The 51,109-nt window shown below is 59.4% G+C and carries 48 protein-coding genes and 1 riboswitch; of the genes, 35 read left to right on the top strand and 13 right to left on the bottom strand.

The window, feature by feature from the left end:
- Positions 1-64: 64 nt before the first annotated feature.
- The 3 genes from BN1117_RS12295 to BN1117_RS12305 all read right to left on the bottom strand — a co-directional run bounded on the left by BN1117_RS12295 (position 65) and on the right by BN1117_RS12305 (position 3,791).
- Complete coding sequence (locus tag BN1117_RS12295) at positions 65-1,726, bottom strand: response regulator (RefSeq protein WP_040097756.1); 1,662 nt, start codon at positions 1,724-1,726, stop codon at positions 65-67.
- Between the two features lie 166 nt (positions 1,727-1,892).
- A complete protein-coding gene (locus BN1117_RS12300) occupies positions 1,893-2,360 on the bottom strand; it encodes a hypothetical protein (RefSeq protein ID WP_040097758.1) in 468 nt (155 codons plus the stop codon).
- A 54-nt stretch (positions 2,361-2,414) separates the two neighbouring features.
- Complete coding sequence (locus BN1117_RS12305; RefSeq protein WP_040097760.1) at positions 2,415-3,791, bottom strand: aminotransferase-like domain-containing protein; 1,377 nt, start codon at positions 3,789-3,791, stop codon at positions 2,415-2,417.
- A 116-nt stretch (positions 3,792-3,907) separates the two neighbouring features.
- Between BN1117_RS12305 and BN1117_RS12310 the strand changes: the two genes are divergently transcribed.
- The 8 genes from BN1117_RS12310 (at position 3,908) to BN1117_RS12345 (ending at position 11,980) form a co-directional block, all read left to right on the top strand.
- The gene (locus BN1117_RS12310; protein WP_040097762.1) at positions 3,908-4,504 is read left to right on the top strand and encodes a LysE family translocator; all 597 of its coding nucleotides are present in this window, start codon (positions 3,908-3,910) and stop codon (positions 4,502-4,504) included.
- A 124-nt stretch (positions 4,505-4,628) separates the two neighbouring features.
- Positions 4,629-5,219, top strand: coding sequence for a LysE family translocator (locus BN1117_RS12315; RefSeq protein WP_040097763.1), 591 nt, complete (start codon positions 4,629-4,631; stop codon positions 5,217-5,219).
- Between the two features lie 126 nt (positions 5,220-5,345).
- Entirely contained in the window at positions 5,346-6,044 is a 699-nt protein-coding gene (locus tag BN1117_RS12320; RefSeq protein WP_040097765.1) for an aspartate/glutamate racemase family protein, read from the top strand.
- 130 nt (positions 6,045-6,174) lie between these two features.
- Positions 6,175-7,281 (top strand): 1-acyl-sn-glycerol-3-phosphate acyltransferase, encoded by a 1,107-nt coding sequence (locus tag BN1117_RS12325; protein WP_040097767.1) that lies wholly within the window; start codon positions 6,175-6,177, stop codon positions 7,279-7,281.
- 314 nt (positions 7,282-7,595) lie between these two features.
- The gene (locus BN1117_RS12330) at positions 7,596-8,066 is read left to right on the top strand and encodes a NanQ anomerase/TabA/YiaL family protein (protein WP_040097769.1); all 471 of its coding nucleotides are present in this window, start codon (positions 7,596-7,598) and stop codon (positions 8,064-8,066) included.
- 217 nt (positions 8,067-8,283) lie between these two features.
- Positions 8,284-9,483, top strand: a complete 1,200-nt coding sequence (locus BN1117_RS12335; RefSeq protein WP_040097771.1) for an acetate kinase — start codon at positions 8,284-8,286, stop codon at positions 9,481-9,483.
- 143 nt (positions 9,484-9,626) lie between these two features.
- Positions 9,627-10,868 carry a mechanosensitive ion channel family protein gene (locus tag BN1117_RS12340; protein ID WP_040097773.1) on the top strand — a complete coding sequence of 414 codons (1,242 nt, stop codon included), beginning with the start codon at positions 9,627-9,629 and terminating at the stop codon, positions 10,866-10,868.
- A gap of 185 nt (positions 10,869-11,053) precedes the next feature.
- Complete coding sequence (locus BN1117_RS12345; RefSeq protein WP_040097775.1) at positions 11,054-11,980, top strand: L,D-transpeptidase family protein; 927 nt, start codon at positions 11,054-11,056, stop codon at positions 11,978-11,980.
- 315 nt (positions 11,981-12,295) lie between these two features.
- On the opposite strand, the gene BN1117_RS12350 is transcribed toward BN1117_RS12345, so the two are convergent.
- The 4 genes from BN1117_RS12350 to thiB form a co-directional block, all read right to left on the bottom strand.
- A complete protein-coding gene (locus tag BN1117_RS12350; protein WP_040097777.1) occupies positions 12,296-12,796 on the bottom strand; it encodes a YfbU family protein in 501 nt (166 codons plus the stop codon).
- 141 nt (positions 12,797-12,937) lie between these two features.
- Positions 12,938-13,645, bottom strand: a complete 708-nt coding sequence (gene thiQ, locus BN1117_RS12355) for a thiamine ABC transporter ATP-binding protein (RefSeq protein ID WP_040097779.1) — start codon at positions 13,643-13,645, stop codon at positions 12,938-12,940.
- 72 nt (positions 13,646-13,717) lie between these two features.
- On the bottom strand, positions 13,718-15,340 hold the full coding sequence (gene thiP, locus BN1117_RS12360; RefSeq protein ID WP_040097780.1) for a thiamine/thiamine pyrophosphate ABC transporter permease: 1,623 nt from the start codon (positions 15,338-15,340) through the stop codon (positions 13,718-13,720).
- On the bottom strand, positions 15,337-16,317 hold the full coding sequence (gene thiB, locus BN1117_RS12365; RefSeq protein ID WP_040097782.1) for a thiamine ABC transporter substrate binding subunit: 981 nt from the start codon (positions 16,315-16,317) through the stop codon (positions 15,337-15,339). Before thiB ends, thiP begins: the two co-directional genes overlap by 4 nt.
- 60 nt (positions 16,318-16,377) lie before the next feature.
- Positions 16,378-16,468: riboswitch (TPP riboswitch) on the bottom strand.
- An 89-nt stretch (positions 16,469-16,557) separates the two neighbouring features.
- Between thiB and BN1117_RS12370 the strand changes: the two genes are divergently transcribed.
- Complete coding sequence (locus BN1117_RS12370; RefSeq protein ID WP_040097784.1) at positions 16,558-16,848, top strand: PilZ domain-containing protein; 291 nt, start codon at positions 16,558-16,560, stop codon at positions 16,846-16,848.
- Positions 16,849-16,880: 32 nt separating this feature from the next.
- On the opposite strand, the gene BN1117_RS12375 is transcribed toward BN1117_RS12370, so the two are convergent.
- From BN1117_RS12375 to leuA, 5 genes are all read right to left on the bottom strand, one after another.
- Positions 16,881-17,810 (bottom strand): hypothetical protein, encoded by a 930-nt coding sequence (locus BN1117_RS12375; RefSeq protein ID WP_040097786.1) that lies wholly within the window; start codon positions 17,808-17,810, stop codon positions 16,881-16,883.
- 117 nt (positions 17,811-17,927) lie between these two features.
- A complete protein-coding gene (gene leuD / locus BN1117_RS12380) occupies positions 17,928-18,527 on the bottom strand; it encodes a 3-isopropylmalate dehydratase small subunit (RefSeq protein ID WP_005341195.1) in 600 nt (199 codons plus the stop codon).
- Between the two features lie 12 nt (positions 18,528-18,539).
- Positions 18,540-19,937, bottom strand: a complete 1,398-nt coding sequence (leuC, locus tag BN1117_RS12385; protein WP_040097788.1) for a 3-isopropylmalate dehydratase large subunit — start codon at positions 19,935-19,937, stop codon at positions 18,540-18,542.
- Positions 19,938-19,970: 33 nt separating this feature from the next.
- Positions 19,971-21,056, bottom strand: coding sequence for a 3-isopropylmalate dehydrogenase (gene leuB, locus BN1117_RS12390; RefSeq protein WP_040097790.1), 1,086 nt, complete (start codon positions 21,054-21,056; stop codon positions 19,971-19,973).
- Positions 21,053-22,615, bottom strand: a complete 1,563-nt coding sequence (gene leuA / locus BN1117_RS12395; RefSeq protein WP_040097792.1) for a 2-isopropylmalate synthase — start codon at positions 22,613-22,615, stop codon at positions 21,053-21,055. Before leuA ends, leuB begins: the two co-directional genes overlap by 4 nt.
- A 408-nt stretch (positions 22,616-23,023) precedes the next feature.
- On the opposite strand from leuA, the gene BN1117_RS12400 reads away from it, so the two are divergent.
- From BN1117_RS12400 to BN1117_RS12470, 16 genes are all read left to right on the top strand, one after another.
- A complete protein-coding gene (locus BN1117_RS12400) occupies positions 23,024-23,644 on the top strand; it encodes a TetR/AcrR family transcriptional regulator (protein ID WP_040097793.1) in 621 nt (206 codons plus the stop codon).
- A gap of 126 nt (positions 23,645-23,770) precedes the next feature.
- Entirely contained in the window at positions 23,771-24,274 is a 504-nt protein-coding gene (locus tag BN1117_RS12405) for a phosphatase PAP2 family protein (protein ID WP_040097795.1), read from the top strand.
- Complete coding sequence (locus tag BN1117_RS12410; RefSeq protein WP_040097797.1) at positions 24,271-25,380, top strand: MJ1255/VC2487 family glycosyltransferase; 1,110 nt, start codon at positions 24,271-24,273, stop codon at positions 25,378-25,380. The genes BN1117_RS12405 and BN1117_RS12410 overlap by 4 nt, the downstream gene beginning before the upstream one ends.
- A 37-nt stretch (positions 25,381-25,417) precedes the next feature.
- Positions 25,418-25,570: a hypothetical protein gene (locus BN1117_RS19490; RefSeq protein WP_005339147.1), complete on the top strand. Its 153-nt coding sequence runs from the start codon at positions 25,418-25,420 to the stop codon at positions 25,568-25,570.
- A gap of 389 nt (positions 25,571-25,959) precedes the next feature.
- Complete coding sequence (locus BN1117_RS12415) at positions 25,960-27,678, top strand: acetolactate synthase 3 large subunit (protein ID WP_005339146.1); 1,719 nt, start codon at positions 25,960-25,962, stop codon at positions 27,676-27,678.
- Between the two features lie 73 nt (positions 27,679-27,751).
- On the top strand, positions 27,752-28,246 hold the full coding sequence (gene ilvN, locus BN1117_RS12420) for an acetolactate synthase small subunit (RefSeq protein WP_040097800.1): 495 nt from the start codon (positions 27,752-27,754) through the stop codon (positions 28,244-28,246).
- A gap of 104 nt (positions 28,247-28,350) precedes the next feature.
- Positions 28,351-28,983 (top strand): LysE family translocator, encoded by a 633-nt coding sequence (locus BN1117_RS12425; protein WP_040097802.1) that lies wholly within the window; start codon positions 28,351-28,353, stop codon positions 28,981-28,983.
- A 118-nt stretch (positions 28,984-29,101) separates the two neighbouring features.
- Positions 29,102-30,040 (top strand): restriction endonuclease, encoded by a 939-nt coding sequence (locus BN1117_RS12430; protein ID WP_040097804.1) that lies wholly within the window; start codon positions 29,102-29,104, stop codon positions 30,038-30,040.
- Between the two features lie 2 nt (positions 30,041-30,042).
- Complete coding sequence (gene hsdR, locus BN1117_RS12435) at positions 30,043-33,558, top strand: type I restriction-modification system endonuclease (RefSeq protein ID WP_040097805.1); 3,516 nt, start codon at positions 30,043-30,045, stop codon at positions 33,556-33,558.
- A 132-nt stretch (positions 33,559-33,690) separates the two neighbouring features.
- A complete protein-coding gene (locus BN1117_RS12440; protein ID WP_040097807.1) occupies positions 33,691-34,761 on the top strand; it encodes a Fic family protein in 1,071 nt (356 codons plus the stop codon).
- Between the two features lie 14 nt (positions 34,762-34,775).
- Complete coding sequence (locus BN1117_RS12445; RefSeq protein ID WP_052441511.1) at positions 34,776-36,404, top strand: class I SAM-dependent DNA methyltransferase; 1,629 nt, start codon at positions 34,776-34,778, stop codon at positions 36,402-36,404.
- Positions 36,397-37,695, top strand: coding sequence for a restriction endonuclease subunit S (locus BN1117_RS19495; protein ID WP_040097809.1), 1,299 nt, complete (start codon positions 36,397-36,399; stop codon positions 37,693-37,695). The genes BN1117_RS12445 and BN1117_RS19495 overlap by 8 nt, the downstream gene beginning before the upstream one ends.
- A 157-nt stretch (positions 37,696-37,852) precedes the next feature.
- Positions 37,853-39,199, top strand: a complete 1,347-nt coding sequence (locus tag BN1117_RS12455; RefSeq protein WP_040097811.1) for an AAA family ATPase — start codon at positions 37,853-37,855, stop codon at positions 39,197-39,199.
- Positions 39,186-39,836, top strand: a complete 651-nt coding sequence (locus BN1117_RS12460) for an HNH endonuclease family protein (protein ID WP_040097814.1) — start codon at positions 39,186-39,188, stop codon at positions 39,834-39,836. Before BN1117_RS12455 ends, BN1117_RS12460 begins: the two co-directional genes overlap by 14 nt.
- 155 nt (positions 39,837-39,991) lie before the next feature.
- Positions 39,992-40,690 (top strand): hypothetical protein, encoded by a 699-nt coding sequence (locus tag BN1117_RS12465; protein WP_052441512.1) that lies wholly within the window; start codon positions 39,992-39,994, stop codon positions 40,688-40,690.
- A gap of 151 nt (positions 40,691-40,841) precedes the next feature.
- Complete coding sequence (locus tag BN1117_RS12470; RefSeq protein WP_156129980.1) at positions 40,842-41,114, top strand: SWIM zinc finger family protein; 273 nt, start codon at positions 40,842-40,844, stop codon at positions 41,112-41,114.
- 201 nt (positions 41,115-41,315) lie between these two features.
- Here the strand turns inward: BN1117_RS12470 and BN1117_RS12475 are convergent, their stop codons facing one another.
- Positions 41,316-42,209, bottom strand: a complete 894-nt coding sequence (locus BN1117_RS12475) for a VirK/YbjX family protein (protein WP_040097817.1) — start codon at positions 42,207-42,209, stop codon at positions 41,316-41,318.
- Between the two features lie 327 nt (positions 42,210-42,536).
- Between BN1117_RS12475 and putP the strand changes: the two genes are divergently transcribed.
- The 10 genes from putP (at position 42,537) to rpoS (ending at position 51,019) form a co-directional block, all read left to right on the top strand.
- Positions 42,537-44,054, top strand: a complete 1,518-nt coding sequence (gene putP, locus BN1117_RS12480) for a sodium/proline symporter PutP (RefSeq protein WP_040097819.1) — start codon at positions 42,537-42,539, stop codon at positions 44,052-44,054.
- Positions 44,055-44,263: 209 nt separating this feature from the next.
- Positions 44,264-44,581, top strand: a complete 318-nt coding sequence (ftsB, locus tag BN1117_RS12485) for a cell division protein FtsB (RefSeq protein ID WP_040097821.1) — start codon at positions 44,264-44,266, stop codon at positions 44,579-44,581.
- Positions 44,574-45,266, top strand: coding sequence for a 2-C-methyl-D-erythritol 4-phosphate cytidylyltransferase (gene ispD / locus BN1117_RS12490; protein ID WP_040097823.1), 693 nt, complete (start codon positions 44,574-44,576; stop codon positions 45,264-45,266). Before ftsB ends, ispD begins: the two co-directional genes overlap by 8 nt.
- A gap of 176 nt (positions 45,267-45,442) precedes the next feature.
- Positions 45,443-45,919, top strand: coding sequence for a 2-C-methyl-D-erythritol 2,4-cyclodiphosphate synthase (gene ispF / locus BN1117_RS12495; protein WP_040097825.1), 477 nt, complete (start codon positions 45,443-45,445; stop codon positions 45,917-45,919).
- Positions 45,919-46,977: a tRNA pseudouridine(13) synthase TruD gene (gene truD / locus BN1117_RS12500; RefSeq protein ID WP_040097827.1), complete on the top strand. Its 1,059-nt coding sequence runs from the start codon at positions 45,919-45,921 to the stop codon at positions 46,975-46,977. Before ispF ends, truD begins: the two co-directional genes overlap by 1 nt.
- Positions 46,958-47,704 (top strand): 5'/3'-nucleotidase SurE, encoded by a 747-nt coding sequence (surE, locus tag BN1117_RS12505; RefSeq protein ID WP_040097829.1) that lies wholly within the window; start codon positions 46,958-46,960, stop codon positions 47,702-47,704. Before truD ends, surE begins: the two co-directional genes overlap by 20 nt.
- Before the next feature lie 7 nt (positions 47,705-47,711).
- On the top strand, positions 47,712-48,329 hold the full coding sequence (locus tag BN1117_RS12510; RefSeq protein ID WP_040097832.1) for a protein-L-isoaspartate(D-aspartate) O-methyltransferase: 618 nt from the start codon (positions 47,712-47,714) through the stop codon (positions 48,327-48,329).
- On the top strand, positions 48,326-48,907 hold the full coding sequence (locus tag BN1117_RS12515) for a YqaA family protein (RefSeq protein ID WP_040097834.1): 582 nt from the start codon (positions 48,326-48,328) through the stop codon (positions 48,905-48,907). Before BN1117_RS12510 ends, BN1117_RS12515 begins: the two co-directional genes overlap by 4 nt.
- Before the next feature lie 9 nt (positions 48,908-48,916).
- On the top strand, positions 48,917-49,990 hold the full coding sequence (locus BN1117_RS12520; RefSeq protein ID WP_040097837.1) for a peptidoglycan DD-metalloendopeptidase family protein: 1,074 nt from the start codon (positions 48,917-48,919) through the stop codon (positions 49,988-49,990).
- A 45-nt stretch (positions 49,991-50,035) separates the two neighbouring features.
- A complete protein-coding gene (rpoS, locus tag BN1117_RS12525; RefSeq protein ID WP_040097839.1) occupies positions 50,036-51,019 on the top strand; it encodes an RNA polymerase sigma factor RpoS in 984 nt (327 codons plus the stop codon).
- The last annotated feature ends 90 nt before the right edge of the window (positions 51,020-51,109 follow it).

The raw sequence follows: 51,109 nt of genomic DNA on the forward strand, positions 1-51,109 counted from the left end.
CTCCCCTCTCTCTATTTCGTTCCATCTCGGCGCGGCCGCCGATGCCGCTTTTCCCCCTGTGTGATCATGACTCCGGGCGCCTTTCGACCGGGCTGGAGGGGCCGCTGCCCGGGAGGTGCGGCTGCAAATGGGTGCGGATCTCCTGCAGGGTTCGTTGGTACTGCTGGGCATGTTGAGCCTGAAAGGCGGGGCTGTGCTTGAGGCGTCGCTCCAGGGTGTCAACCAGCAGCGCCACCTTGGGTGCCGCCATACCTGCCGGCCAGCAGTGTTGCAGCAACGTCAGCAGTTGCCAGGCATCGCCGGGCAGGGCGGGAAACTCCTCCAGCAACTGCAAGCCAGCTTGCAGGGCGGTCTGATACTGGTTGCTCTGCATCGCCTTGTGACGCAGCTGGCGTAGCTCGTTCAGGCGCAGCTCTCTGCTGGTCAGGCGGCGGTCCAGCTCGGCCACCAGATGGTGGAACAACTGGCGGGTGAGCGGGTGAGGGACTGTTTTGGCTCGATACTGGGCCAACTGGGCCAGGTAGCGTCGGGCGTGATGGGGCAGACCGCAGAACTGGCTAACCGCAAAGCCGAGCAGCAGGGCGAGATGGTGGTTGCTCGCGTCGCCCGGCTGGTGATGGGCAATCATGATCAGCGCCTCGTCAAAGCGGTACTCCAATCCCTTCATCAATGCCTCCAGCAACCCATATTCGTGAGGTTCCAGTATGGTGGTGTGCTTGAGGTGATCCCACTCTTGCTGCAAGGCGCGGATCCGTTTGCTGGCGGGGGCGTGCCATAGCACTGCCAGACTGGCATTGAGCATGAAGCCATCAATTGTTTGCCTGTTCCGCTGCTCGCCGAAGTGACGCAGGGTCAGGCTGCAGGCCTGTTCCAGTACTTTCTTGTCATCCTGCTGCACCAACCCGAGCAACATGGCCAGTTGATGCCAGCGGGGCTGGTAGGGAGACAGTTGCTGTAGCTCCGTCATGGTCTCCCAAGCGGCATGCCAGTGTTGCTGGTATAGCTGGCTAGCGAGTCGCAGCTCCAGGCGCAGGGGGGCGGGCAGATTGGCCTGATGGCGTTGCAAGTCGGTGAGTGCGCTCTGTAGTTTGCCCAGCCTGAGCATGGCGTAGAACAATCCGGCGCGTGGCCAGCTTGCCAGATACTCGTTGGCACAGAGGGCATAGTGTTGGGCGGTGGCGACCTCATCGGTTGACTGCAGTAGCAGGTAACCCTTGAGCCGATCCAGCCAGGGGGTCAGCGAGCGATTCTCCCGTTGGAACAGCAGATCCTCGCACAAGGCGGTGGCCAGTGACCATTCACGCAACCAGATGGGGGTGGCCAGAGAGCCGGTCAGGCTGCTTAACTTCAGCAGCTGGCCGAGCACGACGGCGAGCTGCTGGGTCATAAAGGGGAGCGGCAGATAGAGGGAGAAATAGAGATCCGCGGGGAGAAACTCCTGCTCGTTCTGGTCAGCATCCAGCAATAACAGTACGCAAGCAGGTTGCAACAGTTCGAGATAGTGAGCTTCGTGTAACAGTCGAATCCCTTCGCGTCCTTGTTGCCGGTTCTGTTGGCAGATAATGGCATCGAATGGCTGTTGTTGCAGCCGCGCGAGCAGGCCGCCAGGTTCGTGACACGGATGGCTGTGGTAGTGGATCCGGTCGGCGGGGACCCCTAGTGCCGTCAGTTGTCGGGTGATGGTGCTACGGAGTAGGGGGTCCTCTTCGATAAGCAGTATCGTCATGCAGGTACTTCCTGTGAGCAAACCATTAGGTTGATTATGTTAGATCCAATGGGAACATAGGTGTAGCACTTGCTGAATGAAAAGTTCACAGTAGCCAGCAGGGAGGGGTTGGGGCAATATAAGTAGTTATTTCAATCCTTTATGCCATATCTCAGGCTGCTGCCTGTTATTGCCGAGGGCGGGCCTGCGCCCCGAAAAGGCAGTCGCTCTGGCGGATCAGCCGCGACCCCGTGCCCTGTTCCCCCTGCCAGCTCAATTCCAACTTGCCGAGGCGACCCAGGTGGCGCAGCTCGAACTCGTAGCGCTGGCAGAGGTTGTCCTGGGGCAGACTCGCCATCCCCGCTGGCAGGCGGTATTGATAGCGCAGAAGTGGCCCATCCTCCAGTTTGCTGGCCACCGGCACCAGCCCCTCTGGGGTGGGGGACGGAGCCTTCAGATAACGGCGCAGACTGAGCGGCGTATCGATCGCCTTTTGATAGTGCAGGGCGTTCATCGCCGCCAACTCCTCTTCCAGCCGATGTAGCTCCCCTTCCAGTCCATTGAGCGCGGCCCCCAGCTGCTGGTGGGTCGTTGACGAGGCGCAGCCACCCAACAACAGGGTGGCAAGCAGCAGGGCGGCTCTGATGGGGGGCACGGCATCTCCTTGGCGATAACGATGAAGCGTGAAGGTCAGGTCGGCTGGCCCTGACTATAGCAGGGGGTTGCTCGGGGGCGTCCCCTGCAGCAGTTGTGCCAGGCGGGCCAGTCCTTCGCCGACCCGGGCGTCGGTGGCGGGCTGGCTCAGGCTCAGGCGCACCCCTTGTGGCGCGGCAAACTGACCGGCGGCGAAGTGTTCCCCGCTCGCCACGCCAACGTCAAGGGCATCGGCGGCGGCAGCAAACTGCTGGCTGCGCCAGGGCTCCGGCAGCGGCAACCAGGCGTGCATACTGCCCGGCTGCCAGCGGGCGGCGGGCAGCAGGTGGCGCAGCAGTTCACCACGGCGTTTGAGGATCTCCCGCTGCTGCTCGACCAGCGGCATGATCTGGCGCTGACTGACCATTTTGCAGGCGAGCTCGATCAGCAGCGGGCTTACCATCCAGCTCGACAGTCGCATGGTCTGGGCGAAGGCGCTGCGCAAGGCGGGGGGCGTCAGTACGAAGCCCACCCGCAGGCCGCCGCAGGCGATCTTGGCCAGACTGCCCAGATAGATGACCCGCTCCGGCGCCAGATTGACCAGAGGGATCACAGGTTGCTGGGGCAGCAGGCCGTTGACGTCATCCTCGATGATCAGCAGATCGTGGCGACGGGCGATGGCGACGATGGCCTCCCGCCGCGCCGGGCTCATGGTGGCGGTGGTGGGGTTCTGCAGGGTCGGCGTGAGGTAGAGCAGCTTGGCCCGGCGGGTGCGGCAGGCGGCGTCCAGCGCCTCGGGCAGCAGCCCCTCCTCGTCCATCGCCAGCCCCACCACCTGATTCTTCAGTTGGCGTGCGTTACCCAGCATACCGGGGTAGCTCAGCCCTTCGCACAGGATGGTCTCCCCCACGCAATTGGTCGCCAGCAGCGCCAGCATGATGCCGTGCTGGGCGCCGTGGCTGAACAGCAGGCGATCCTCACTGCAGGCCACCCCTTGCTCCGTTAACCAGTCGACAAACTGCTGGCGCTGATCCGGCCGGCCCGCCTCCTTGTCATAGCCGAGCAGGGCGTTGAGATCCCCGTCCGCCACTTCCCCCAACATGGGGCGAATGATGGCCGCCCGATCCAGCTGCACCGGCAGGTTCTGCCACAGCTCGATGCGGTGCCCCTCCTCCTGGCGGATCACCCACTCATTGGCGGGGTCTGTGTTCGCTCCCTTGACCCAGGTGCCGTGCCCCACCCGGGCGGCCAGCAGCCCGCGCCGCTCCGCCTCGCTGTAGGCGCGGGTGACTGTGCCGACGGTGACCCCCAGACGATCCGCCAGGGATCTGTGGGTAGGCAATCGGGTCTGCGGTGGCAGCTCGCCATTCGCGATCCCCTGTTCGATCGCTTTGACCAGCTTGAGGTAGAGGGGTCCATCGAAGGCCGCAAGGTCGGGCGTCCAGATTGTCATGGTGACAATAAATCCATTGATCCAAAATTGTTGTCAATATAGCGTGATTTTCAGCCTGTTCACAACCAATCAATGTACATTGTATCGATACAATGTGACAAGTAAGGAGTCAAAATATGACGATGGAGTGGTATGTCACCCTGTTCGGTTTTGCTGTACTCACCTGCGGTACGCCGGGGCCCAACAACCTGATGTTGACGGCTTCCGGTGCCAACTTCGGGGTGCGTCGCACTCTGCCACATCTGCTCGGAGTGGGGCTGGGGCAGCCGGTGTTGCAACTGGTACTGGCGCTGGGGCTCTATCCACTGTTTGAGCGCTGGCCCCTGCTGCGGCTCGGTTTGCAGATCTTCGGCAGCCTCTATCTGCTCTGGCTGGCGTGGCGTATCGCGGTGGCCGGTGCGCCCAGTGATCCGGCCCGCCGGGCCCGTCCGCTGACCCTGCTGGAGGGGTTGGGCTTTCAGTTTCTCAATCCCAAGGCGTGGATGATGGGGATCTCCGCCATCAGTCTGTTCAGCCTGCCCGGCGCCAGTTACTGGTCTAGTCAGCTGGCAGTGATGGTCATGTTTGCGCTGGTGGCCCTGCCGGTCTGCTTTGTCTGGGTACTGTTCGGCCATCAGCTGAGCAACTGGATCAGCTCGGATCGGGGCTGGCGGCGACTCAACGGTTCTCTCGGCCTGCTGACGGCGCTCTGTGTGGTGATGCTCTGGTATTGAGCCGTGTTGCGCTGATGGGCGAGGGGCCGATAAAGAGGCATTTCTGACTTGTCGCCACGGGGTTGGCTCTGCATATTAGAAGGCTTTCCCCATAACGGGGGCGTTGCATCGACAAGAGGTTGAGATGGATCTGAACTGGTTACTGCCCCTGGCGGGGTTTGCCCTGGTTACCTGCGGTACGCCGGGCCCCAACAACATGCTGCTCACCAGTGCCGGTGCCGCCCAGGGCTTTCGCCGCACGATTCCCCTGTTGGTGGGGGTGGTGGGGGGGATCAATCTGATGATCCTCGCCACCGCGCTGGGGCTTGGCGTGGTGTTCGAGCAGGTGCCGCTGCTGCACGATGGCCTCAAGATCATCGGTTCGGCGTATCTGCTCTGGCTAGCGTGGAAGGTGGCGACCGCCAGCGGCCCGGCCGAGGGCACACGACCGCTCATTCCCGCCCATCAGGGGGCCATGCTGCAACTGCTCAACCCCAAGGCATGGATGATGGCGCTCTCCGCCATCAGCGGCTTCACCCTGGCCGGGGAGGGCTACTGGCCCTCCGCGCTCTGGGTGCTGGTGATCTTCTTTATTACCGGCCTCTATACCGGGGCGTTCTGGGTGCTTTTTGGTGCCCAGGTGCGGCAAATCATCCGCACCGCCCGAGGCTGGCGGCGTTTCAATCTTGGCATGGGGCTGGCGACAGCCGCCTGTGTCGGGATGATCTGGATTTAGCCCGGGGTTGACCCGGGCCTTTACCGGCTGTCTTGTTGGCCCTGCGGGGCCTTTTTTGTCTCGCTCCCGTGACCTTGCCTGCAAGGTGGCGTGGTTCTGCCCTCCCTTGGGATGAAAGGAGTTCCTATGAAATGTATCGGTCTGCTGGGTGGCATGAGCTGGGAGTCCACCGTCAGTTACTATCAGGCGCTCAACCGCGGGGTGCGGGCGCAGCTCGGTGGTTTGCACTCGGCGCGGGTGCTGCTCAATAGCGTCGACTTTGCCGCTATCGAGCGGCTGCAGCATGCCGGTGACTGGCCCGCTACCGCCCGTCTGCTGGCAGCGGAGGCGCGCAAGTTGCAAGATGGCGGCGCCGATTTCTTGCTGATCGGCACCAACACCATGCACAAGGTCGCCCCCGAGATTGAGGCGGCCATCGATATCCCGCTGCTCCATATCGCCGATGCCACCGCCGCCAAACTGCAGGCGGACGGGATAACCCGGGTCGGCCTGCTCGGCACCCGCTTCACCATGGAGCAGGCGTTCTACAAGGGGCGTTTGCAGGATCGCTTCGGGTTGGCGGTGCTGGTACCCGATGAGGCCGGGCGGGAGCGGGTGCACAGAATCATCTATGACGAGCTCTGTCTGGGGGAGATCCGCGCATCGTCGCGGGCCGAGTATCTGGCCATTATCGCGGGGCTGGCGGCCGCGGGGGCCGAGGCGGTGATCCTTGGCTGTACCGAGATTGCCCTGCTGGTGGGGGATGCCCGGGCGGCCGTGCCGCTCTACGACACCACAGCTATCCATGCCGAGGCGGCGGTCGCGCTGGCGCTGGCTTCTGATTAATTAACTGGTCAGATCTCACTATTCATGGTTGTCGCATACCCCTTGCCATAAAAGCGTGTAAAATTGCGCCCTGAATTTTCCCCAGCCAACGCGGGTTGGCTGCGGTTTCCTAGCATGCAAGGCTGACATTGTGACTGAAGTAGATAGATTCGCGGATATTCGCCCCTACCGCGATGAAGAAGTGCCGGCAGCTATCGAACGGCTGATCCAGGATGATGAATTTATCGGCGCCATCGCCAAGTATCGTTTCGGTTCCCTGATGAGCTGGCTGGGTTGGGCCATTCGCCCGATGATCCGCCTGTTCCTGCGCCGTAAATGGTCAAAAGTGACCACTGTGCATCAGGTCCAGATGGGGGTCACCCGCTACATGTCGCGGATGATCGCCACCTCCACCCAGGGGGTGACCTTCTCCGGGATCGAGCATCTGAAGAAAGAGCAGGGCTATCTGTTTGTCTCCAACCACAGAGATATCGCCATGGATCCGGCGTTCGTCAACTGGGGGCTGCACACTCACGGTTTCGATACCGTGCGCATCGCCATCGGTGACAACCTGCTGCGCAAACCCTGCGCCACCGAGCTGATGAAGCTCAACAAGAGCTTTATCGTCAAACGCTCCGCCAAGGGGCCGCGGGAGATGATGAAGGCGCTCGGCGAGCTGTCTGCCTATATCGGCAATTCGGTTCACGAAGGTCACTCCATCTGGATCGCCCAGAAGGAGGGGCGCGCCAAGAATGGCGATGACAAGACAGATCCCGCTATCCTCAAGATGTTCTACGTCGACGGCAAGAAGCAGAAGATCGACTTCGTCGACTACATGCGCAGCCTCAATATCGTACCGGTCAGCATCAGCTACGAGTTGGACCCCACCGACAAGGCCAAGGCGCGGGAGCTCTACGAGAAGTCGGTTAACGGCAGCTACGAGAAGGGCGAGTTCGAGGATATCGAGAGTATCGTCGCCGGTATTGTTGGTCAGAAAGGGCGAGTACACGTCTCCTTCGGCGCCCCCATCACCGAGGGTTTCAGCGATCCGGACGAACTGGCCGCGCTGATCGACAAGGCGATCTGGAGCAGCTACCACCTCTTCCCCAGCAACTATCTGGCGGCAGATCTCTCTGGCAAGGCCAATACCATCGAGCAGGCTGCCTTCCTGACCCGTCAGTCGGAAGTGCCGGAAGAGCACAAGGCGATCTGGCGAGCCATGTACGCCAAACCGGTGGAAAACGCCAAAAAGTCTTAAATGAAACCGGTTGTTAAACGGTTTTGCGAAAAAAACGGGCGCTGATGCGCCCGTTTTTGCGTCTGGTCAAAGTCGATGGTGAAAGGGTGGTGAATAATATGGTTTCAGCTGGTACGATCACTGTGAAAATGGGGTTATGCCCCTTGGCAAGGTGCTGGCGAGTATGTAACAGTGCCCCCATAGCTAGACATGAGCAAAAGCTCTAAGCCAGTTTGCACGGATTGCAGACGGCATTATCAAAGGACCTGTAACAGGTCCTTTTTCATTGGCGGGCAAAGATGCCGCCCAGATATACCTAACAGGAAACAGACGCCATGATCATCGGTAGCCTGAACACCCTGCAGCGGACGCCGCTGCCCGCGCCGCTGGCCCGCATCATGGCCGAGGTGGTGAAGAGCGTGGCTCACTGGGGTGACGCTCCGCTCGGCAAGACCGAGATCGATGGCCTCAACCTGTTCTGTCTGGTGAGCGAGGATCTGACCGAGCCAGCGGTGGATCGCCGTGGCGAGTTCCATCAGCAGTATCTCGATATCCAGCTGCTGCTGCGCGGTGAAGAGTGGATAGGTGTGGGCCCCCACGACTACGTGAGCGATGGCGCCGACCATCCCCATCCCGACCTCTGGTTTGTCGATGACGAGCAGACCAGCTATCTGGCGCTGCAACCGGGGGATTTTGCCATCTTCTGGCCGGGCGAGCTGCATCGCCCGCTCTGTACCTTCAACCAGCCCGCCAGGGTGAAGAAGCTGGTGGTCAAGGTGCACAAAGATCTGCTGGTCATCGCCTGAGCATTCCCCTTGAGGCGAGCCATACTTGGCTGATGCGTTAAGACGCTAAAGAATTGAAACGCGTGTGATGTGCACCTGGAGTACGGTGCGACTCGCAAGAATTAAAAAATTGGGCGCGCCCTCCTGCGACCATAAGCCCCCGGCAGGGGAATCCCATCCTCTTTTTGGATGACACGACACTGTCGGCATAAAGCCGAAGCACAGGAAGATGTAGAAAATGAGCAAGTTGGTACTGATCCTTAACTGCGGTAGCTCTTCCCTGAAATTTGCCGTAATGGACGCCGAAACAGGCGAGGACATGCTGTCCGGCCTGGCCGAATGCTTCAATCTGGATGATGCACGTATTAAATGGAAACTCCACGGGGTCAAAGGCGAAGCCATGCTGGGTGCGGGTGCCGCGCACCAGGAGGCCCTCGACCATATCGTGGGCCACATCTTGGCGCAGGATCCGACCCTGGCCGAGCAACTGGTGGCTATCGGTCACCGCATCGTACACGGTGGCGAGCAGTTCTCCCGCTCTGTGCGCATCGATGACGGCGTGATCGCCGGTATCGAGGCTGCTATCCCGTTCGCCCCGCTGCACAACCCGGCTCACCTCATCGGTATTCGTGCGGCGTTGAAAGTGTTTCCGCAACTGGCTGACAAGAACGTGGCCGTGTTCGACACTGCATTCCACCAGACTCTGCCAGAAGAGGCTTACCTCTACGCGTTGCCCTACAAGCTTTACAGTGAGCACGGTATCCGTCGTTACGGCGCCCACGGCACTTCTCACCGCTATATCGCAGAAGAAGCCGCCAAAGAGCTGGGCAAGCCGCTCAATGAACTGAACATCATCAACTGCCACCTGGGTAACGGTGCTTCCGTTTGTGCCATCAAGAACGGCGAATCTGTTGATACCTCCATGGGTCTGACTCCGCTGGAAGGTCTGGCGATGGGTACCCGCTCCGGTGATATCGATCCGGCGGTGGTCTTCTTCATGCACGACCAGCTCGGTTACAGCGTGGAGCAGATCAACCACACCCTGACCCGTGAGTCCGGTCTGCTGGGGATGACTGAGGCGAGCAGCGACTGCCGCTACGTCACCACCAACTACGCCACCGATGCCGGTGCCAAGCGTGCGCTGGATGTCTTCACCTACCGTGTCGCCAAGTATGTTGGCGCCTATGCCGCTGCGATGGATGGTCGTCTGGACGCCATTGTCTTCACCGGTGGTATCGGTGAGAACGCCGCCATGGTGCGCGAGATGGTGCTGGCACGTCTGGCCCTGTTCGGCTTCAAGGTGGACAAAGAGGCCAACAACGCCGCGGTACTGGGTGGCGAAGGTCGCATCACCACTGCCGACAGCCGTTGTGCCATGGTGATCCCGACCAACGAAGAGCTGGTCATCGCTCGCGATGCCCTGAGCCTGGTCTGCTAAGTCAGCCTTGCTTTGAAACAACGCCCGGCCTGTGCCGGGCGTTGTCGTTTCTGGCGCCTACCGATTTGACATGGGGGAGGGGAGCGGTACCCTGACCACCACTGTTTTTGCAGCCAGTGGGCTGCCCGGTTCGGGAGAGTGTAATGAAAGAGGCATTTTTTAGCTGGTTGTCTGGCCTTGGTGTGGAGGTGACCAGCATGATGGCGCTGGTGATCGCGCTGAGCTTTATCGTCATCACCTCGCTGGTGCTGCACATGGTGTTGCATCGGGTGCTGCTGGTCAGGCTGGTGGGGATCCTCGGCAAGGCCAAGCAGGTGTGGCTGCCGCCTCAGTTGCAACAGCGTCTCTTCAACCGGCTCGCCTTTGTGCTGCAGGGGGCCGTGCTGCTCGGTCAGGCGGAGATCTGGCTGCCCCGTCAATCAGATAGCCTCAAGCTTATCGAGATGGTGGCCCAGCTCTGGATTTTGCTGTTCCTGCTGCTGGCCTTCTTCGCCCTGCTCGACTGCGTTTTATCGGTGAGCCGTTACACCCGCCTTGGTCGGGACCTGCCCCTGCGCGGCATCTTCCAGGGGGCCAAGCTGGTAGGCAGCATTCTGGTGGGCATCCTGATGATCGCCCTGCTGCTCGGCAAGTCACCGCTGTTCCTGTTCAGCGGTCTGGGTGCCATGACGGCGGTGCTGATGCTGGTGTTCAAGGACCCTATCCTCGGGCTGGTGGCGGGGATCCAGCTCTCCGCCAACCGGATGCTGAGTGTCGGTGACTGGTTGCAGATGGACAAGTACGGTGCCGATGGCGAGGTGACCGATATTGGCCTTACCACGGTCAAGGTATCGAATTGGGACAAGACCATCACCACCATTCCCACCTATGCACTCATCTCCGACTCCTTCAAAAACTGGCAGGGGATGACCGAATCGGGTGGCCGCCGCATCAAACGCAGCATTAATATCGATATGACCAGTGTGCGTTTTCTGACTGCGGACGAGTTGTTGCAGCTCAAGCAGGCACAACTGCTGGCGCCTTATCTCACCCGCAAGGAGCAGGAGCTGAGCAGTTACAACCTGCAATTGAGCGATGCCTTGAGCTGCGCCATCAATGGTCGCCACCTCACCAACCTCGGCACCTTGCGTGCCTATCTGGATGCCTATTTGCGGGCCCATACCGGCATTCGCAAGGATATGACCCTGATGGTGCGTCAACTGGCCCCTTCGGATCAGGGATTGCCACTGGAAATTTACTGCTTCACCGCCACCACCGCCTGGGCCGAATACGAAGGGATCCAGGCCGATATTTTCGACCATATATGCGCTGTCATTGAGCAATTTCATCTGAGGTTGCATCAATCTCCCACCGGTTACGATATGCGAGCCTGGCAACGGGCATAAACGGAGAGAACGAGCAGGTCGATGATGCGAAAAACCGTATATTAATCATCGACCTGTTGCTACTTGTCAGTTGAAATTTAGCCAGTAGAGGAGAAAAATGGCGGCTTTCTCTTCGCGCCCCTGATCCCAGCTTGATCAGCTGCCAGCCCAGAGAGATCACTTCAAGTCATCATCATGGGAAAGTTATGAAGCTCCTTCGCAATTGTGTGGCAACCCTCTGCTACAGCCTGCTGCTGACCGCTGCGCCGGTTTTCGCGGTTGAATATGCTCTGCCTGCGGCCAACAGTCGTCTGGTAGGGGAAAATCTGGAATACGTGGTGCCGGCCGAAGAGAATGGTAGGCCGCTGGAGGCCATTGCGGCCAAATTCCAGCTAGGGCTGACCAACATGACCGAAGCCAACCCGGATGCGGATCCCCTGTTGGTCCAAACCGGAGACAAGCTGGTGATCCCCCAGCAACTTATCCTGCCGGATGCACCCCGTGAAGGGATCGTGTTGAACGTGGCCGAGATGCGCCTCTACTACTACCCCAAGGGTAAAAAAGTGGTGGAAGTGCTGCCCATCGGCATCGGCCAGCTCGGCACCGACACCCCGGAAAACTGGGTCACCAGCGTGCAGCGCAAGAAGGCGGGCCCGACCTGGACCCCGACCGCCAAAATGCATGCCGAATACGCTGCCCGTGGCCAGAGTTTGCCAGCGGTATGGCCAGCCGGTCCGGATAATCCGATGGGCCTCTATGCCCTCTATATCGGCAAGATGTACGCCATCCACGGCACCAATGCCAACTTCGGCATTGGCCTGCGGGTGAGCCACGGTTGCGTGCGTCTGCGCAACGACGACATCGCCTACCTGTTCAAACAGGTGCCGGTCGGTACTCGCGTCCAGTTCGTCAACCAGCCGATCAAGGCTGCGGTGGAGCCCGATGGCGTGCGCTATCTGGAAGTGCACCAGCCGCTGTCGCGCAGCGAGGCCGAGTTTAACTCCAGCTTGCCGGCGCCGCTGCCGATGCCCCCGGCGGTGACCCGCTTCATTGCCCACGCCGACAGCGACTCCCAGCTGGTGAAGCAGGCGCTGGAGCTGCGCAACGGCATGCCGATGGCGATCAATCGTTAAGAGCCGCGTTTCATCATGAAAAAGGGCGAACAGCATGCTGTTCGCCCTTTGTATTTCTGTGTGTGTCGTAACGACCATCGCTCACTGCGTTGGAATGAAGTCAAAGGAGATAGGCTTGTCGATGTTGCAAGGAAGGGCCTTTGGGAACGCGCTCATCGAGCGTGATTATCTCGCTTTCACCCTGCCTGGTTGCGCGTTATCCAGGCAGGGCGCACTCCATTGCCTGGCCATGCAACAACCAAATCAAACCTCGGGAGCGGCGTCCAGAGGTTTGGTGGCAGTCTGACAGCGGCAGTGGTGTGGTCGGTGTGAGGATCAGGCCGCCAGTACCTTGCGGATCTCCTGGATGGAGAGCTTGTATTGACGTGGACACTGACGCCAGACGGTCAGCATGCGCTGGTACTTGTCGCGCATGGCGATGTCGCTGGAGAGCTCGTCACACGGGCATTTGAGCTCGGGGAAGCGCTTGTCCACCTCCAGCAGGAAGCAGACGTAGTCGGCCAGCTCCCGCTCCTGACTGCGGCTGTAGCCGTTGAACTCCAGCCGACTGGCATTGATATCGCTCTGATCGGCTGCGTCCAGGTTGCCCCAAGAGATAGCCAGCGCATGGTGCAGCTCCAGTGTGTCGATCACCTCCTGGCAGGTTGCCAGATCCAGATGGCCGAAGCTCTTTTCGAGTTCGAGGATCTGCAGGCAGTAACCGCGCTCGATAATGGTGCTCGCCCGCTGGTAAAACGCTGCCTGATCCGGATTGAGTTTGGCCAGGATCTCGTACTGGTTACTCAGGATCAAACGCTCGGTGTTGCTCATGTTCATGGGATATCTCGCTGGAAGATGATTCTGGGGTCACGTTAACCCATATATAAAATGAATTTTTTGATCTGGGCGGGGGAGTTGGTGAGAAAAAGCGGTTGGCAAGGGGCGGCTAACCTGACCTTTTTTGATGTGGCTATCCCGTTATGAGATATGGGTGCGTCCCAGGTAGCGCAGCAAGCCGGGATGATCGCCGTGTTGCAGGATGTCGGGTTTACCTTGCAGGGCGATCCGCCCCTCGTCGACGAACAGCACCTGATCGGCAATCAGCTGGGCATCTTCCGGGTTATGGGAAACCATCAACACAGTGATGGCCTGTTCGCAGGCGAGGCGCGCCACTTCGGCCAGCATCTCCCGGCGCAGGGCGGGATCGAGGGCCGAGAAGGGCTCATCCAGCAGCAGCAGCGGTTTGCCCCGCACCAGCGCCCGGGCCAGCCCGACCCGCTGTTGCTGGCCGCCGGAGAGCTGTTCAGGCAGGCGGTTTAGCATCTCGCCAAGACCAACCCGCCCGGCAGCATCGATCACCTGTGCCCGCTGGGCGGCGCTCAGGCGCAGACCCGGGTGCAAGCCGATGGCGATGTTGTCGAACACCGACAGGTGCAGGAAGAGGTTGTGATCCTGAAACAGGGTGGTGACTGGTCGCTCGGCCGGGCCTAGCGGCAGCAGATCTTCGCCATCGAAGCTGAGGCTGCCTGACTCCACCGGCACGAAACCGGCGATCATCCCGAGCAGGGTCGATTTGCCCGCGCCGCTTGGGCCAATCAGCGCGGTGATCTCGCCCTTGGTCAGGGTCGCGCTGAAGCTGACGCGCCAGTCGGGGTAGCTGGTCACCAGCGTATCAATGTTCAGCATGTTTTCCTCCTCAACGGATCTCTTTGACCAGCCACAGAAACGCTAGCGCAGGGCCATAAGGTTTTTTGTAGGTTAATGATGCTCGCCATGTTTTCCGCCGAGCCCCCGCTCCACCAGCCAGAACAGGGAGAAACAGAGGGTAAGCAGCAGCAGGGCGGTAGCGGCCGCATCGGTCAGCCGATAGCTACCGAGCTGTTGATAGAGCAGCCAGGGCAGGGTAGTGAGCTGCTGGCTGCCAAACATGGCGATGGCGCCGAGATCCCCTAGCGAGAGGATCATCGACAGCGCCATTGCCAGTGCCAGCGGGCGACGTAGCAGTGGCCACTCCACCAGCCGCAGGCGATGCAGGCCGCGTACCCCCAGACTGTCTGCCAGCCGATCGTATTGGCGTACCACCAGCTGCATGGGGGCAGAGAGGGTGCGCAGCACATAGGGCAGCGCCATCAGGGCATTGACCAGCACCACCAGCCAGGGGCCGAGGGCAAAGACATCGGCGAACGGCATAAACAGGATAAAGAGACCGGTAGAGAGCACCACCGCCGGGATCATCAGGATCACCGAACCGCTGGCCTCCCACAGGGCCGCAGCCCGCCGCTGGCGGGTGCGCACCTTGAGATGGCGGCTGGTGAGCAACAGACCGCTGCCGAGCAGGGTTGCCAGGGTGCCTGCCGCCAGTGCAATCAGCAGCGACTGGCCGCTCGCCTGCCACAGCTTGCTGGCAGTGAGCGCAGTCAGCAGACCGGGGTGAAGACCGGCCACCACGATGGCCAGCAGTGGTGGCAGAAAAATGGCGAGCCCGATAGCGAGCGAAAGCAGGTCCACCACGGCCGTGCCAGGCTGATGGCGGTCTGGCCGCAGGCAGGGAAGGCGGCGAGTTATCCGACTGGCCGGGCTGCTCTGCAGCTTGTGCTGCAAGATGAGCAGGGCGGCGGTCAGGATCAGCTGCACCAGCGCCAGTCCGCCCGCGGTGGCGAGATCGAAGTCAAAGCGCAGCGCCTGATAGACGGCCACCTCCAGCGTGGTGGATTTCGGCCCGCCCCCAAGCGCCAGCACTGTGGTGAAGCTGGTGAAACAGAGCATAAAGATGAGGTTGGCCAGCCCCGGTAATATGCCACGAATAAGCGGCCACTCCAGCAGCCGGAAGATGTGGGATGAGCGCATACCGAGCTGGCTGGCGAGGCGCCAGCTCGATTCGGGAATGCTCTCCATGCTCTGCAACATCAGGCGTGCCGCCAGTGGCATATTGAAGAAGACGTGTGCCAGCAGGATGCCGAACAGGCCGTAGAGATAATTGCCGGGATCCAGCCCCAGTGAGCGCAACAGTTGCGGTAGCCACCCTTGCTTACCGTGTACCGCTACTATGCCGAAGATGGCGATGATGACCGGCAGCACCAGCGAGAGACCAAACAACTTGATCAGCAGAGTGCGACCAATAAAGCGGCGCCGCGCCAGCGCGCGGGCCACCGGAATGGCCAGCCCGAGACTGAACAGGGTGGAGAGCAGCGCCTGCCAGAGGCTGAACCCCAGCACATGACGCAGATAAGGGTCTGCGAGCAGGGTGCGGGGTGCCAGCGAACCGGCTTGCCACAACAGGGCCGCGAGCGGCCCGAGGGATAACAGCAGGATCAACAGGGTGGCGGCACTGCCCGGCAGCCACCAGAGGGGACGAGCCTGTGGTTTCAGATAACGGCTCACTGGGTGACGGCTTGCAGCCACTCGCGGATCCACCCTTTGCGATTGGCGGCCACCTCATCGCTGCTGAAGGCGAGCGGCTTGGCTACGGTGATCATCTGCTCGAAGCCCTTGGGCAGCGGCGTGTCGATAACCGGATACATCCAGTTGCCGGTCGGGATTTCCTGCTGGAAGGCGGGACTCACCATAAATTGCAGGAACTGGTCAGCCAGCTTCTCCTGTTTGGCGCTCTTCAGCTTGGCGGCCACCTCTACCTGACGGTAGTGACCCTCCTCAAACGCCGCAGCCTGATACTGGGGCTTGTTCTCGGCAATCAGGTGGTAAGCGGGAGAGGTGGTATAGGATAGCACCATATCCGCCTCGCCATCGAGGAACATGCCATACGCTTCGGACCACCCCTTGGTGACCGTGACCGTCTTTTTGGCAAGCGTGGCCCAGGCGGCGGGCGCCTTGTCGCCGTATACCGACTTCATCCACAGCATCAGCCCCTGTCCGGGAGTGGAGGTGCGGGGATCCTGATAGATCACCTTGAGATCGGGCCGCTCAACCAGCTCTTTCAGGCTCTTGGGCGGCTGCTTGAGTTTGTCTTTGTCATAGACAAAGGCGAAGTAGCCGTAGTCATAGGGGACGAAGGTGTCATCCTGCCAGCCACCCGGCACCTTGATGCCATCCAGCTTGGCGGGATGGGGGGCGAACAGGCCGCTCTGCTTGGCTTCACTGATGAGGGCATCATCGAGCCCCAGCACCAGATCGGCCTTGCTGTGCTTGCCCTCCAGTCGCAGCCGGTTGAGGATGGCAACCCCATCCTCAAGGGCCACCAGATTGAGAGTGCAACCACACTCTTTCTCGAAGGCCTGTTTGATCTTGGGTCCCGGCCCCCACTCGGCAGTGAAGGAGCTGTAGGTGTAAACGGTGAGGGTGTCGGCGGCGAAGGCTTGAGCCGAGAGCAGGCTGGTGGTGACCAGCAGCAGGGTCTTCATGGATGGCACTCCCTATTATTTGTTCATAATGAGGTGCCAGCGGATGGAGGCGCAAAAAATGAGCGCCATGCCTCAAATTCCTCCGCCAGCATTATCTGGATCAGGTTCACGGGTATAATCTCAGCGCTAAACCGCACCCCGTTTGAGAAACGAACCGCATTGTATTAACGTTCTTTTGGGTAGACCAGCACAATTGTGCAATACCCACGAGATGACGCTCACCCAATAGAGGATGTTCGCGTGCTTACCAATACTAAGGAAAGGCGTGCCTTTGCACGCATGGTCATCAATGCGCCGGTCACTGTCTATCAGCAGCAACTGGTGCTGGAGGGGATCTGCCGGGATCTCAGTGCCAACGGCATGGGGATTGCTGTCACTGAACACCAGCTCGACATCAATCAGCCCATCCGGGTCAGCCTTGCCACCCATAACAACCTGCTCCCCCCCTTCGAAGCACAGGCTCGTATTATCCGGGTGCTGGAGGAGGAGGAAGGGTTACTGCTGGCGGTAGAATTTTTGCCTCAGGGTTAGTCCTTGCTCTCCCATCGGTAGAGGGGAGGGGATTAGCCTTTATTCTGAACCGGTTGCACACTCAACTGCTTGCTATCGACCAGCGTTTTGCTGGTCGATGCTATTTGGCCCGCAGGCAAGGTGGCGGGGCCAGTGGGTTCGAGCAGCAGGTAGTTCTGCCCCTGCCAGTTGAGGGTCGCATCCCCCGGCTTGGCGGGCAGGTCAACGGCCAGCAGGGCATGGCCGGGGACGAACACCATGGCCTGTTTCAGCTCGGGAAAGAGCTGGGCCAGCATGGCGGCCATCAGGGTTACCTTGCTGTCGCAGTCCCCCCGGTTCTGCTCCAGCACCTGACGGGGCGGGAGGAAGCCCTTGCCCTGTCTTCCATTCAGGCTGTCGAGCTGCTGGTAGGGGATGCTCTGGATAAAGGTAAGCATATGGGCCACGGTCTTCTGGCGCGCTTCCGTTTCGGTGCTGCCCTGCTGCTTGAGCTGTTCGGCCAGCGGAGCGAGTGTGGCACGGCTCTCAAGGGCGATACGCACATGGTCCTGCTTCACCGCCAGCTGCCCGTCAGGGGTGTTGAAGTACTGGAAGTAGTGTTTGGTCAGCCACGCCAGCTCCTCTTTGCTCCGTTGTGACTGCAGGAAGACCATCGCTTCGCGTGCCTTGTCCTGATTGCGGCTTTTCAGATGCAGCTCCAGCGAGGGGCGGGCGAGAGTGAACTGCACCTCGGGGTAGTTCTGGCGCACCTCCCGCAGCAACACCTGCAATACCTCCTCCTGCATTCTCGCAGGGCGATAGGCGATAAGGGGCGGCAGCTTGCTCTGTTCGAGCCGGTAGGTGAGCTGTTGGGATTTGCCTTCGCTATCCTGCCAGCCGACGCTGATCTGGCCGAGGCTGTTGTTGAAACTGGTTTGGCTGGCCCCCGCAGGCAGGGCAAGCAGCAGGGCACAGAGCAGAGGGATTGCCGTCGGTCTCTTCATCATCCTTTCCTGTGGCAGGAGCCAGTTCCGGTGGCCCAAAGTGGGAAGCGTCGCGGACAGTAAAACAGGGAGCCGAAGCTCCCTGTTGATTCTACGCGTTTTTTTGCAACTGGCGCGTTAAATCCAGCTCGGCTGCTTCGCCTCAAAAGCGCTGATGGCGGCCTCGTGCTGCAGGGTCAGACCGATGGCATCCAAGCCGTTGAGCAGGCAGTAACGGCGGAACTCGTCGATCTCGAAACCGAAGCTGAGGCTACCTGCGCGCACCTGATTGGCTTCCAGATCCACCTCGATCTCGATGCCCGGCTGGGCGGCCACCAGCTGGAACAGGGCGTCGACCTCTTCTTCTTTCAGACGAACCGGCACCATGCCATTGTTGATGGCGTTGCCGTAAAAGATATCGGCAAAGCTCGGGGCAATGATGGTCTTGAAGCCGTAGTCCGCCAGCGCCCAGGGGGCGTGCTCGCGGCTTGAGCCGCAGCCGAAGTTCTCGCGGGCCAGCAGGATGCTTGCACCGGCAAATTGCGGCTGGTTCAGTACAAACTCGGGGTTTGGCTGCTGGCCGGCATCGTCCAGAAAGCGCCAGTCGTGGAACAGGTGCTTGCCAAAACCGATACGGTTTACTTTTTGCAAAAACTGCTTGGGAATGATGGCGTCGGTGTCGACGTTGGCGCTGTCGAGGGGGACGACGATCCCTTTGTGTTGCTTGAAGCCTGTCATCGTAATGTCCTCTTACAGTGCGCGAATGTCGGCGAAACGACCGGTGACGGCGGCAGCGGCGGCCATGGCCGGGCTCACCAGATGGGTGCGGCCGGCGCGGCCCTGACGCCCTTCGAAGTTGCGGTTGCTGGTGGAGGCGCAGCGCTCCCCCGGTTGCAGCCGGTCGTTGTTCATCGCCAGACACATGGAGCAGCCCGGCAGGCGCCACTCAAAACCGGCCTCGATGAAGATCTTGTCCAGCCCCTCGGCTTCGGCCTGTGCCTTCACCTGCTCGGAGCCAGGCACCACCAGCGCCTGCACGCCAGCGGCCACCTTGCGACCGCGGGCGATGGCAGCGGCAGCGCGCAGATCCTCGATACGGCTGTTGGTGCATGAACCGATAAATACTTTGTCGATGGCGACGTCGGAGAGCTTCTGACCCGGTTGCAAGTCCATGTAGGCGAGTGCCTTGCGGGCTGATTGTTGTTCCATCAGGTCGCTGAAGGATTCTGGTGCCGGAATCGGCTCATTGACGGCAATCACCTGCCCCGGGTTGGTGCCCCAGGTGACCTGAGGGGCGATATCGGCGGCGTCGAGCACCACTTCGGCATCGAATTTGGCATCGGCATCGCTCTTGAGGCTCTGCCAGTAGGCGATGGCCTGCTCCAGCACCTCGCCCTTGGGGGCGAATTCCTTGCCGCGAATGTAGTCGATGGTGGTCTGGTCGGGGGCGATCATGCCCGCCTTGGCGCCGAGCTCGATGGCCATGTTGCACACCGTCATCCGCCCTTCCATGGAGAGGCTCGCAATGGCATCGCCAGCGAACTCCACCACGTAGCCGGTACCACCGGCGTGGCCGACCTTGCCGATAATGGCCAGTACCACGTCTTTGGCGCTGATGCCCTCGGCCAGCTTGCCATTGACCGAAATGCGCATGGTCTTGGCGCGGCCCTGTTTCAGGGTCTGGGTCGCCATCACATGCTCCACTTCGGAGGTGCCGATGCCGAACGCCAGCGAGCCGAAGGCGCCGTGGGTGGCGGTGTGGGAGTCACCGCAGACGATGGTGGTGCCGGGCAGGGTAATGCCGAGCTCGGGGCCCATCACATGGACGATCCCCTGATATTTGTGGTTGAGATCGTAGAGGCGAACTCCGAACTCTTTGCAGTTGTCGGCCAGCGTCTCCATCTGGATGCGGGCCATCTCGCCGGAGGCGGCGATGTCCTTGGTGGTGGTGGAGACGTTGTGATCCATGGTGGCCCAGGTCAGATCCGGGCGGCGCAGCTGGCGGTTCATGGCGCGCAGGCCGTCGAAGGCCTGCGGGCTGGTCACTTCATGTACCAGATGGCGGTCGATGTAGATAAGGGGCGTTTCCCCTTCCACTTCCCGTACCACGTGGGCGTCGAATACTTTCTGATAGAGGGTCTTGGCCATTGCTTCTCTCTTCCTTGTTATCTGTTCTTCAGCTCAGATCCGGGCGGCGATCTGGTCACCCATGGTGGCTGTGCTCTGCACCGGGTGACGGGCGCTGGCCTGATGCAGGTCGGCGGTGAAGTAACCCTCGGCCAGGGTCTGGGCCACGGCCTGCTCGATGGCCTGGGCGGCATCCTCCATCCCTAAGCTGTAGCGCAGCATCAGGGCAGCGGAGAGGATCTGGGCGATGGGGTTGGCAATCCCCTTGCCGGCGATGTCCGGGGCCGAGCCACCGGCCGGCTCGAACAGACCGAAGCCCGACTCGTTGAGGCTGGCGGAGGGGAGCAGCCCCATGGAGCCGGTGATCATGGCGCACTCGTCGGAGAGGATGTCACCAAACAGGTTGGAGCAGAGCAGCACATCGAACTGGGAGGGATCCTTGATAAGCTGCATGGTGGCGTTGTCGATATACATATGGTTGAGGGTTACGTCCGGATAGGACTTGGCGACTTGTGTCACCACCTCGCGCCACAGAATGGAAGAGGCGAGCACGTTGGCTTTGTCGATGGAGGTGACTTTGCCACGGCGCACCCGGGCTGACTCGAAGGCAATCTTGGCGATGCGCTCGATTTCGAAGCGGTGGTACACCTCGGTGTCGAATGCCTTCTCGTTCGCCCCTTCTCCCTCGCGCCCCTTGGGTTGGCCGAAGTAGATGCCGCCGGTCAGCTCGCGCACGCAGGCGATGTCAAAACCGCGATCGGAGATGTCGGCGCGCAGCGGGGAGAACTGCTCCAGACCGGTATAGATACGGGCCGGACGCAGGTTGCAGAACAGCTTGAAGTGGGCGCGAAGCGGTAAGAGGGCGCCGCGCTCCGGCTGATCGTTGGGGGGCAAGTGTTCCCATTTCGGGCCGCCCACCGAGCCGAACAGCACCGCATCGGCCGCCTCGCAGCCAGCAATGGTGCTCTGGGGCAGCGGGGTACCGTGGTTGTCGATGGCGATACCGCCCACGTCATGGCGATCATACTCGAGGGCGAAGCCGAATTTGGCCTGCACCTTTTCCAGCACCTTGACGGCCTCGGCCATCACTTCCGGGCCAATGCCGTCACCCGGCAATACTGCGATCCGATAACTGCTCATACTGTCTCCGTCTTGATAGTGTTATTTCGTTCCATCTGCTCGGCCACCTGATCGGCGCGCCAGATGCTGTTGATCACATGGAGCAGGGCGTGGGCCGAGGATTCGATGATGTCGGTGGCCAGTCCCATTCCGTGGAATTTGCGTCCTTTGTATTCGGCGACGATATCGACCTGACCGAGGGCATCTTCCCCTTCTCCTTTGCTCTTGAGGGCATATTTGTCGATGCGGATCTCATAGCCGGTAATGCGGTTGATGCACTGGTAGACCGCATCCACCGGGCCGTTGCCGGTGGCCGCTTCGCACACCAGATCCTGTCCTACCTTCAATTTGACCGAGGCGGTGGCCAGCACCGAACTGCCGCTCTGCACCCCGAGGTACTCCAGCTTGAAGTGCTCCGGCTCTTCGTGGATCTGGCTGAAGAAGGCCAGCGCTTCGAGGTCGTAGTCGAACACCTGCCCCTTCTTGTCGGCCAGGGTGAGGAACTTGCCGTAGAGGTGGTCGAGGTCGTAGCTGCTCTCGGCGTAGCCCATGGACTCCATCCGGTGCTTGATAACGTGGCGGCCGGAGCGGGAGGTCATGTTGAGGTTGTTCTGGGTCAGGCCGATGCTCTCGGGAGTGATGATTTCGTAGGTATTTTTCGCCTTGAGCACCCCATCCTGATGGATGCCGGAGCTGTGGGAGAAAGCGTTGGCCCCGACGATCGCCTTGTTGGGCTGCACCGGCATGTTGCACAGCTGGCTCACCAGCGTGCTGGTGCGATGAATTTCGTTGTGGCGGATATTGGTCTGCACCCCGAGCAGATCGGCGCGGGTTTTGAGGATCATCGCCACCTCTTCCAGCGAGCAGTTGCCCGCCCGTTCACCGATGCCGTTGATGGTGCACTCGATCTGGCGGGCCCCCATCTGCACCGCGCCGATGGAGTTGGCCACCGAGAGTCCCAGATCGTCGTGGCAGTGGACCGAGATGATCGCCTTGTCGATGTTGGGTACCCGGTTAAACAGGGTGTGGATGATGCCGGAGAACTCGGTCGGCACCGTGTAGCCCACGGTATCGGGGATATTGATGGTGCGGGCGCCGGCCTTGATGGCGGCCTCCACCATGCGGCAGAGATTATCAATCGGGGTGCGGCCTGCATCCTCGCAGGAGAACTCCACATCGTCGGTGTAGCGCAGGGCGTGCTTGATGGCGCCGACCCCCATCTCCAGCACATCCTCGAAGCTCTTTTTCAGCTTGCTCTCCACATGGATGGAGGAGGTGGAGATAAAGGTGTGAATACGGAAAGCCTCGGCGACCCGCAAGGCTTCACCGGCGGCGTCGATATCTTTTGGCAGGGCGCGGGCGAGGGCGCAGACCCGGCTGTTTTTGATGTGGCGGGCGATGGTCTGCACCGATTGAAAATCGCCGGGAGAGGAGACCGGGAAGCCCACCTCCATGACATCGACACCGAGTCGCTCCAGCGCCTGGGCGATCTGCAGCTTCTCCTTGACGGTCAAGCTGGCCGCCAGGGCCTGCTCACCATCACGCAAGGTGGTGTCGAATATGATGACCCGATCTGACATGTGACTTCCCTCTTCCTAAGTTCGGTAACGTGCATCCTGCGGCGGCATAAAAAAACCCGTGCAGGGTGCACGGGTTTTTGTAAATTCCGGCTATGCCTTAGCCCGGCTACAAGGATCCCGCGCGAGTTAACGCGATTAGGGAGATTAGTAGTAGCGGGGTGGCGATACGCATGACGTTGTTATTCCTTCCAGTCGATAACGCTTTTACCAATATCGAGAATTTAATGCTGTGTCAACACGGAGGGTGAGGGGAAATCTGCTGAAGTATTTAATCGAATTGTAAAGGACTGCAAATTTCCTTGTCCCATATTCGGCCCATGACCGATTATCTGGTCATTCCTGCTGTGCTCTATTCTCTGCACAACCAGATCGACTTATCAGCATTGGCTGAATTATCTGAGGTGTTAAATGGAAAAACGTAGACCTGGTCGTCCGGTCGGACGTTCTGACATTCGTGACAAGTTGCTTGCTGCCGCCCGTGAGCGTTTTCTCAATACTCCCTATAGCAAGGTGACTACACGCGAAATCGCGGAGCTTGCTGGCTCTAATCTGGCAATGATCCACTACTACTTCGGCAGTAAAGAGGGTCTTTACAAAGCGGTGCTGGGCGATGTCGCCGAGCCCCTCGACCATGCCTGGCAAGATGAACACAGCAATCACAGCCTCAACGAGCTGCTCAACACCTACTATCAGGTGATGGCGCCCAACAGCGAGCTGACCTCTGCCATCTCCAGCGCATTGTCGACCGAGAAGAGCCCGGGCCGGGATTTTGTGCTGAACCGCCTGCTGGAACGTCAGCTGCCGCAGTTCGATGCCCTGCTGGAAACCATGAAAACCAATGGCGAACTGGATGCGGATCTGGATCCTGAAATGTTGAAGATCTCCTTCCTCAGCATGATGTGGCAGCCGTTCGTGATGAAGGATCTCTACGAGCAGGTCTTCGGCCTGCAGGTCGATGAACACTTCATGGCCCGTCTGGCAAATCACAACTGCCGTCTGATGGAGACCGGCCTGCGCGGCAGCCACTGATTTTGCCGCAACATCGAGATTAAAAAGGGCCATTCGGCCCTTTTTTCATAAATCTGTTATCCCTTGTTCAACGTAACGTCATCCCGCTTTCTTACTCTGCAAGCAGAATTCAGGGAAGGAGGGGGTATGAACAAGATCCAGCAATGGGACCTGCAGGTGTGCCGGGTCTGCCTGCTTCACGGCTACAACCGGCAGCAGGCGAGGGTGAGTCGCCTCGTTTCCCGCACCGGTGATGGCCCGCTTTACGCCATGCTGGCCGCCCTGCTCTGGTGGCAGGGGGAGGCAGAGCGGGAGCTGGTGCGACTGGCGCTGCTTGCCTTCGCCATCGAACTGCCCCTCTATCTGCTGCTGAAAAACAGCCTGAAACGGCAACGGCCGGTCGGCTTGCCGGTCTTTATCACCCCCTCCGATCGTTACAGCCTCCCCTCCGGCCACACCGCCGCCGCTTTTCTGATGGCCACCATACTGGCCACCGGCTTTCCGCTCTGGGCGCCCTTGCTGTTTGGCTGGGCGGCGCTGGTGGGAGCATCCCGGCTGCTGCTCGGGGTGCACTACCTGAGCGATCTGGTGGCCGGCGCTCTGCTGGGGGGCGGTTGTGCCGTGTTGGCGCTCGGCTGGAGCCACTCATGAGGGTATTGTTCGGGGTGCAAGGCACCGGCAACGGTCATATCAGTCGCAGTCGCACCCTGGCGCGGGCGCTGCGCACGGCAGGGGTCGAGGTGGATTATCTCTTTAGCGGCCGCCCCGCCGACCGCTACTTCGACATGGAGGAGTTTGGCGCCTACCGCGTCTTTCCCGGCCTCACTTTTGTCAGTCACGAGGGGCGGATTTCGCCGTGGCGCACCCTGCAGGCTGCCTCGCCGCTCACCTTCTGGCGGGATCTGCGGTCTCTCGATTGCAGCGCATACGATCTGGTGGTGAGCGATTTTGAGCCGTTGACCGCCCACGCCGCCCGCCGCTATGGCAAGCCGAGCCTCACCGTCAGCCATCAGGCCAGCTTCAACTGGCCCATCCCGCGCTGGGGGGAGGATGGGGTCAGCCGCCAGCTGATGCGCCACTTTGCCCCGGTGGATCAGCCGCTCGGGCTGCACTGGTTTCACTTCGGTTACCCCTTGCTGCCACCGGTGATCGACCCCATCGCCGCTGCGCCGGATAACGGCCAGCTCCTGGTCTATCTGCCGTTCGAGCAGCCCGAGGCGATCGCCGCCCTGTTGTCGCGCTTTGGCCAGCAGCGCTTCGTCTGTTTTCACCCCGCCATTCGCACCCCGAGCCAGTGGCGCAACCTGCGCTTCGAGCCGCCATCGCGGCACGAATTTATCGCCGTGCTGGCCGGTTGTCGCGGCGTCATCTCCAACGCGGGTTTCGAGCTGGCCTCCGAGGCGCTCACCCTCGGCAAGAAGCTGCTGGTCAAACCCCTCGGCGGTCAGTTCGAGCAGCTGACCAATGGCAAGACGCTGGAGATGATGGGGCTGGCGACCCTGATGGATGTGCTCGATGCCAATCTGGTGCGCACCTGGCTCGACAGTGCCTCGCCGGGGGCAGTCTGTTACCCCGATGTAGCGGGGGAGCTGGCCCGCTGGCTGGCGGCGGGCGCTGACGAGAGCCTGGCCTCTCTGTCACGGCGGCTCTGGGCGCGCACCCTTTTTCCGGAGGAGGTGACTGATCGCCTGAGTGAGCTGGATGGGGGCGACTGTTTATCCAGTTGCTGGTTATCGCAAGTGAGTGTTGTTGACTAGACTGAAAGGCGACCCCACCAAGGAGAGGACGGAGCAAATGCGCTTTACCAATGAAAACGGCGAAGTCATGAACCTGGCTGACAATCTGACCCTGCACGAGTTGCTCGATATGGGTGTCAGTATCTCGGTCAGTGAAGAGACCGATCCGGATCAGCAAATCTGGCTGGCGGAACCGGATCAGGAGAACTGAATCATCATCCGGCACCAAGCCCACCGCTATCCGGTGGGCTTTTTTGTGGCTGTTTTCCCCTCTGCGGAATGATCCGCTGGCTATCCCCCGACTTCCTTCCCTTTTCTCTCATGGTCGCTGCGGCAAGTCATTGAATGTTAATAGCTGGTTGAAATGTATGACTGTTTTGGTCAGATAAAGCCGTGGACAAGCGTTCTGAAGCGGGTTAAGTTGGTTTTTCACCCGATTTTCGGGGCAATGACGGAAAAATCCTTTTTTTCACCTGTCGACGGGGCTGAATTAGGCCGATCTGGCTTCAGATAACAACAAGAAACGGATCGGGCTGCGCCGGGAAGCGCGGCATCGTCGACGGGATTCGCTAAACGGAGCAAAGCCTGGAGGGCTTTATCATGGAGATGTTATCAGGCGCCCAGATGGTGGTTAGAGCGCTGGAAGATCAGGGAGTTGAGCACGTCTTCGGCTACCCTGGTGGCTCAGTGCTCGACATCTATGACGCTCTCTTCGAAAACGGCAAGATGGAGCATGTCCTGGTGCGGCACGAGCAAGCCGCGGTGCACATGGCTGACGGTTACGCCCGCTCCACCGGCAAGGTGGGGACTGTGCTGGTGACCTCAGGCCCGGGGGCGACCAACTGCATTACCGGTATTGCCACCGCCTATATGGATTCCATTCCGCTGGTGATCCTCTCCGGCCAGGTGCCGACCAGCATGATCGGTGAGGATGCGTTCCAGGAGACCGACATGATCGGTATCTCCCGCCCGGTGGTGAAGCACAGCTTCCTGTGCAAGAAGGCGAGCGATATTCCCGAGGCCATCAAGAAGGCCTACTACATTGCCGCCAGCGGCCGCCCGGGGCCGGTGGTGGTGGATCTGCCCAAAGATGTGCAGAACCCGAAAGAGAAATTCCCCTACCAGTATCCCGAGACGGTCTCCCTGCGCTCCTACAACCCGACCAAGTCCGGTCACAAGGGCCAGATCAAGCGGGCCGCCAAGCTGCTGGTAGAAGCCCAGCGCCCGGTGATGTACGTGGGCGGTGGCGCCATCAATGCCAATGCGGACCATCTGGTGACCAAACTGGCGGAGCTGCTGAATCTGCCGGTGACCACCACCCTGATGGGGCTGGGGGCTTTCTCCGGTGTTCATCCGCAATTTATCGGCATGCTGGGGATGCACGGCACCTTCGAAGCCAACAAGACCATGCACAACGCGGATCTCATCTTCGCCGTCGGTGCCCGCTTCGATGACCGCGTCACCAACAACGTGGCCAAGTTCTGCCCCAATGCCACCGTGGTTCATATCGATATCGACCCTACCTCCATCTCCAAGACGGTGCAGGCCCATGTGCCCATCGTCGGCTCGGTGGAAACCGTGCTGGAGCAGATGCTGGAAGTGATCCGCGAGTGTGGCTTCGATAACGACAAGGAGGCGCTGGCGGACTGGTGGAGCCAGATCAACCAGTGGCGCTCCCGTCACTGTCTGGCCTATGAAAAGTCGGCCACCCAGATCAAGCCGCAACAGGTTATCGAGACCCTCTACAAGGTGACTCAGGGTCAGGCGTTCGTCGCCTCCGACGTCGGTCAGCACCAGATGTTTGCCGCCCTCTACTACCCGTTTGCCAAGCCGCGCCAGTGGATCAACTCTGGTGGCCTCGGCACCATGGGCTTCGGTATTCCGGCCGCCATGGGGGCCCAGTTTGCCAACCCGGATGCGGTGGTCTGCTGCGTCACCGGCGATGGCTCGGTGCAGATGAACATTCAGGAGCTCTCTACCTGCATGCAGTACGGGGTGCCCATCAAGATCATCTCCATCAACAACCGTGCGCTGGGCATGGTCAAGCAGTGGCAGAAGATGTTCTACGGCGGTCGTCACAGCCACTCCTATATGGAGTCCCTGCCGGACTTCGTCAAACTGGCGGAAGCCTATGGCCACGTCGGTATCGCGGTGAGCGATCCGGCCGAGCTGGAGAGCGCCATGGAGAAAGCCTTCGCCATGAAGGATCGGCTGGTATTTATGGATATCTCGGTCGACCCGGATGAGCATGTCTATCCGATGCAGATCAAGTTCGGCGCCATGGACGAGATGTGGCTGAGCAAGACGGAGAGAACCTGATGAAATACATCATTTCAGTTGTTCTGGTGGAGAACGGTTTCGCTCCATGGTTGAGCAAGATGGGGAGAGGCTGATGCGACATATAATTTCCGTTCTGCTGGAGAACGAATCCGGCGCCCTGAGCCGCGTGGTGGGCCTCTTCTCCCAGCGCGGCTACAACATCGAGACCCTGACGGTGGCCCCCACCGAGGATCCCACTCTGTCGCGCATGACCATAGTCACCATGGGTGACGAGCGGGTGCTGGAGCAGATCCAGAAGCAACTGCACAAGCTGGTGGATGTGCTCAAGGTGTGCGACTTGAGCGAAGGGGAGCATATCGAGCGGGAGATCGCCCTGATCAAGGCGCGCGCCGCCGGTGGGGCCCGTGACGAGCTGAAACGGCTGGCGGATATCTTCCGTGGCCAGATCGTCGACGTCACCCCCGAGCAGTACACGGTGCAGCTGGTGGGCACCAGCGAGAAGCTGGATGCCTTTATCAAGACTGCCGCCCAGACCAACGAGATCATCGAAGTGGTGCGCTCCGGCGTCTGCGGTATCTCCCGGGCGGATAAGGCGCTGCGGCCCTGATGGCTGGCGGGACAGCTGATGATGCGTCAGCTGCCGCCGAGTGAAAGACAAGAGGGCTCTGCGGAGCCCTCTTTGTTTGGTTTTTCTTTACGAGGGGAGGAGTGATGTTCGGTATTCATGACCTTGCTCTGTTTATGGTCTCGGGGCTGCTGCTCAATATCATGCCGGGGCCCGACTCCCTGCTCATCATGCTGCGCAGCGGCTCGCAAGGGTGGCGTGCCGGTTCGGTCGCAACGTTGGGCATCGGCACCGGTGTCATGGTGCATGTGTTGGCGGCGGCCCTCGGTCTGTCGGCCCTGCTCAGCGCCTCGGCCGAGCTGTTTGCCCTTATCAAGCTGATTGGCGCCATCTACCTCATCTATCTGGGGTTCTCCCTGCTGCGCCAGCAGGCTACGGGTGCAATGGAGAGAGGGGTCACCCTGCCAGCCCTCTCCTATGGCCAGATTTACCGGCAGGGGGTGCTGACCAATGTTCTCAATCCCAAGGTGGCACTCTTTTTCCTCGCCTTCGTACCCCAGTTCATTGCACCGGATGCCCCCGACAAGGCGTTCGCCTTTATCCTGCTCGGCTGCATCTTCAATCTGGGCGGTATCATCTGGTGCCACTTTCTGGTCTTTACCACCGCCTATGCCAGTCACAGGGTAAGGTTGTCACAGCGTCTCGGCAGCTGGCTCAACCGGGGCATCGGTACCCTGTTTGTCGGGCTCGGGATCAAGCTGGCTCTTTCAAGCCGCTAACTGGCGGCCAGGAGACGTTCAAGAAGGGATCTGACGCACAGGGTCGAGCCGAGAACATGGCCCCAAGCAGGTCGCTGTGGCAAGATAAGCCCCTGTTTTATCTCGATCCGGTTGCCTGATGAAAGAAACCCTGCCCAGCTATGAAGCCATGATGCCTGCCGTGCTCAAGGTATTGGTCGATGGTGTCGCCCGCCCTCTGCGTGAGGTATTCGAGCGGGTTTGCCAGCACTATGCCTTTACTCCGGAGCAGTTGGCCGACACTTTGCCAAGTGGCCGCCAAACCACGCTGCGCAGCCGGGTCGGCTGGGCCAAGACCTATCTGGTCAAGGCGGGCCTCATCGAGCAACCCAAGCGGGGCATCTGCCTTATTACCGAACGGGGTAAGGCTGCGCTGGTATCGGGGCAGTCAATCGACAACCGCTATCTGGCCCAATTCGGCGAGTTTGTTGCCTTTACCCAGGCCTCAGGTGAAAGCACCGGCTGCCTGCCACCGGCGGTAGCCAATGCCGCAGACCCGCAAAAAAACGAGCTAGCCAGCACCCCTCAAGAGCAGATTGAACAGGCTCTGGCCGCCATCAATCGCTCCCTTGCTGATGACCTGCTTGCCGAGATCTTGGGCCTTTCCCCGCGTTTCTTTGAACAGCTGGTGGTCAATCTGATGGTGGCCATGGGCTATGGCGGCAGTCAGCAGGATGCCGCCCGCACCACACGCTACAGCAGCGATGGCGGGATCGATGGCATCATCAAGGAAGATCGGTTGGGGCTCGACTCCATCTACTTGCAGGCCAAGCGCTATACAGACAAAACCGTCGGGCGTCCCGAGATCCAGTCCTTCGCGGGAGCGCTGGATCTGCACAAGGCCCGCAAGGGGGTCTTTATCACCACCGCCAGCTTTAGCCGTGAGGCGCAGGAGTATGTGGGTCTGATTGAGAAGCGCATCGTGCTGATCGACGGTGCCCGTCTTGCCGCCCTGATGATCGAATACGGCGTCGGCGTCACCACCCGCCAGACCCTCACCATCAAGACCCTGGATTCGGATTACTTTCTGGAAGATTGACCATGACCGAGCGCAGCAATTTCTATTTCCTGAAGACCCATGAACCCATTCTGCTCGAACTGGCGCAAGGGGCTGAACGAGCATTCGCCAGCGATCCCAACACGACCCTGGTCAAACTGCGTCAACTGAGTGAGGCCTTGGCCCAGGATATTGCCATGCACTGTGGCATTGCCGCCCAGCCTCAGACCACGCAAGCGGAGCTGCTCTACTTGATCGGTCGCGAGCTGTCGCTAGAGCCTATCGTGATGAACCTCTTCCATGGGCTGCGCAAAGCAGGTAACCATGCGGTGCATCAGTTTAGAACCCGCCACAAAGAGGCGTTGGCCGGTCTGAAAGTCGCCCGAGACCTGGCAGTTTGGTATCACCGCTTCTTTGGCCAAGGCAGCGAACAGTTCAAGCCAGAGCCCTTTATCGTTCCCGATGATCCCAGTGCCGAGCTGAGTCAATTGCAGGATCAGATAGCCAAGCTCAAAGATGAACTCACGAGTGCCAGCAGCCAGCTTGATCAGAATCAGGAATTAGCCGAATTGCTGGCGCGGGAGAAGAAGGAGTATCAGGAGCTGGCCGAGCTGATGGATCAGGAGGCCAGAGAACTTGCCTCCCAGGCCAAGGCTCACCAAGCAGCATTGGCGGCACAGCAGCAGGAGTTCGAGCGTCGCCTGGCCGAGTTGCAGCAGCAACTACAGCAACAAACTGAAGAGGCCAAGCAGCAGGCGACCCTGGCATTGCAAACACTTGCCAGCAAGGCCAGACGGATCACCGATACCCTCTCTCTTGACGAAAGCAGCACCCGTATTCTCATCGATCAGCAGTTGCAAGAGGCTGGATGGGAAGCTGACTCCGAACAGCTCGACTACCGTAAGGGGACTCGTCCGCAGAAAGGGCGCCATATGGCCATTGCCGAGTGGCCCACCTTGCATAACGGTGAGAAGGGCCGGGCTGACTATGTGCTCTTTATTGGCCTGATGCCGGTCGCAGCAGTAGAAGCGAAAAAGATGAACACCAATGTGGCCGGCAAGATCCCTCAAGCGGGTCGCTACAGCAAGGGGTTTGCCATCACGGGTTCGATGGTTGGACCCTGGACGCAGGAGGGCCGTGTATCCCCTTGGTCTGATGGTCAAGGCGAGCATTATCAGCTTCCCTACCTCTACTCCTGCAACGGGCGCCCCTATGTCAAGCAGCTGGCCGAACAGTCCGGCATCTGGTTTCGCGATGCCCGTCACCCGAGCAATCTCGCTCGCCCCTTGCAGCAGTTCCATTCGCCGGATGGATTACTGGATCTGCTCAAACGCAGCCGCGAACAGGCCGAGCAAACGCTCAAAGAGGAGGGCTTTACCTACCTCAAGCTAAGACCCTACCAACAAAAAGCCATCGAAGCGGTAGAAACGGCGCTGGCGCAAGATCAGCGCAACTGTTTGCTGGCCATGGCAACGGGGACAGGCAAGACCCGCACTATCATTGGTCTGCTCTATCGCTTCCTTAAGGCTGAGCGGTTTCGCCGCATCCTCTTTCTGGTAGACAGAACCGCCCTGGGCGAGCAGGCCCTGAAAGATTTCAAAGAGGCCCCCCTCGAGCAAAACCAGACCCTCTGGTCGGCTTACAACATTGCAGAGCTCGGGGATATGGCGGCGCAAGCTGAAACGCGCGTTCAGGTGGCTACGGTGCAGGCCATGGTGAAGCGCACCTTTGCCAGCGATAATCCCCCACCGATCGATGAATTCGACTGCATCATAGTGGACGAAGCCCACCGTGGTTACGCCCTCGATCAGGAGATGACCGAAGGGGAACTCTCCACCCGAGATGCCGCGCAATATCTCTCAAGCTATCGCCGGGTGCTCGACTATTTCGATGCGGTCAAGATTGGCCTCACTGCCACCCCGGCAAAACACACCAGCGACATTTTCGGCAAGCCGGTCTACCTCTACTCCTACCGCGAGGCGGTGGCCGATGACTGGCTGATCGACCACGAATCACCGATCCGTTTCCAGACCAAACTGAGCGAAAACGGGATCGCTTTTAGCAAGGGTGAGATGGTGACAGCTATCGATACCCGCACTGGCGAGATTGAGACTGCAGAGCTGGAGGATGATCTCAACTTTGAGGTGGACGCCTTCAACAAAAGGGTGATCAACGAATCCTTCAATAGGGTCATCTGTGAGGCGCTGGCGCAAGAGCTCGATCCCTTCGGGGATGAAAAGACCATGATCTTCTGTGCCACCGATAACCATGCCGACATGGTCAAGCGGCTGCTGGATGTCGAGTTCAAAACGCTTTATGGGGATAACTATAACCAGGAGGCGGTCGCCAAGATCACCGGCAAGAGCGACAAGGTGAGTACCCTGATCAGTCGCTACAAGAACGAACGCTACCCCAATATCGCCATCACGGTTGACCTGCTTACCACCGGTATCGATGTACCGAAGATCTGCAATCTGGTCTTTATGCGCCGGGTCAAGTCACGGATCCTCTATGAGCAGATGATGGGGCGAGCCACTCGCCGCTGCGATGAGATAGGCAAGACGGTGTTTCGCATCTATGACCCGGTGGATATCTACGCCGCACTGGCCGAGGTCAACACCATGCAGCCGTTGGTCAAAAACCCCGATATCACCCTGGCGCAGTTGGTCGATGAGCTGAGTGACCCACAGTATCTGGAGCAAGCCCTTGCCGTTGCGGGAGACGAACCGGGCCAAAGCCAGGCCGATACTATTTTGAGCCAGCTCAGCCAGAAGCTGATGCGGGTACTGCGCAAGGCTGAGGGCAAGGCGGATCGCTATCCGCCCTTAAAGCAGAAGCTGGCTGAATTGGGGGAAGAGTGGGGAGTGGCACCTGACAAGCTACATCAGCACCTCCACCAGCTTGGCCCCAAACAGGCCAGTGACTTCTTGCGTCAACATGTCACCCTGCTCAGTGAACTGGCTGCGGTTCAAGAGCTGGTGGGCAGTGAATATCGTCCGGTGATTTCAGACCATCAAGACCAGCTCACCCTACGCGATCAGAGCTACGGCACCTATGGCAGGCCAGAGGATTATCTCGATGGGTTCGCCGACTTTATTCGTCAGCAGGTCAACAGCAACGCCGCGCTGATGGCGGTCGTCAATGCCCCACGCGATCTCACCCGGGCCCAGCTCAAAGAGATCAAGCTGCTACTCGATGGCGCCGGCTTTAAAGAGGCCAACCTGCAGAGTGCCTGGCGCAGCCAGACCAATCAGGATATCGCCGCCAGCATCATAGGCCATATTCGCCGCGCCGCCCTTGGCGAGCCGCTGATCCCCTATAGCGAGCGGGTACGGCTGGCGATGGAGCAGATCTACCGCAGCCAGAGCTGGACGCCCGTCCAGCGTAGATGGCTGGATCGTCTGGCCAAGCAGTTGGTCCACGAGGTGATTGTCGATCGCGACTTTATCAACGAGCGCTTCGCCGATGATGGTGGTGCCAAGCGGCTCGATGGCCTGCTCGGCAGGCAGTTGGACAAGCTGCTGGATCAGCTTGGTGATGCGCTCTGGCAAGTCGCCTGACAAGTGGCCCCAGCCACCGGCCCAACAGGTATAGAAACAGGACCTTTTTATTCAGGTGGGGCACCATATGTATAGAAAATTAAACTTTCTATACATACAATCGCCGACATGTAGAAAACAGGGGACTTTTCTATGCCTATTACCCCGCTGCCGCTGGCCAATATCGCCGAGCTGGAGAGCCGCGCCGTGCTCAAAAAGAGCGCCGAGGCTCACCGCTACCTGGCCGAACTCAAGGGGGTGGCGGCCAGCATTCCCAACGAAGGGATCCTCATCAACACCCTGTCGTTGCAAGAGGCAAAAAACAGCTCGGAGATCGAGAACATCATCACCACTCACGATGATCTCTATCGCGCCAACCTGTTTGAAGAGGCGGTCAATCCGGCCACCAAAGAGGTGCAAGACTATGCCGCGGCCCTCAAGCAGGGCTTTGCCACTGTGCGCCGGCAGCAGCTGATCCGGCTGGCCGACATTCTGGCAGTGCAGCAATGTCTGGAAAAAAACCGTGCCGGCCTGCGCCGTCTGCCCGGCACCGACCTCAAGAATGCCCGTACCGGTGAGGTGATCTACACCCCGCCCCAGCACGGCGACGAAATAGCCGCCCTGATGGATAATCTGGTGCGCTATATCAATGACGATGAGCTCTGCGATGCCGATCCGCTGGTCAAGATGGCCATCATCCACCACCAGTTCGAGAGCATTCACCCCTTCTATGACGGTAATGGCCGCACTGGCCGTATCCTCAACCTGCTCTATCTGGTGGCTCAGGGGCTGCTCAACCTGCCGGTGCTCTATTTGAGCCGCTACTTTATCCACGACAAGGGGCGCTACTACCACGAGCTGCAAGCAGTGCGCGACAGCGGAGAGTGGGAACCCTGGCTGCTCTACATGCTCGATGCGGTGATCGACACCGCCCAGAGCACCATCGCTCTTATCACCGGCATCAAGGAGCTGATGGCAAGCTATAAGCAGGGCATTCGCAGCCAGTTGCCAAAAATCTACAGCCAGGATCTGCTCAATAACCTCTTCAACCACCCGTATACCAAGATCGACTTCGTAATGAGCGATCTCGGTGTGACACGCATTACCGCCACCCGTTATCTGGATCTGCTGGTCGAGCATGGATTCTTGCAAAAACAGAAGATTGGTCGCGGCAACTACTACATCAACCAGCCCCTGTGCGCCCTCCTGGCGGCGCACAGTTAATAATCGGAACACCCATGCGCAACAACGATATCGTGCAAAAACTGTGGAACCTCTGTGACGTCCTGCGTGACGACGGCATCAACTACTCCGACTATGTCACCGAGCTGGTGCTGCTGCTCTTTATCAAGATGGTGCACGAAAACGAAGAGGCGGGCATTCTGGCCGCCCACACCCTGCCCGAACATTGCCGCTGGCCCGAACTCGCCAGCCGCTCCGGCCTCCCCCTGCTCAACCACTATCGCCAGATGCTGGTGGATCTCTCCACCGACCATGACCCCCTGATCGCCGCCATCTATGCCGATGCCCAGACCCGGCTGCGTGAACCGCGCCATCTGCATCAGATGATCAAGGCCCTCGACCAGATCGACTGGTTCAACGCCAAGCAAGATGGCCTGGGGGATCTCTATGAAGGCCTGCTGGAGAAAAACGCCGGCGAAACCAAATCCGGCGCCGGTCAATACTTCACCCCGCGCGCCCTGATCAACAGCATGGTGCGCTGCATCCAGCCCAAGGCGGGGGAGGTGATTCAAGACCCGGCCGCCGGCACCGCCGGTTTTCTGATCGCTGCCGACCAGTACATCAAGAGCCAGACCGACGATCTCTACGACCTCGGCAAGGCCGAGCAGGCGTTTCAGAAGCGCCGCGCCTTTATCGGAGTCGAGCTGGTGCCCAATACCCGTCGCCTCGCCCTGATGAACTGCCTGCTGCACGGCATGGAAGGGGATGAAGAGGGGGTGGTTCACCTCGGCAATGCCCTGGGACAGGCAGGCGCCGCCTTGCCCAAAGTCGATATCATCCTCGCCAACCCGCCCTTTGGCACCAGCAAGGGGGGCGAGGCCAGCAATACCCGTGATGACCTCACCTACAAGACCAGCAACAAGCAGCTCGCCTTCTTGCAGCATATCTATCGTGGCCTCAAGCCCGGTGGCCGCGCCGCCGTGGTATTGCCCGACAACGTGCTGTTTGAAGCCGGGGTCGGCACCGAGGTGCGCCGCGATCTGATGGACAAATGCAACCTGCACACCATCCTGCGTCTGCCCACCGGCATCTTCTACGCCCAGGGGGTCAAGACCAATGTGCTCTTCTTCCAGAAGGGCAGCGCCAGCGATCCCTATCAGCAGGAGGGCTGCACCAAGGACGTCTGGGTTTACGACCTGCGCAGCAATATGCCGAGTTTTGGCAAGCGCACCCCCTTTAGCGAGGCCCATCTCGCCCCGTTTGAGCGGGTCTATGGCACAAACCCCAATGGCCAGAGCCCGCGCAGCGAGGGGGAGTATAGCTTTACCGAACTGGCAGGGTCTGAAGCAGTCCAGACAGGCGAACCAGAGCTGAGCGGCCAACCCGAGCAGGGGCGCTGGCGCAGCTTTAGCCGGGCGTGGATCCGCGATAACAAGGGGGATTCCCTCGATATCAGCTGGCTCAAGGATCAAAACAGCGTCGATGCCGCCGATTTGCCCGAGCCTGCGATATTGGCAGAGCAAGCAATGTCGGAATTAAGTGATGCGATCTATGAGATGCACTCTTTGTTGAAAGAACTCGATATGCCATTTTCTGCCAATCGCAAGCTTGTTGAACTCGGCAAACAGTTTGGAATAAGCAAACAAGCAGCACGTAAAGCCATTAAGGAGCGAGACTGTGAGTAATTCTCTTCCGCAGGGCTGGGCGTCATGCACTCTGGCAGACATAGCTGCTGTTAACCCAAAAACAGTAGCCGATGAATCGCTTATCGCCGGTTTTGTACCCATGTCACACGCTCCCACCAGCTATCATGGCGAGCTGCTATTTGATGAAAAGCTTTGGGGGGAAATAAAAAAGTCCTACACCAATTTTCAGGATGGCGATGTTATCTTTGCCAAGGTAACCCCATGTTTTGAAAATGGTAAAGCAGCTATTGTTGATGATTTACCAAATGGCATAGGGGCTGGCAGCTCCGAGTTTTATGTACTTCGCCCTCATTGCAGCGATATTTCACAGAAGTTGTTGTTTGCACTTATAAAAACGCATGCTTTTATGCAAGAAGGTGCCACCAATATGACGGGGGCAGTCGGTTTGCGCCGTGTGCCAAAGTCATTCGTTGAAACATTTCCTATTGCTTTGCCACCAGCAGCAGAGCAAAAAGAGATTATCGACCGGCTTGATAAATTGCTGGCTCAGGTGGAGGCCACCCAAGCCCGTTTGGCCCGAATTCCTGATATTATCAAGCGTTTCCGCCAATCTGTCCTCACTTCTGCATTTTACGGTTTTAATGGTAATAATTTCATAAATAAAAAGCTAAGCGAGTTCATAGATATACAGAATGGCGCTAGACGGCCTGTATCCGCCTCAACAAGGGCTAATATAAAAGGAGATATTCCATATTATGGGGCAACTGGAATTGTTGACTATCTAAATGATTATACTCATGAGGGACGATTCTTACTCGTTGGTGAAGATGGTGCCAATCTTTTGAGTAAAAACAAAGATCTTGCATTTATTATTGATGGTAAAGCTTGGGTTAATAATCACGTTCATGTTCTTAAAGAGAAAGCTGATGTTAATTTGGATTTTATAAAAATAGTTGTGAACTCCTTAGACCTATCGCCTTGGGTCACTGGCACCACACAACCAAAATTAACAAAGCGAGCACTCGGTGAGTTACCTGTACCTTTTTTTGCTTATGAAAAACAAACCGAAATCGTCCGTCGGGTGGAACAGCTCTTTGCCTATGCCGATACCCTCGAGCAGCAGGCCAAGGCGGCCAAAGCGCGGGTCGATAAGCTGACCCAGGCCATTCTGGCCAAGGCGTTTCGCGGTGAGCTGACCGCCGACTGGCGTGCCGCCAATCCGGACCTGATCAGCGGTGACCATAGCGCCGCCGCCCTGCTGGCCCGTATTCAGGCCGAGCGGGCCGCCGCCAAGCCGCACAAACGGGCAACCAAAACATCCGCGACGTAGGTTCGATTAGCGAAGCGTAATCGGACGCACGAGAAACCGCCGCCCTACTGGCCTGCATTCAGACTGCGCGGCCCACCGCCAGCGGCATTATTCGGCGGGTTGTAAGCCAGGTGCTGGCGAGATAAGGTCGTGTTGGCAGCAAAATTAGGAATAGAGCATGGAAATCAAACAACTCACCCTCGAAAATCTGGGGCGTTTTGAGCGTCTTGCCATCGAGTTTGCCCCCACGGAGCGGGTCAATTCGAATGTGACCGTGCTGATCGGCAACAATGGCGCAGGCAAAACCTCGGTACTCAAATCGTTGGCAACCTCGCTCAGCTGGTTTGTTGCCCGTTTGCGTAGCGACAAAGGCAGCGGCAGCCCCATCCCGGAAGAGGTTATCCTCAATGGCGCCAATACCGCAGTGGTCTCTCTTCAACTACATGATCAGCTACACAATCAACTACACGATCGCGAATACCGTTGGTCACTCACTAAAACCCGCGCTGGTCGCAAGAGCAACGAGCCATCCATATTGACCGACGCCAGCAAACTAGCCGATGAGTATCGAGCCCGATTGACAGCGCAGGAAAATGTCAGCCTGCCCCTGATCGCCTTCTACCCTGTCGAGCGGGTGGTGCTGGATATTCCGCTAAAGATCAAAGAGAAACATTCATTTCGCCAACTCGATGGTTATGACAACTCCCTGAGTCAACGAGTCGATTTCCGTCGTTTCTTCGAGTGGTTTCGCGAGCGGGAAGATAGCGAAAACGAGTCGGTCATCCCTGTTGATGTACTCAATGGCCTGCAAGATTTGCTCGATCCCGCACTTTGGCAAAAGTTGCAGCAGGCACAGGCATCAGCCAGAGATCGGCAGTTGACGGCGGTGCGCACAGCTATCGCCAACTTTATGCCCGGATTTAAAAATCTGAAGGTCCGCCGCAAGCCGCGCCTGCATATGTCCATCGATAAAGAAGGGCAAACCCTCAATGTGTTGCAACTGTCGCAAGGGGAAAAATCCCTGATGGCGCTGGTGGGCGATATTGCCCGCCGCCTTGCCATGATGAACCCCGGGCTGGAAAATCCGCTGCATGGCGACGGGGTGGTGCTGATCGACGAGGTGGACATGCACCTGCACCCGCAATGGGCACGCACTATCATCCAGCGGCTCACCGACACCTTCCCCAACTGCCAGTTTGTGCTGACCACCCATTCCCCCCTGGTGATCAGCGATTGCAAGGATGTGCTGGTCTATTCGCTCGATAATGGCGAGTTAACTGAAGTGCCATCCCAATATGGTCAGGATGCCAACTCGGTGCTGCTGGAGGTGATGGATACCGCTATTCGCAATGAGCGGGTGGCGAGCCGACTGAATGACTTACTCGATTTAATTCAAGATCGGCAATTTGATAAGGCCAATGCCCTGCTGGCCGCGCTAAGAGCCGAGCTGCCAGCCAACAACCTGGAGCTGACCAAGGCTAGCCTGCTACTGCGCAAAGAGGAGCTGCGCCGTGCACAAGATTGATAAGGGGCAGGAACCTGCAAGTCTCGCGGCATTCAAACGTCAACATCCTCATGCTCGATATCACGACCTACCCAACGATGAAGAGGGGCAGGCAATTCGCCAGCAGATCCGGGAGGCTTGCACTGCTGAGCAATTCCACCTCTGCGCCTACTGTTGCCAAGCCATCAGTGGCACCAGTGAAGACACCATGAACGAGCATGTTGAGGCGCGGGATCTTGCCCCTCACCGCACCATGGATTTCAGCAATCTGGTAGCCAGTTGCAAAACACCAAAGCAGTGCGATGCCGCCCATGGCTCGCAGCCTCTGCCGTTGACCCCGCTGATGCCTGAGTGCGAAACCGAGCTGCGCTTTAAATGGAGTGGTCGGGTTGAGGGGTTGACGGAAAGAGCCAAAGAGGCGATCCGGGTACTCAATCTGGGAGATACGGAGCAAAATAACAAGGTGCTGGTTGCCAAGCGCAAACAGCTGGTGGATAGCCTGATTTGGACCCACTATGGCGATGATCAGCAGGCACTGGCACTGGAAGATGATGCACAACTGCTGGCAATGCTGATTGAAGATCTGAGCCAGCCCAAACAAGGCAAGCTGGAGCCCTTCGCACCTGTATTGGTGAATATACTGCGCAGTCAGCTCTAGCGATTACATGCCTGCCCAGGTGACTCGGGAACCACAACCTCGGTACACCTCGTGCGCTTTTCTCCGCCAGACCGCGAGGATAGGCGCATCGCCTCCCCTCTGATAATCTGCCAGGGCCACGGCAGTCACCGTCCCTATTTTCATCTGGAGTCTTCATGTCACTGACCAAGAGTAAAACCTCGGCCAAGCGCAAAACGGCCGAGCCGCGCCACGAGAGTCCGGCCCTTGCCTATTTTCATCGCCAGTGGCGAGCCATCGAAAGGCTGCAGGGCAAGCTGGCCAAACAGGAGCTGGAGGGGGCGGATATCTATCAGCGCTTTGTCAGCGACATTGAGCCCCTTGAGCGTGAGCAGTGCGCGCTGATCTTTCAGCTTTGCCAGCGGTTGGCCGGTTTCACCGCCCGCAAGAGTTTTACCCAGTGGCAGCGCGAGATGCTCCATGGCTGGATTGAAGATCTGATGAGATATCTAGAATCCAACCCGTTTCGCGGGGAGCTGGATCTGGAGTCACTCTATATGGCGGTGCAAGCGGGCAGCGTGACCCAGTTTGATGAAGAGATGATCGAGGCACAATGCGACTTTATCACCGACATGCTGCAAGAGGCATTCGGCGAGAGCCCCGATGATATCGAGCTGCTGCGCGAGATGGTCAGAAATCCCGAGAAGTTGCGCGACTATATCGCGTTTGAGGAGCACCGGCTCTATCTGCAGCGGGATATCAAGCAGTTGCATGGGCAGCTGGCGACCATCACTTCCCTGGCAACCCTCAAGCCCTATCTGGCCGATCGCTTGGATGCTTGTCAGCACGCCATCTGGGATGAAGAGCCGGACTTTGATGAGATGTTCTTTCGTTAAATCCGTTCAGCCTGATGGGTGCCATCACATCCTCTGACCATCATTGCGCCACTCACGTCACATAAGAAGGCGCCCTTGGCCCGCCGTTCCACCCATTGCGATGAACTGATTGATATTGCCGAACTCAAGGCACAAAGCAGCGAAGCCAGCTTTGCCAAGAGGGGGGATCAGGTCTGTCAGGGGGACGGTACAGCAGCTCGCTCAGGATGGTGAGACCATCACCGCCCGGGTGCAGGGTAGCCATCTCTATCGGGTCAGGCTGGCAGTGGGGCAAGAGCTGGTGAGCCACTGCAACTGCCCCGCTGCCGGCTATCAGGCGCTCTGCAAACATGGGGTCGCTATCGCGCTGGCCTTCAATATGCAGCTCAGCGGCCTGGACGGTGAGCATAGCGCGGTGGTACCGCTGCCCGATGAGCTCGAGTGAGATCCGAAACGCTGGGACTATTGGTCAAGGAAAGTGGAGCTGAGTGAACAGACCCTCTCGCTGGCCAAACTGAAAACCCTGATCAACAGGGCGCTGCATAACGAGTTCGAGCGTTAGCCTGAATTGCCGTATCCGTGACCGCATGTGCGTGGGTGTCAGAGGGGAGGTCTGCGAGAGCTCCCCCTGTTCGCTGGGGCTGTTTCAGCTTCGCAGCAGATTTGCCAGCAGCTCGCTGCCGAGCTGATCAAGCAGCTGGTAGCGCGCCTTGTAGCTGGCCCGCTTGCGGGAGGGGATCTCCTCCAGCGTCTTGCGGGGCACCTCCAGCGGCAGGCTCATCCAGAGTTCATCCTGCACGCTGCCCTGATGCTCCTGCCACAAGCCGTCGAGATCGAACTTGACCCGATCGGCGGTGCGCTTGCTGCTCTGATAGACGTGGCTTTGGGTGCGGATCCCGAGCAGGCTCTTGCACGCCAGCCCCCGGGCCAGCTCGGCAGCCATATAGACCAGCAGGGACATGGGGCGCAGCCCGCCGCACGCCTTGGTGACTAGCTTGATCTCCTCGCTCTGCCCCTTGCCGCCCTGCAGCGAACAGATCTCGAGGGTCGGGTTTGGCGCGGGGCGCAGATTGAGGGCCATGTAATAGAGCGCCGCGTCACCCAGCTTGAGGGTCAGGCTCATCTCCCCCTCTTTGCCCATGTGGGTTTGGTAATCCAGTTGCAGGGTCAGGGGGGCCGTCAGCTTGTCGCTCTGCCACTGGGCCAGCAACAGGCCGCGCCCGCTGTAGATTGCCAGTTGCTGCGCCTTGGGCAGCTGCCGGGCCAGCTGCTGGTAGTGGCCGCTGATAAGCCCGGCTCGCAGGCGCTTGCGGAGCCCCTTGTGGCGATAGGGGTGGATCGGCTTTTCCAGAATATCGGGGAAGCGGCTGATCGCCTGCGCCAGCAGCGGTTGCTCCTGCTGCTGGCGATAGAGGGCGCGGGCGCCGGGATTGAGCCAGAGACGCCCCACATACTTGGCCCGTCGGATGAGGTGACCCGACTCCTCCACCGGGTGAAGGCGGCGGGCGAGGGTTCGCAGGTGTGACAGATGAGATGACATGGTGCCGACCTCTGGCTGGTGTGATGAGACAGGGCGGGGAGTGTAGGAGCGGGGCGCTGGCTTGTAAAAAAATGGATGGTAACAAAATGTGAAAATAGAACGCTCAATAGCTGCCGGTGCGGGGAGATGGGCCGTCGCGGTCACGACAGGAAATCTGGTGCCATCCTCTTGATGTGGTAGATGATTTGATGCGCAAAGGTTTTTATTGTGTTTTGTGTTTGTTAAAAGTGGTTGAGCTAGCGCGAACGGCTGATTAAGCTAGGCCGGTTTTTTAGGGACGAGCCCGTCACCAGAGCGGGCAGAACATGACACAAAACGGAGTTTTGCATGACAGCTAGCACACCCATGTTAATCACCTTCCTGGTGTATATCCTCGGAATGGTGTTGATCGGCTTTATCGCCTATCGCGCCACCCGTAACTTTGATGACTACATTCTCGGCGGCCGCCGGATGGGGAGCTGGGTCACCGCTCTCTCTGCCGGTGCCTCCGATATGAGCGGCTGGCTGCTGATGGGCCTGCCCGGCGCAGTCTTCCTCAGCGGCATCTCCGAGAGCTGGATCGCCATCGGTCTGGTGATCGGTGCCTACCTCAACTGGCGCTGGGTAGCGGGCCGCTTGCGGGTCCATACCGAGAAGAACCGCAATGCCCTGACCCTGCCGGACTATTTCACCTATCGCTTTGAAGATCACAGCAAGGTGCTGCGCATTCTCTCGGCGCTGGTGATCCTGCTGTTCTTCACCATCTATTGCGCCTCCGGTGTGGTGGCCGGTGCCCGTCTATTCGAGAGCACCTTTGGCATGGATTATCACACCGCCCTCTGGGTCGGTGCCGCCGCCACCATCACCTACACCTTCTTCGGTGGCTTCCTCGCGGTGAGCTGGACCGATACGGTGCAGGCAACCCTGATGATCTTCGCCCTGATCCTGACCCCGGTCTTCGTCATCATCGCAGTCGGCGGGGTGGACAGCGCCATGATCGAGGTGGCCGCCAAGAGTGCCACCAACCTCGACATGTTCAAGAATCTGGATGTGATCGCCATTGTCTCGTTGATGGCCTGGGGTCTTGGCTACTTCGGTCAGCCCCACATTCTGGCCCGTTTCATGGCAGCAGATTCCCACCACTCCATGGCCAATGCTCGCCGTATCAGCATGACCTGGATGGTGTTCTGCCTCGCTGGCGCGGTGGCCATCGGCTTCTTCGGGCTGGCCTATTTTGCCCGCTTCCCGGACGTGGCGGCTGGGGTGACCGGCAACCCGGAGCGAGTCTTTATCGAGCTCTCCAAGCTCCTGTTCAACCCCTGGATCGCCGGTGTGCTGCTCTCCGCCATTCTGGCGGCGGTGATGAGCACGCTAAGCTGCCAGCTGCTGGTCTGCTCCAGTGCCATCACCGAGGATCTCTACAAGCCGTTCCTGCGCAAGAACGCCTCCCAGCGTGAGCTGGTGTGGGTGGGACGCCTGATGGTGCTGCTGATCGCGGTGATTGCCATTGTTGTCGCCATGAATCCGCAGAACCGGGTGCTGGGGCTGGTAAGCTACGCCTGGGCCGGTTTCGGTGCCGCCTTCGGCCCGGTGGTGCTGCTCTCCGTGCTGTGGCCGCGGATGACCCGCAACGGCGCGCTGGCGGGCATGCTGGTGGGTGCCATCACAGTCATCGTCTGGAAGCAGTTCGGCTGGCTGGGGCTGTATGAGATCATCCCGGGCTTCCTGTTCGCGCTGCTGGCCATCGTGGTGGGTAGTCTGCTGGGTGACGCGCCTTCAAAAGCGATGCAGGAGCGTTTCCGCGAGGCTGAGGAGGAGTACAACACCCCGGCCGAGCGGGAGGGGGAGCCGGTTGCGGTGAGCTGATCCCTCCGATCGCTGTCTGATTAAGAGAGCCCCACCCCCGGGTAAGGAGCGCCCATATCGGCCATCCTTGCACCGGTTTGGTGGGGCTTTGTGCTATCTGATTCACTCTTGGGCACTTTTTTCTGTTCGGCCGGGTGCACCGGGTGCTCGCTTTCTTTTGTCTTGGCACCGAATATGGGACACTAGGCCGCCTGAAGGAGACCCAGTGCATGCGCCTATTCACCCTGATCCTGATCCTCCTGCTGGGGGGGCTGCAATATGACCTCTGGCTGGGGAAGAACGGGCTGTCTGACTACCAGAATCTGTCGGAGGCCATCTCGCAGCAGCAGCGGGACAACCAGACTCTCAAGGATCGTAACGACCTCATCTACCGCGAGATAGATGACCTCACCTCTGGCCTCGAGGCCATCGAGGAGCTGTCACGCAACGATCTGGGATATATCAAGCAGGGGGAGACCTTCTACCGGATCATCCCCAAAGAGAAAGACAAAGAGACTGTACCGGACGATGGGCCCTACGATGACTGATGCCAGCCGGGTATCCGGCCTGACGGCGATCGTCCCTGCTGCCGGTATCGGTAGCCGGATGGGGGCCGATTGCCCCAAGCAGTACCTGCAACTGGCGGGTAAAACCATTCTCGAACATACCCTGGAGCGGCTGCTCTCCCACCCGGCCATCGCCCAGGTGATCGTGGCGCTGGCGCCCCATGACCGCTGGTTCGAGGCCCTGCCCGTGGCGGCCAACCCGCGCATTGTGCAGGTAGAGGGAGGCGCCGAGCGCGCCTTTTCCGTCCTCAATGGCCTCCATGTGGCGCAAGGGGAGTGGGTGTTGGTGCACGATGCGGCCCGCCCTTGTCTGACTCACGGCGATCTCGATGGGCTGATTGCCGCGGCCATGAACTGCGGCGGTGCCATTCTCGGCAGTCGGGTGCGCGATACCATGAAGCGCTCCGATGGGGAGGGCAATATCATCGCCACCGTCGAGCGCGAGCAGCTCTGGCATGCCCTGACGCCGCAGATGTTCCCGACTCGTGCCCTGAAACGGGCGCTGGAAGAGGGGTTACAGCTGGGCGCCACCATCACTGACGAGGCCTCCGCCATGGAGCGGGCCGGATTCACGGTGCGGATGGTGGAGGGGCGCGCCGACAATATCAAGGTGACCCGGCCGGAAGACTTGTCGCTGGCGGGGCTGTTTTTAAGCCAGCAGGCATAAGCCCCCAGTCAGAACAAACAGGCCCGAACAAGGAGTTAGCATGATCCGGATTGGATATGCTGTGGACGTATACAAAATTGATGTGGGAGGTTGCCGCTGATGATGCGCATTGGTCATGGTTTTGATGTGCACAAAATTGATGGGGTTGGTTTCAGCATGTCGGGAGGTCGTCTCTTATGATGCGCATTGGTCATGGTTTTGATGTTCATAAATTTGGTGGTGTTGGCCCCTGCATGCTGGGTGGCGTGCCGGTTCCCTACGAGCAGGGGCTGGTTGCCCACTCCGACGGCGATGTGGTGCTGCACGCGGTGAGCGATGCCCTGCTGGGGGCCATCGGGGCCGGTGATATCGGGCGCCACTTCCCGGATACCGCTGCCGAGTTCAAGGGGATCGACAGTCGTATCCTGCTGCGGGATGTGTTTGCCCGGGTACAGCAGGCGGGTTATGCCATTGGCAACCTGGATGTGACCATCATCGCTCAAGCCCCCAAAATGGCCCCCCATATCGACGCCATGTGCGCCGTGCTGGCCGCCGATCTGCAATGTGATTTGAACCGGGTGAACGTCAAGGCGACCACCACCGAACAGCTTGGGTTTACGGGGCGCAAGGAAGGGATCGCCACCGAAGCCGTCGTCCTACTGGTGAAACAATAATGCTGCAACAACTTGCCTATCTGCACGGGGCGCCCACCGCCCGCGGTATCCTCAAAGCCGAGGCCGCCGACTTCGTGGTGAATGAAGATCTCGGGTTTGAGCCCTGTGGCGAGGGTGAGCATATTTTCGTTCGGGTGCGCAAAACCGGCGAGAATACCGCCTGGGTGGCGGGTCTGCTGGCCGATGCGGCCGGGGTCAACCGCAATGCGGTGACCTGGGCGGGCCTGAAAGATCGTCATGCGGTGACTGAACAGTGGTTCGGTATTCATTTGCCGGGCAAAGCAGAGCCGGACCTCTCCGTCATCGAGAGTGACAGCATCCAGATCCTGCAGGTGAAGCGTCACAACAAGAAGCTGCGTGTTGGCTACCTCAAGGGCAATCACTTCACCCTGCGTCTCACCGGTCTGGAGCAGGTCGACGGGCTGGCAGCGCGCCTGCAGGCCATCGCCGGGCAGGGCGTCCCCAATTACTATGGTGAGCAGCGTTTTGGCCGCGATGGCAACAACCTGGAAGCGGCCAAGGCGATGTTCGCCGGCAAGCGGATCAAGGATCGCAACAAGCGCTCCCTCTACCTCTCAGCCGCTCGCAGCATGCTGTTCAACGCTATTGTCAGCGCCCGTATCGAACAGGGGCTGGCCCATCAGTTGCTGGCCGGTGATTGCGTGATGCTCAAGGGCAGCCACTCCATCTTCAGCGAAGAGAGCGTGACCCCCGAGCTGGCAGCGCGACTTGCCTCCGGTGACGTGCAGCTCACCGCGCCCCAGTGGGGTCGTGGCCGTCTGGCCAGTCAGGGGGCTGCAGCCGAGTTCGAGCAGGCCGTGCTGGCCCCTTATAGCGATTGGTGTGACGGACTGGAGAAGGCGGGGCTGGATCAGGACAGGCGCCCCCTGCTGCTCAAGCCGGAGCAGATGAGCTGGCAGCTGGAGGATGAGGTGCTTACCCTCTCTTTCTTCCTGCCGGCGGGCGCGTTTGCCACCAGCGTGGTGCGCGAGTTAATGCAGGCCGAAGAGGCCGATCACGGTTTCAGGAATCAGACCGATGCGAATTCTGGTCAGTAATGATGATGGGGTGCATGCCGAGGGGATTCGTGCCCTCAGCCAGGCGCTGCGCGCCTGTGGCGAGGTCATTGTGGTGGCGCCGGATCGCAACCGCAGCGGCGCGAGTCACTCCCTGACGCTGGAAGTGCCGCTGCGGGTGAGTCGCATCGCAGAAAGTGGATACTATGCGGTGAAGGGCACGCCGACCGACTGCGTGCATCTGGCGGTCAACGAACTGGTGCGGCCTGAGCCGGACATGGTGGTGGCCGGTATCAACCACGGCGCCAACCTGGGGGATGATGTCATCTACTCTGGAACGGTCGCCGCAGCCACCGAGGGTCGCCATCTTGGCTACCCCTCCATCGCAGTTTCACTGGTGGGCAAGACCCACTTTGCCACAGCGGCCCACTATGCGGCTCTGTTGGTGAAGGGGTTGATGAAACACCCCCTGCCTGCCGATCAGATCCTCAACGTCAATGTGCCGGATTTGCCTCTCGAGCAGATCAAGGGGATCAAGACCACCCGCCTTGGTAATCGCCACCGGGCGGAGTCGGTGATCTGCACCGAGGATCCCCGTGGCCAACCGATCTACTGGATCGGCCCTCCCGGCAGTCAACAGGATGCCGGTGAAGGCACCGATTTTGCTGCCATCGAGCAGGGCTATGTCTCGATTACCCCCCTGACCATCGATATGACTGCCTATGGCAGTCTCGCCGGTCTGGGGGCCTGGTTAGATCTGCAGGGATGAGGGTGGTGTGATAGTACAGCGCCTGTTAAATCAGCTCATTGCGCAGGATATTCGCGATTTTCGCGTGCTGGCGACTATCGCCAAGGTGCCGCGTCAGCTATTCGTGGACGAGGCTATGGCGCATAAAGCGTGGGACAACACCGCCCTGCCCATCGGCCACGGCCAGACCATTTCGCAGCCCTATATGGTGGCGCGAATGACCGAACTGCTGATGCAAAATGATCCGGCTCATGTGCTGGAGATTGGCACTGGTTCGGGCTACCAGACGGCGATCCTCGCCCATCTGGTGGAGCATGTGTATACCGTCGAACGGATCAAGTCGCTGCAGTTCCAGGCCAGGCGCCGGCTGCGTCAGCTCGATCTGCACAATGTCTCGGCCAAACACGGTAATGGCTGGCAGGGCTGGCCCAACAAGGGGCCTTACGATGCCATTTTGGTGACGGCGGCGGCGAGCGAGATCCCCACGGCGCTGACCGATCAGTTGGCCGATGGCGGACGGCTGGTGTTACCCGTCGGTGACAGTCAGCAGACCCTGCAATTGATTGAACGCGCCGGTTCCCAGTTGACCAGCCGGATTCTGGAGCCGGTACGTTTTGTTCCCTTGATAAATGGAGATGTTGAGTGAAGTTGTTTTCCCGTTTGTATGTCCTGGTGATGCAGTGGGCTCGCCACAAATATGCCCCCTGGTATCTCTCTATCACAGCCTTTATCGAATCTGTGTTCTGGCCGATCCCGGTAGATGTGATGCTGGCGCCGATGGCGCTCGCCAAGCCGCACAAGGCGTGGCACTACGCGGGCCTTGCAACCCTCTTTTCAGTGCTGGGGGCGCTGTTTGGTTATGCTCTGGGTTATGCCCTGTGGGACCCTGTGGTGCTGCCGCTGGTGGAGTCTGTTGGCTATCTGGGCAAGATTGACATCGCCCGTAGCTGGTTTGAACAGTGGGGGATCTGGGTTATTTTCATTGCCAGCTTCACCCCTATCCCCTACAAGGTGTTTACCGTCACGGCAGGGTTGTTGCAAATGGCTCTGCTGCCCTTCATCATCACCTCCCTCATCGGTCGTGGCATGCGCTTTTTCCTGGTGGCAGGCTTGATGCGCTGGGGTGGCGAGAAGATGGAGCGCAAGCTGATGCACTATGTAGATGTGCTCGGTTGGCTCTGTGTCGGTCTGGCCGTTGTGGCCTATTTCTGGTTTAGTCGTTAAGGACCCATTATGCGTTCGCGTATTTGGCAAGGAAGCAGTGTCGTGGTGTTGTCGTGGTTGCTGCTTGCCTGCTCCTCCAGTAAAACTGCAGCTCCGGTAGATGGAGTGGGTGATGATCAGTTCGTCTCAACCATTCCGGCTCGCCAGAGCAGTACCCAGCTCAGCGCGCCGATTCAGGGAAGCAGCTATGTGGTGAAGCGGGGTGACACCCTCTACTCCATCGCCTTCAACTCCGGCAACGACGTCCCCTCGTTGGCCAGCCTCAACAACATCAGCCCCCCCTACAACATCTATCCGGGGCAACAGCTGCGGCTTGATGGCTCCAGTGCCAGTGTCGGTGCCAGTCGCAGTACCGGCACCTATGAGGTGCGTCGGGGCGATACCCTGAGCAGCATTGGCCGCCAGTTTGGCATGAGTGCCCAGATGCTGGCCCAGAGCAACAACCTGAGTGCCCCCTATGCCCTGCAGCCGGGCCAGGTGCTCAATGTGAACTCTGCGGGTGGCAGTGGTACCCAAATGGTCGCCGCGACTCGCCCGGTCACACCGGTAGCGGTGCCAACCACCACCAGACCCAGCACTGGACCGCGTCCGTTGGCTGAGCCAAGCGGCTCTGGTCAGACCACGCCATTCATTGCGCAGAAATCCGTTGCTCCGGCGGCACCGAAAGAATACGCTCAGACCAAAGAACAAAAAACAAACAACTCCCAGTCGAGACTGACTTGGCACTGGCCAGCAAAAGGCCGGATTGTCGAGGGGTTCTCTGTTGCAGAACAGGGTAACAAGGGGATCGACATAGCCGGCCAGAAGGGGCAACCCGTCTACGCCGCCAGCAGCGGTAAAGTGGTATACGCTGGTAGTGCTTTAAGGGGGTATGGCAAGCTGATTATCCTCAAGCATGATGATGACTATCTCTCTGCTTACGCACACAACGATGAGTTGCGGGTGAAGGAAGGGGACAGCGTCAAGGGGGGCTCGGTCATTGCCAACATGGGCAGCACGGACGCGCCGGATGTGCGATTGCATTTCGAGATCCGGTATAGAGGCAAGTCGATCAATCCGATGAGCTATTTGCCAAAGCGTTAATGCCAGAGAGACGGTCTTACTCTGGTAACGTCAGGGAGACACACCATGAGCCAAGAACAACTGGTAATGCAGGATGCAGAATTAGAGTTTGACGCCGATACCGAGTCCCATGAGGCAGAAGAGCAGGAGGAGGTAGCCGCCGAGGCGGAAGAGATTATCTCCGATGAGTTGCTGGCACCTGAGCTGAACAAGGTGATGGATGCCACGCAACTCTATCTGGGGGAGATTGGTTTTTCCCCGCTGCTCACCGCCGAAGAGGAAGTCTATTACGCCCGTCGTGCCTTGCGGGGCGACAAAGCTGCCCGCAAGCGCATGATCGAGTCCAACCTGCGACTGGTGGTGAAAATCGCCCGTCGCTACAACAACCGCGGCCTGGTGCTGCTGGATCTCATCGAAGAGGGCAACCTCGGTCTTATCCGTGCGGTCGAGAAGTTCGACCCCGAGCGCGGCTTCCGTTTCTCCACCTATGCCACCTGGTGGATCCGCCAGACCATAGAGCGGGCCATCATGAACCAGACCCGCACCATCCGCCTGCCCATTCATGTGGTCAAGGAGTTAAACGTTTACCTGCGCACCGCGCGTGAACTGGCTCACCGCCTCGACCATGAACCCACAGCCGAGGATATCGCCTTTGCGCTCGATCGTTCGGTGGATGATGTGAATCGCATGCTCAAGCTCAACGAGAAGATCACCTCGGTGGATACCCCCATCGGCGGCGATCGCGACAAGGCGCTGCTGGATGTACTCTCTGATGAGCATGGTATGGGGCCGGAGCTGGAGTCACAGGAAGATGATATGCGTAGCAGCATAGTGCGCTGGCTGGAAGAGCTGAACCCCAAGCAGCGTGAAGTGCTGGCACGCCGTTTCGGTCTGCTGGGCTATGAGCCAGCCACCCTCGAGGATGTGGGGGCCGAGATTGGCCTGACCCGCGAGCGGGTACGCCAGATCCAGGTGGAGGGGCTGCGCCGTCTGCGGGAGATCCTGCTGGGCCAGGGGCTCTCCATCGAGGCCCTGTTCCGTTCCAATTAAGCTTCAGTCGCAACTGATCGCGGCCTCTGGCCGATAGCACGAGGGGAGCAATAGCTCCCCTCGTTTTTTATGGTTCTTCGCATTTTGTGG

The sequence above is a fragment of the Aeromonas australiensis genome, from assembly GCF_000819725.1.
GTDB classification, from domain to species: Bacteria; Pseudomonadota; Gammaproteobacteria; order Enterobacterales; family Aeromonadaceae; genus Aeromonas; species Aeromonas australiensis.

Bases quoted from the DNA above. Each gene is read 5' to 3' on its own strand.
- BN1117_RS12295 (WP_040097756.1), bottom strand. From the start codon at position 1,726: ATGACGATACTGCTTATCGAAGAGGACCCCCTACTCCGTAGCACCATC.
- BN1117_RS12305 (WP_040097760.1), bottom strand. From the start codon at position 3,791: ATGACAATCTGGACGCCCGACCTTGCGGCCTTCGATGGACCCCTCTAC.
- BN1117_RS12310 (WP_040097762.1), top strand. From the start codon at position 3,908: ATGACGATGGAGTGGTATGTCACCCTGTTCGGTTTTGCTGTACTCACC.
- BN1117_RS12315 (WP_040097763.1), top strand. From the start codon at position 4,629: ATGGATCTGAACTGGTTACTGCCCCTGGCGGGGTTTGCCCTGGTTACC.
- BN1117_RS12320 (WP_040097765.1), top strand. From the start codon at position 5,346: ATGAAATGTATCGGTCTGCTGGGTGGCATGAGCTGGGAGTCCACCGTC.
- BN1117_RS12330 (WP_040097769.1), top strand. From the start codon at position 7,596: ATGATCATCGGTAGCCTGAACACCCTGCAGCGGACGCCGCTGCCCGCG.
- BN1117_RS12335 (WP_040097771.1), top strand. From the start codon at position 8,284: ATGAGCAAGTTGGTACTGATCCTTAACTGCGGTAGCTCTTCCCTGAAA.
- BN1117_RS12340 (WP_040097773.1), top strand. From the start codon at position 9,627: ATGAAAGAGGCATTTTTTAGCTGGTTGTCTGGCCTTGGTGTGGAGGTG.
- BN1117_RS12345 (WP_040097775.1), top strand. From the start codon at position 11,054: ATGAAGCTCCTTCGCAATTGTGTGGCAACCCTCTGCTACAGCCTGCTG.
- BN1117_RS12350 (WP_040097777.1), bottom strand. From the start codon at position 12,796: ATGAACATGAGCAACACCGAGCGTTTGATCCTGAGTAACCAGTACGAG.
- thiQ (WP_040097779.1), bottom strand. From the start codon at position 13,645: ATGCTGAACATTGATACGCTGGTGACCAGCTACCCCGACTGGCGCGTC.
- thiB (WP_040097782.1), bottom strand. From the start codon at position 16,317: ATGAAGACCCTGCTGCTGGTCACCACCAGCCTGCTCTCGGCTCAAGCC.
- BN1117_RS12375 (WP_040097786.1), bottom strand. From the start codon at position 17,810: ATGAAGAGACCGACGGCAATCCCTCTGCTCTGTGCCCTGCTGCTTGCC.
- leuD (WP_005341195.1), bottom strand. From the start codon at position 18,527: ATGACAGGCTTCAAGCAACACAAAGGGATCGTCGTCCCCCTCGACAGC.
- leuC (WP_040097788.1), bottom strand. From the start codon at position 19,937: ATGGCCAAGACCCTCTATCAGAAAGTATTCGACGCCCACGTGGTACGG.
- leuB (WP_040097790.1), bottom strand. From the start codon at position 21,056: ATGAGCAGTTATCGGATCGCAGTATTGCCGGGTGACGGCATTGGCCCG.
- leuA (WP_040097792.1), bottom strand. From the start codon at position 22,615: ATGTCAGATCGGGTCATCATATTCGACACCACCTTGCGTGATGGTGAG.
- BN1117_RS12400 (WP_040097793.1), top strand. From the start codon at position 23,024: ATGGAAAAACGTAGACCTGGTCGTCCGGTCGGACGTTCTGACATTCGT.
- BN1117_RS12405 (WP_040097795.1), top strand. From the start codon at position 23,771: ATGAACAAGATCCAGCAATGGGACCTGCAGGTGTGCCGGGTCTGCCTG.
- BN1117_RS12410 (WP_040097797.1), top strand. From the start codon at position 24,271: ATGAGGGTATTGTTCGGGGTGCAAGGCACCGGCAACGGTCATATCAGT.
- BN1117_RS19490 (WP_005339147.1), top strand. From the start codon at position 25,418: ATGCGCTTTACCAATGAAAACGGCGAAGTCATGAACCTGGCTGACAAT.
- BN1117_RS12415 (WP_005339146.1), top strand. From the start codon at position 25,960: ATGGAGATGTTATCAGGCGCCCAGATGGTGGTTAGAGCGCTGGAAGAT.
- ilvN (WP_040097800.1), top strand. From the start codon at position 27,752: ATGCGACATATAATTTCCGTTCTGCTGGAGAACGAATCCGGCGCCCTG.
- BN1117_RS12425 (WP_040097802.1), top strand. From the start codon at position 28,351: ATGTTCGGTATTCATGACCTTGCTCTGTTTATGGTCTCGGGGCTGCTG.
- BN1117_RS12430 (WP_040097804.1), top strand. From the start codon at position 29,102: ATGAAAGAAACCCTGCCCAGCTATGAAGCCATGATGCCTGCCGTGCTC.
- hsdR (WP_040097805.1), top strand. From the start codon at position 30,043: ATGACCGAGCGCAGCAATTTCTATTTCCTGAAGACCCATGAACCCATT.
- BN1117_RS12440 (WP_040097807.1), top strand. From the start codon at position 33,691: ATGCCTATTACCCCGCTGCCGCTGGCCAATATCGCCGAGCTGGAGAGC.
- BN1117_RS12445 (WP_052441511.1), top strand. From the start codon at position 34,776: ATGCGCAACAACGATATCGTGCAAAAACTGTGGAACCTCTGTGACGTC.
- BN1117_RS12455 (WP_040097811.1), top strand. From the start codon at position 37,853: ATGGAAATCAAACAACTCACCCTCGAAAATCTGGGGCGTTTTGAGCGT.
- BN1117_RS12465 (WP_052441512.1), top strand. From the start codon at position 39,992: ATGTCACTGACCAAGAGTAAAACCTCGGCCAAGCGCAAAACGGCCGAG.
- BN1117_RS12475 (WP_040097817.1), bottom strand. From the start codon at position 42,209: ATGTCATCTCATCTGTCACACCTGCGAACCCTCGCCCGCCGCCTTCAC.
- putP (WP_040097819.1), top strand. From the start codon at position 42,537: ATGACAGCTAGCACACCCATGTTAATCACCTTCCTGGTGTATATCCTC.
- ftsB (WP_040097821.1), top strand. From the start codon at position 44,264: ATGCGCCTATTCACCCTGATCCTGATCCTCCTGCTGGGGGGGCTGCAA.
- ispD (WP_040097823.1), top strand. From the start codon at position 44,574: ATGACTGATGCCAGCCGGGTATCCGGCCTGACGGCGATCGTCCCTGCT.
- ispF (WP_040097825.1), top strand. From the start codon at position 45,443: ATGATGCGCATTGGTCATGGTTTTGATGTTCATAAATTTGGTGGTGTT.
- truD (WP_040097827.1), top strand. From the start codon at position 45,919: ATGCTGCAACAACTTGCCTATCTGCACGGGGCGCCCACCGCCCGCGGT.
- surE (WP_040097829.1), top strand. From the start codon at position 46,958: ATGCGAATTCTGGTCAGTAATGATGATGGGGTGCATGCCGAGGGGATT.
- BN1117_RS12520 (WP_040097837.1), top strand. From the start codon at position 48,917: ATGCGTTCGCGTATTTGGCAAGGAAGCAGTGTCGTGGTGTTGTCGTGG.
- rpoS (WP_040097839.1), top strand. From the start codon at position 50,036: ATGAGCCAAGAACAACTGGTAATGCAGGATGCAGAATTAGAGTTTGAC.